Genomic DNA, 57,671 nt, shown 5'->3' with positions numbered 1-57,671 from the left:
TCTTGTGAGACACCGAAATATCCCAAAGCGTCATTGATCAACGAGGAGACTGGAACTGTTACAATGGCGTTTCTCGTGTCAGCAGATGGCAAAGTGGTTGACTCAAAGGTTGATACATCCAGTGGATCTAAGAGCTTAGACAAGGCTGCTATTGCGGCGTTTAGTTTGTGTAAGTTTAAGCCTGGTACAAAAGACGGCAAGGTTGAACAGATGTGGATCAAAGTTGATTTCGTCTGGAAGTTTTAAGTTTTTTCTAATTAAATAAAAGAGTTTGCTTATGAACGCTAAATTATCCGCAATCACGTCATGTTTGTTATTAACAGTTTCTGGTTTTACTTTTGCGGCCGATGTTTCGCCGGTGATGGATGCTAAGTCGTGTGATCAACCAAAGTATCCAAAAGCCGCATTGATGAATGAGGAAACTGGAACGGTAACAATGGGTTTCCTGATTGCCGCTGATGGTAAGGTAGTCGAGTCTAAAGTCGAAAAATCTAGCGGCTCTAAAAGTCTGGATAAAGCGGCTTTATCTGCGTTGAGTTTGTGTAAATTTAAACCGGGCTCGAAAGATGGCAAGCCTGATCAATTATGGGCAAAAGTTGATTTCGTATGGAAGTTGGAATAGTCATTGTGCGTTTTGTTTTACCTATGTAAGCCCGCCAGGTTTTCTGTGGCGGGTTTTGTTTTTGGATGAATGCATCGCTATAGCTTAATAGAGATTTCTTTTGAAAGAGTTTATATGCACATGACGTTTATGAATGATGCTTGGCATGAGGGCAATGCCCCGATTCTAGGCGCGATGGATCATGCGGTATGGCTTGGTTCTTCGATATTCGATGGAGCAAGATCAATTCGAGGGCGCTTGCCTGATTTGCGCTTGCATCTTGCGCGTGCGACTCGTTCGGCCGAGTTACTTGGCTTAAACTGCCCCTACACGATTGAGCAGATGGAGCAGCTATGTCGAGATGGAATTACAAAATTTCCAGCTGATGCTGAACTCTATATTCGGCCTTTAATATTTGGCACCGAGGGATTACTCATTCCGAGCCAATCGGGATTCGCTTTGACATTGTTTGATGCACCTCTTCCTGCCTTTGCAGGCTTCTCATCTTGCCTGTCGACTTTGCAAAGACCCAATCCTCTAATGGCTCCGACAGACGCAAAAGCATCTTGCCTTTATCCAAATACCACTCGCGCACTACGTGACGCGAAAGCGCGTGGCTACGACAACGCCGTTGTTTGCGATATTCAGGGGCATGTTGCGGAATTCGCCACTGCAAATTTATTTTTTGTGGACCAGGCAGGGCAAGTGGTTACCCCTGTGGCGAATGGCTGTTTCTTGTCGGGTATTACGCGTGCTCGTGTGATTGGTTTATTAGCGACGCAGAAAATTAAGGTTGAAGAACGTAGCGTCCACCCTGATGAACTGCTCGACGCGCAAGAGATTTTTAATACTGGTAACTTCGGTAAAGTTTTACCTTGTACTCGTTATGAAAACCAAGACTTTCCTATAGGGCCGATTGCTACCTTGGCGCGAAAACTATACTTGGGATTTATGGAGACTGAATAGTACGAGGTTCAGCTGTAACATTTATTTTATTGTGATTTTTAGATACTAAAGAAAAAACCGCTCAATCAGTATCGATTGAGCGGTTTTTATTTTAGGACTAGATAGCCCGCAGGGAATCAATCATTAGCGTAAATATCGACGTCTTTGGTTTCTTTAATAAACAACATACCAATGACGAAAGTCGCCGAGGCCACAATGATCGGGTACCACAAACCGTTATACATATTGCCGGTTTGTGCGACGATGGCCACGCCTGTTGCTGGCAATAAGCCACCAAACCAACCGTTACCGATATGGTATGGGAGCGACATGGATGTGTAACGAATACGGGTCGGGAACATTTCCACCAACATTGCTGCGATAGGTCCGTAGACCATCGTTACATAAACCACCAAGATTGACAGAATCAAGACGACCATTGGCTTGTTCAGGCTTGCAGGGTCAGCTTTAGCGGGATAGCCAGCGGCACGCAGAGAATCAACAACTGATTTTTTGAACGCGGTGTCTTTTGCTTTTGCATCGGCGGCAGCCATGCCGTTGGAAGAATACGATTCAATCACGGTTGCGCCAATTGAGATTTTCGCTGGCCCCGTACCTTCGACTGTTTCGTAGCTCGCAGAGTTCGCTGCTAAAACTTGCTTCGCAATATCACATGAGCTGGTGAACTTCTTAGTGCCTGTCGGATTGAATTGGAATGAGCATTCAGCAGGATCGGCAGTCACGACAATTTTGTTTGCTGCTTGTGCCGCGGCCAGAGCTGGGTTTGCCGCTTCTGTTAATGCTTTGAACAGAGGGAAGTAAGTCAACGCAGCAATTAAGCAACCCGCCATAATAATAGGCTTACGACCAATTTTGTCGGACAAAGCGCCAAAAATAACGAAGAATGGTGTACCGATGATGAGTGATGCTGCGATCATCAGATTCGCCGTTGCATTGTCAACTTTCAATGTGTTGGTCAAGAAGAACAAGGCGTAGAACTGCCCCGTGTACCAAACCACTGCTTGGCCTGCTGTTAAACCAACTAAAGCCAGAATAACGATCTTCAAATTGCTCCATTTACCGAAGGATTCGGTCAATGGTGCTTTGGAAACTTTACCTTCAGACTTCATCTTGGCAAAGGCAGGCGATTCATTCATGGACATACGAATCCAGACTGAAATGATCAGCAATAGTGCCGATACCCAGAACGGAATACGCCAGCCCCAATCGGCGAATTGATCTTCACCGACTGCTGTTCTTGCGCCCAAGATCACTAATAAAGATAAAAACAAACCCAAAGTAGCGGTAGTTTGAATCCATGAAGTGAAGAAGCCACGCTTATCGGCAGGGGAATGCTCCGCAACATAGGTTGCAGCACCACCGTACTCGCCGCCTAATGCTAAGCCTTGCAACATACGCAGAGCGATCAGCAACACAGGGGCGGCAATGCCTATCATTTCGTAGCCAGGTAAGCAGCCAACAATAAAAGTTGAGCCGCCCATAATGACGATGGTAACTAGAAAGGTGTATTTACGGCCGATCATGTCGCCTAAACGCCCGAACACTAAGGCGCCAAACGGACGAACAATAAAACCTGCTGCGAAAGCCAGCAAGGAGAAGATCATTTGTGAGTTGGGGTCAAGTGCTGTGAAAAATTTCTTACCGATCACGGCAGCGAGCGTGCCGTAAAGATAAAAGTCATACCATTCAAATACAGTTCCTAACGAAGATGCGAAAATAACCTTCCGCTCCTCTTTGGTCATACCTGCAGATGCAACATTTGGGTTTGCCATATTGTGTCTCCTCCTTAGGGTAGTTGTTTTGTTACTAAATTTACGTGCTATAAACCCTCATATATTTATTTTTCACCTCATAAACTATCAACTTTGCTTCTAAATGACAATCGAAATATGCCCAAAAGCCCCAAAAAAGTATATAAAGTTTGTGACTTTTGAATAAACGTAAAATTGTGTTGTGTTCAGGCATACTGCAGTTTGAATTCATGTACGGTGCTATTGGTAAATATTCCCATAGGATGTACATTAAATTTGTGAAGCATCGTTAAGCTTTGCGATAAATCAACTTGTTCCTTGTCTATGATTCAAGAAACTTCGTCTGTACGTGAACCATTGTGTTGCGATGTGCTGGTGATAGGTGGTGGAATCAATGGCGTGGGTATCGCCAGGGATGCTGCCGGGCGAGGGCTAAAAGTCATTCTATGTGAGAAAGATGATTTGGCCTCCCATACCTCTTCAGCCTCATCTAAGTTGATTCATGGTGGCTTGCGCTACCTGGAATATTATGAGTTCTCGTTGGTACGTAAGGCGCTTCAGGAACGCGAGGACTTAATGCGTCTGGCACCACACCTGATTCGGCCATTGCGTTTTGTGATGCCCTATGTCGCTGGTTTACGACCGCGTTGGATTTTACGTTGTGGTCTATTCCTCTATGATCACTTGGCCAGACGTGATTTGTTACCAGGTACAGAATCCTGTTATTTACGCGAACATGAAGTCGGCACTGGGCTCAAATCAGATTTGAAATTTGGGTTTATGTATTCAGATGCTTGGGTAGATGATGCTCGTTTGGTGGTGTTAAATGCGATGGACGCACAACAACGTGGTGCTCAGATCTTTACACGAACACGTTGCAACCACCTGGAGGCAAAAAATGGTCGTTGGTTGGCACAACTAAGCCGCCGGAAATTCGCCTCAGACAGTTCAGATAATTCGAATGATGAACAGCTGCTAGTGAACGCGGCCTGTGTCGTCAACGCGAGCGGTGCTTGGGTTGCTGATCTGCAAGCAAAATTTACGTCCCAATCTGTAACGCAGAAAATGCGATTGGTAAAGGGTAGTCACATCGTTGTTAATAGTCTTTTCTCGCACGAGAATGCATACATCTTTCAGCATCCGGATGGACGCATCGTATTCGCCATACCTTACGAAAAAAAGTTTACATTAATAGGTACTACCGATATCGAATACCAAGGGAGACCGGACGAATTTAAGTCTGAGATAAGTGATGAAGAAATTGCTTATCTGTGCAACTTAAGTAATCAATATTTTGCACACCAAATTTCAGTGCAGGATGTGTTGTGGTCCTACGCGGGAGTTCGTCCTTTGGTTGATGACGGGCAATCCGATAGTAAATCAATTACTCGAGATTATCGGTTGGAGTTGGAGTTGGATTTGGATGTGGCACCCATCTTGCATGTCTTTGGTGGCAAAATAACGACGTATCGCCGCTTGGCAGAAGACGCTTTGAGCTTGCTTTCAAAGCCACTTTCCTCAATTAAAGCCGTTCAGCCCGCCTGGACCAAAACTGCATTGTTGCCAGGCGGTGATTTATTTTCCACATTGCCAGATAACCAGAATGTCTTGCGACGTGGCGATTTTATCCAAGCTTGTTGTTTGCAATATCCTTGGGCGCCCAATACTTGGGTCGCGCGTTTGGCTGCAAGTTATGGGACACGCATTCATCGCATTCTCGAGGGCTGCGTTGACCAAACTAGCTTAGGAGATCAAGTTCTACCTGGCCTATATACTTGCGAAATTCGCTATTTAATACACGAGGAGTTTGCTCAGACCGCACGCGACATTTTGTGGCGCCGAACAAAATTAGGCTTGCATTTGGCAGCTGACGCGGAATCTATTTTGGATAACTGGTTAGCAGGTCGGAGCTAAGTTGAATAAACGGATTGTTATTGTGTCGATAAACCTTTGATTTTCTTCTCGTCGCTTGTATTTGCCATCTATCCATAAAAATTTGCACTATGTCGCTATGCGATAGGCATTTTGATCCCATCTCTCTAAAGTGACACCATGCATGAGCGCTAACGCGCAAATTTCGATAATGCCATTGGAGGGGAAAAGATCATGAACAAAACAGAATATATAAATACCTTGCGACAAGAATTGCAAGGACTGCCGGCATCGGTGATCGATGCAACACTTGCCAGTTATGAGAAAAAATTCCAAGACGGAATCAGTCTAGGTTTGAGTGAAACAGAAATCTCTCAAAAATTAGCGAATCCACGTCTAGTGGCGGCTCAGCAACGAGCAAATGCACGATTTCAAAATCTTAAAAGGAATCTAGGTCCCGGCAATATTTTTGGTTTTTTTATTGCGTTGATTGGTCTGGTTATTTTTAACTTCTTCATGTTGGTGCCAGCGATTCTGTATGGCGTCTTTTTGTTTTGTGCTTACTTGTTTTCTATGGCGTTGTACTTGAGCGCGACGGTTATGATTGCCGCCAGCCTTTCTGGGGTGCCAGCAATGGAATTTAAGTTGCCTGGTTATCATTATAGTCATTCAGCCGCACAAGTCACTCGTAGCCTAAGGCATTCCCATGTGGGCAGTGTTTCTGTTGATATTAGCGAAGCAGGGATTCAGGTAAACAAAGATAAGACAGATAAGTTAGTCCACTTACCTGAAGCCAATGAGGACGTCGTTTTTCATACTGACAATCGACTAGGCAAAATACATATTAAAAACCGCATGGAAACACGACATTTCTTTTTTGGTATAGGTATGCTGATCGGTGCTACAGGCTTGCTTTTGTTGTGCCTCTGGTTGACAAGGTTGAGTGTCATTGGCTTTGGAAAGTATTTACTTTGGACGGTTTCACTATTACGCGGTCCTGTGCGTTCTGAAACCACTATTCTTGCCTGATCTTGGAGAACTACATGAAATCTTTCTTAAAATTCGGAGTAGCTTTGGTATTGTTCGGCTTGCTGTTGTCGGCACTTGGTGTTGGTATTATTCGGTCCCATGCGGTTAAGTCACAAGCCGCGCCCGTAGCTGCTTCAGAAACCGATTCCAGTAACGCTAGTGCCCCTGCCACTAAGCCGACTAAGCCCTAGTTTTGTCAATACAAGCAACTACGCGATGATGCCTGATATTTTTTTTAAAAACAGGCATCATTGGTTTGCTCATGAACCCGAATTTGTGTGAAATCTTACCTGGGAAATAGATGTTGGTCTGCCGACCAATGTCGTTTTACTATTTTGGTGGCGAAAATCGATCGTAAAATAAGAGACAAATCTAGCCTATGGTCAAAATAATTATGTGACTGCAGTGAAAAGCATACAGTTCACCGCCAAGTAGCTCGTCTTTATTTGCGCTATGCGTCTTTCTACGATAATCTTTGAACGTTTGCTATTCTTCATATATCGAAGTGTAAGTCTTGGATATATTCGTTTAGCTGTTTTCGTTCACACTGACTATTCCGGATTTATGACTACTGTTCAAAGTAAAAGCTTACTAGCGTTATTGTTCGCGACTTGTTTCATGGCGGCTGGGGCATACGCTCAGCAGAATACTATGCAGTTCGTGAGTGCAGCAAATGCCAAAGTCGCGAAAGCGTCGGCTCTGAAATCAAAATGGGAAGGTCCAAGCTCAGGTCCTCAACTTCAAAAAGATAAAAAGATCGTTTTTATTGCGCATGACATGAGTGACGCTGGAATTTATGGCGTGTTTAATGGAATAAAAGAGGCTGTCGCCGGTACTGGTTGGCAAGTTCTTTCTATCGATTGTCGCGGCCAGTGCAATATCGGTGCTGGCATTGTGCAGCAAGCATTGGACATGAAACCAAACGGCATTGTATTGGCGGGAGTTGATGCCGCAAGCCAGGCTAAAGGTTTAGCTGCCGCCGGTGAAGCCAAGGTGCCAGTCGTCGGTTGGCATGCAAGTGCAAAAGCCGCAGGTGTTCCTGGCCTTTTTGCTAATATCACGACGGATCCTAAAGAAGCTGCGCAGATCGCGGCTTTGTTTGGCGCAGCTGAATCTAGCAATAAAGCGGGTATTGTCGTTTTTACTGATACTTCAACGCCATATATGGCGACCAAGTCGGGTGCTATTGTGGAAGTGTTGCGCCAGTGCGACGCATGCCGGATTCTGAGCGTAGAGGATTTGCCGGTGGCTGAATCACGTAAGAAATTCCCTACTTTAATTGACTCTTTAGTCAAACGGAATGGCAGTAAGTGGACGCATGTCATTGCTGTTAATGATGTGTATTTTGACATGCTGGACAAGCCCGAGATTGAGAAATTAATTGCAGGTAATAAGCTGCGCGGCATTTCTGCCGGTGATGGTTCTCCAAATGCGTTCAAACGCATACGCAAAGGCGATCTGCAAATAAGTACTGTGCCTGAACCTCTGTATTTGCATGGCTGGCAAATTGTCGATGAAATGAATCGCGCTTTCTCTAAAGTCAGCCCCAGCGGCTATAATGCACCTCTGCATTTAGTGACGCTGCAAAACATTACTTACGATGGAGGGCAAAAAGATATGTTTGATCCTTCGAGTGATTTTCGTGCCAAGTACTTGTCATATTGGGGCAAGTAATATGCGCAATGGATAAACAGAAAGGGCGAGCATATCGCCCTTTTTTTATTTTATATTGATTGATTATGAATAAGTCAGAAGCCATACATATTGCCAATGAGTCGTTGCGCTCTAACTCATTAAATGAGAGCAATACACAGTTTTCTCAATTGGTAAGGTATGTCAGCGACGAGGGGTGGTGGCTGAATATTCCGTTAGCTAATTTTAAGAAAGAGTGTCATTTCTTAATCTGCAATGAGAAAGCAAGAGTGATTCGACATTTGATGATTAAACCGAATAATATCCTGAGTCCCGCGACGAAGTTTCGAGTCAAAGATGGCGTCGCCGATGTCTTTATTTCTGCTGCAAATTCCAAGAAAATGGTGGACATCCTACAAGGTGGCAGTAAGTACAGCTTTAACAAACACTTGGTTGATGAGCATCGTTACTGACACTTGTACTATTTTGTTAGATAGCCTCTCAGCCCTTGTAAGCCGCCGGTATGAATTGCCACCACCCTTTCACCTTTGACAAATTTCCCAGATCGACATAGTTCCGCCAAAGCAAAAAGCATCTTTCCTGTGTAAACGGGTTCAACGGGTATCTTTGTTTGTTGGAAAAACTGCTCGCAAAACTGAAGCAATGCTGGCGACGCCTTGGCGAATCCGCCCTGCGCGAAGTCAAGCAGGATTTCAAAATTTTGATAAGCTGGTTGGCCTGCGTCTAATAGCAATTGCTGCACTTGTTGACGTAAGTACCCAGCATTGCTAACCGCAGCGATGCCAATAACTCGACCTTGGCCACGTAAGCCTGCCAATATGCCCGCCAAGCTGGCACCCGTTCCACACGCAAGCACGATGGTATCAGGTGTCCTACCCAAATCCTGTTTTAATTCATCGACTAATTCAGCCATGCCAGTTAGGGCCAGCGCGTTACTGCCACCTTCAGGTAACCATAAATATTCCTTGGGATCTTGGGTGACCCAATTTTTCCAAATATCCGGCTGGTCGCGTAATTTGCGATAGTCTTCGCGTGAGACGAATTGAAGTTGCATTCCAGCAGATTGACAATCTGATAGTGTGGCATTTAAAGCTGAGTGTTCAGCATGCAAGCCGCGTACTAGGCCGACCGAGCTCAAGCCGAGTAATTGCGCGGCATGCGCCAAAGCATGTAGATGATTTGACCACGCACCACCCATCGATATTAAGATAGGGCGATTCTTACTTGCCTGAATCAGGTTATATTTCAATTTTCGAAATTTATTACCTGAGACGCTAGGGTGTAGCAGATCATCACGTTTCATCCATAATTGGATATTCGGGAAAATATCATTTAGCAATGGCTCCAGCGGTGAAGAAAACGACAAAAGTGGCATGGGAACTTGCTCAAGCTTTACAAGGTGGTAAAGTGCCTATTGTAAGCTGGGTCGTGTCAGTCAATGTAGATTCATGTATGTAGGTTCGTAGAATGGGTTTTGTTCTTCACACACTATTGATTTAACTTCAAGATGCCAAGAAATACCAAACAGACCATACCCTTCGTGCAACAGCAGTTGATGGAAGCGATTGCACAAATCAAAGAGGGAAATACGAAAGAGGATGTTCTACCTAAGTTAGAAACGGTCATGTCGCATTTGCAAACTTTGGCAACGCATGATCATTTGACTGGCGCCTTGAACCGTAACACTCTAATAGAACGCCTGGATGGTGAATTGCAGCGCTCTAAACGGACTGGACATACCTTTACGGTGGCATTGATCGGTATTGATCGATTGCCGGAAGTAATGGAGTTGTACGGGCAGGACGTGACCAAACGTATTTTGCAGATCGTGACTCAGGAGGCGATTCACGTATTACGTAACCTAGATTCTTTTGGGCGCATTGGCGCTACCGAATTTGCGATCGTTATGCCAACAACTTGGTTGGATCAAAGTATGGTGGCAATTCGTCGTATCAAAGAAAATTTGCAGGCGTATGATTGGACTGATGTTGCCGAGGGCCTGCAAGTCACATTCTGCACTGGGCTAACGCCTAACGCGCCAGGTGATATGGCTGATAAAGTTCTGTTACGAGCGCAAAAAGCATTGCACAAGGCTCGCGATACTGGTCCCGACTCGCTGGTGCAAATCGATGCAGATATTCCAGACTACGATCCTACGCAAGAGTAATCATAAGCGTTTCCTCTCTTGGAACTTTTTTGTCCACGTTTGAGTCTGAGCTTGTCGTAAATCGAATTTACAAATCAGAGCGACAACGTGCACTCGTGAGCCATGCATTTTAGTTTTTTTTGCAGCTTGGACCTTTAATCCGCTTGATCCAATAACAAATCCTTTGAAAGGTGGCTGTTCTATGAACGCTCGTTTCCCTAGTCAATTAATTGTTTCTTCGGTGCTGGTAGCCCTTTGCAGCATGCAAACAGGTTATGCCGAGCCGACCAGTGCTGGTATCGCCGCTGCCGTCGCCAGCGCAGTTGATGAGAAAGACCAAGCGATACTGCGCGCTGAGTATATCCGTAAGAACTACACGAAATTTGAATACCGAATTCCAGTGCGCGATGGCGCCTTGTTGTTCACATCGATTTATGTTCCAAATGATGCCAGTGCAACAAAGCGCTATCCGATTTTGCTGGTACGTACACCGTACACCGTGGCGCCTTACGGCACGGATAAATATAAAACGCGCTTAGGCCCAACTGAACAGTATGAAAAAGAGGGATTCATTTTCGCATTTCAGGACGTCCGGGGTAAAAACATGTCAGAAGGTGAGTTCGTTAATATGCGGCCTCACATTGATAAAAAAATGAGTAAGAACGATATTGATGAAAGCAGCGATACCTACGACAGTATTGAGTGGATGATTAAGAACCTGCCTGACAATAATGGTAAAGTCGGTCAATGGGGTATTTCCTATCCGGGGTTTTATACTTCGGCAGGCGCGATTGATTCGCATCCAGCATTAAAAGCGGTATCTCCACAGGCACCCATTGCCGATTGGTTCCGCGGTGATGATATGCATAGAAATGGCGCTTTCAATGTGCAACTTGCGTTTAGCTTTTTCAGCGGGTTTGGCAAGCCAAGACCCGTACCTACCGACGTCAATAACGAACCTGCTTTCAATTGGGGTACACCAGACGCCTACCAGTTTTTCTTAGAACTTGGCCCTTTATCGAACGCAAATACCAAGTATTTGAAAAATGGTATCCCATTTTGGAATGAGCTGGCTCAACATCCCAATTACGATAGTTACTGGCAAGCGAAGAACTTATTACCACATTTGAAAAATATTAAAGCGGCCGTGATGACGGTAGGTGGTTGGTATGACACTGAAGATTTATATGGACCATTGCAGACCTACAAAGCGATAGAAAAAAATAATCCAGGCATTAGCAACACCTTGGTCATTGGACCTTGGGTGCACGGTGGCTGGACTAGTACTACTGGCGAGAAAGTCGGCGATGCTAGTTTTGGCTTTAAGACTGCTTACACTTATCAACCTATAGAATTTGCTTTCTTTAAACATCATTTAAAAGGCGGTGATAAACCCGCTTTGCCCGAAGCATGGGTATTTGAGACAGGGGCGAATCGTTGGCGTAGTTTTGACTCATGGCCACCAGTCAATACGCAAACAAAATCCTTGTATTTCAATGCCGATGGCAAGCTTAGTTTTGAGATGCCGAAGGCGGGTGAGGGGGCGTATGATGAATATGTTAGCGATCCAGCAAAACCTGTACCCTACACGACTGAGATTACCAACCGTTGGAGTAATCAATACGTCGCTGCAGATCAACGTTTTGCCAGCAGTCGCCCAGATGTACTGACTTATCAAACAGAAATTTTGGACCGTGATGTGACTTTTGCTGGGCCATTGGAAGCGTCTTTGTTTGTCAGTACCACTGGCAGTGATGCAGATTTTGTGGTGAAACTGATTGATGTTAATCCAAATAAAATGGATACAGCACCGGGCGAGCCGAATCGTGGTGCCCAGCAGACACTGGTGCGCGGTGAACCTTTCCGAGCACGTTTCCGCGATAGTTTTGAACATCCTAAAGCCTTCGTACCGAATGAGCCAACCAAGGTTAAGTTTGCCATCAATGATGTGATGCATACTTTTCAGCGTGGTCATCGCATCATGATACAAGTGCAGTCATCTTGGTTCCCTTTCATTGATCGCAATCCTCAAAAATTTGTCGATAATATTTTCGAAGCCAAGGAAAGTGATTTCATTAAAGCCAGTCACCGCTTATATCGCGGTGGTAGCAAGCTAAGTTCTCTACAGGTGCGAGTCTTGCCGGCAATCGATGAAAAACATTGAGCTAACGGTTTAAGGCTTAATGTAGGAAAAAACCTGCAATTTGTGGGTTTTTTTTCGCCCATATCCCGCGAACGAGCAGAAACTCGTTATGATATGAAAATATAAGTCTGCATAACTATAAGGTTAAGCAGATTTTCTTTTTTTGCTTACCTTTGTTTTTAAGTGTTGATTCAGTGTTAAATAAGACGCATCAATTATGTGAGTCGCTACGTATCGGTGTTGACGATTTACGGTTAGGCATGTTCATTACTGAATTAGATAAACCTTGGGTGCAGACGCCGTTCCTATTGCAAGGTTTTTTGCTCACTGAAGCATTAGATCTGCAGACATTGCACGGACTTGTGAAAGAATTGGTGATTGACCCTAGTCGTAGTAGCTCGCATTCCTTGCTGCATTTATCCTTTGATATTTTGTACGAGACAAAAGAAGTCGACGTCACAGGGAAGGCCATGCCGCCTAAATCGTCTGCAGAATTACGGGTACTACTTGATCAGCAACAAAATCAATTGGAGCGCGTAGTCAGTTGGTTGCATAGTAAATTTACCAAGTCCGATTACGCTCACGCTCAACGCATTCGTCATCATCACGCAAAAAAAACGCTGCATCCGCAAAAGGCCAAAATACCCGTTCAAGCAAGCGCGGACTTTGCCAGATTTGAGCAAAACATGCCTGATGATCCACATGATCAATCTCTAAATACCTTAAGTAAGACGAATACCGAGGCAATACGTCAGTTCGCGGTCAAAATGCAAGGTATGGAACCTCGCGATGTGACTTTGGCACATTTGAATTGGTGGGAACGATGGTTGCGCTGGGGCCAGCATGGACGCCATTTACATCGATCTTTATGGAATCGGCCAAAGCATCATAAGCAGCGCCGTCGTCCAGAATACGTACCCGATGAATTACATCTGGTTCATTATCATGACCAGCTTGCGATGGTGGATGAGTTATCGCGTGCTCGATTGGTAGTAGATCAAACCGATGCCTTGATTAAGAAGCTGCAAAATGATCTCAAAAACATGCAGTCTTTGGAATTGAAAGAAGTGCTGCCAACAGTGCAGTTGCTGTCGGATAGTGTAATTTCCAATCCTTCAGCATTGATGTGGCTGCTGCGAATGCGCTCGGAAAACATGGGTGTCGTATCGCACGCTTTGAAGGTGGCCGTTTATATGCTGACTTTAGGACGCCATATCGGCTTCTCTAAACAACAACTTATTGAATTAGGATTCATAGGTTTATTGCTCGATATCGGTAAATTGGAGATTCCGCCAGGCTTGTTACAGAAACCTGCGAAGTTATCGAAGGAAGAATTATCCATCATGCGCCGTCATGTTCACGCGAGCATTCAGTTATTGGAAGCCCAGGAGCCGCTCAGCGAAAATGTCAGATTGGGCATCAATGAACACCATGAGCGAATGGATGGTAGTGGATATCCACGTGGCTTGATGGGAGCAGAAATCAGTATTTTTGGTCGTATGGCCGCAATTGCAGATAGCTTTGCAGCGATGACTTCGACTCGTCCTTATGGTGCAACTAGGTCCTCATTCGATGCTATGAAAGAATTGTTCCGGATGTCTGAAGGGCAGTTACATGCACCCTTGGTCGAAGAGTTTGTTCAGGCGATAGGTATTTTCCCAGTAGGAAGCCTGATTCAGTTAAATACTGGGGAAGTCGCTATCGTTCTTGAGCACAATAAATTAAAACGACTTGACCCTAAAGTGTTACTTCTGACCAAGGCTGACCAGTCTCTTTTAGAGAAACCCATGATGTTAGATTTAATGCAGCAAAATGTGATCGATAATGGTGAGCGCGTCAGCATTATGCGCGGTCTGCCAGATGGCGCTTATGGTCTGGTTTGTCACGATTTTTATAAGGCATAGAGGACATCATGACTGCTAGGCCCATGAATACCTTGGTTCCTCACCTGACTGAGTTTATGCATCTGGTCGACGCCGAAATTCGCGCCGTTGACGAGCATCATGTGATGGCATTGTTGGTCGTTTCTTTACAGCGATCGGATCGTGTACAGGCATTATTGCATGCATCGTATGCCCAAATTGTTCAGCAGCATTTTTACGAATTGATACGTCCCAGTTTGCGAGAAAAAGATAGATTTGTTTTTGCAACTGACAATGAATGTTGGTTTCTATTGCCTCACTTGTCTTCTGAGGCTTTGGCTGTATTGGCGGTGCACCGCTTATTGGCGGCGATGAGCTCGCCGCTTAGCATAGAGTCTCAAACGATTTTTTTTCACCCAACTATCGGTATCGCTTGTGCCCCTTTGCACGCGCAGGATTCTTTTGAGTTGGTACGTATCGCTGATCAGGCAAAGAAGAATGCACAGCTAAATAATTTACGCTTTGAAATGGCGCAAATACAACGTGTTGAGCGTAGCCGCCCTGATGATTTGCCGCAGGCAATTAAAGCCGTTCTTGATGAGAATGGCCTCGAAATGCGCTATCAGCCTAAGGTGGATTTACGCTCTAAGAGCATTAAGTCAGTTGAAGCCTTAGTGCGTTGGCCTAGTGACCATGCACAAGTGGTTGCGACAAATCTTCTCATTGATGTGGCAGAACAATATGGCTTAATTGAACAATTAACGCTGCAGGTTTTTAATAAAGTTCTGCAAGAAGCAGCGAGTTGGGAGAAAAAAGGTTTACATGTTGTGGTCTGGATTAATTTGTCTGCGCGTCTATTAGCGTTGCAGCAGTTACCGAAAATGTTAGAACGATGTCTGAATGTCTGGAATATGCCAGCCAGTGCCATTGGTTTAGAAATTACAGAAAGCGCTTTCATCCACGATATCGAACATACGACTGCATTGCTATTTGAATTGAAACGATTGGGTTTTCGTCTCTCAATTGATGACTTTGGTACTGGGTATTCTTCTTTGGCTTATTTACGCCGTTTTCCGATAGATGAACTAAAAATTGACAAGTTATTTGTGCAAGGTATGAGCAGTTCGCGACAAGATAAGCAGATCGTGCAAAGTATTATTGGCTTAGCGCATAACTTTGGTTTATCTGTGGTGGCAGAAGGGGTTGAGCAGGAAGAGACCTTGAATACCTTGCGACTGATGGGCTGTGATGAAATTCAAGGCTATTATTTTGCCCATCCTATGCCCGGAGAAAAGCTTTTGACTTGGTGTGAAGAGTTTCACAGAACCAGCATGGAGCGTTTGTAAGCCGTTTCTACTCGGTTTGCCGTATCGGCTTTTTAATAGCATTTTGTTTTTAGTGATGAAAGTGTACAAAGTGAGTTCACAGTCTAGTTCGGATACACACAGCATTTTGACTTCAAGCACCGAAAATCGTCGGCGCTTGCGTATCGGCTTGATTGCGAATCGTGCGCATCAAGATGCGGCAGACTCCGCCTTGGTTCAGTTATTTGTCAGAGCCCGCGAAGCAATCCATATTTTAGATATCGAATGGGTAGTGGTCGGCAGAACCTTGGATGCTATTCATAGCCATGGACTACAGAATATTTGCTCACCACATAGTCGATTCCCTTATGGGCGTGATGGTGGCTTGATGAAACTAGTTGCGCACGTAGTAAACCGTGATCCAGATAATTCAGTGGATGCGGTGATTTATTTGATTGATCCTGTTGATTATTCGTCGATTTTTCCCGAAGCCTTAGCTCTAAAACGTCAGTGTGTAATTCACGGAAAACCCTATTTATCAACGCTGGCAGGCGCGTGTGAATGGTTGGAATTAGAAGCAACCGCGGTTGGCGCAACGCTCTCTGTGAACGGCGCAGCGGGTTTAGATTTAGCAAATGAGCGTATCGCTTTAATCGCGCATGATGCGTTAAAACAGAACATGTTACAGATAGCGGAAAAACATTTCGCTTTGCTGGATCAATTTGAGCATCGCTACGCGACAGGTACTACCGGTTCTTTATTGAATCAACTGGCGCAAAAGATCAAAGGTGAGGAGGCGGCGCGAAATTGGGTGCAACCGTTTTTGTCAGGTCCTATGGGAGGCGACGCACAGATTGCAGAATTGGTTTTAGAGAGAAAAATTCGACGTATTTTATTTCTCGAAGATCCGCATGTGGCCCGCCAGCATGAGGCCGATATACAGTTACTTGAACGTGCGGCCCGTACTGTTACCGATTTTGCTTTGGTCGTGAGCGATGGACAGGGATCTGATCGCTGGTTGCGCCTGTTGAGCCAACGAATCGCGACCACATTTTGAATCACGAATAAAAGTCTTCAATTTATTTTGTTTATTTACCTGCACACGCATAGAAATAAGAAAGCAAGTCCGGCTAAGTAAACTTGAAAATAGTGTGATTTTTGTATTGATTCGGTACAATCGTCGTTTTAATCATTGATCTGGGTAGCCTTGAATTAATTGATTTGTGCGCAGCACAGCAGTCCCGATCACAACGAAAGAAAATAAATTTATGACACGCAGATACTCCGATATGAATCAGCATGATGCTCTATACAAAGTAGCTCGTGCTTATCCAGGTGGTTTAGATGCCTTAGCGGCAAAAATGCAGATGTCTGTGAATGTCCTGCGCAATAAATTAGCGCCCGGTATAGAAACGCATTATCCGTCGTTTGAAGAGACTTCAGAAATTATCAATCTATGCCAAGCGGCCGGCGTGAAAGATGCCTTGTTGCCGGTGCATGCTTTCTTGGCGCGCCATGGTATGGCCGGATTTTTGGTGCCTGAACCACAAGAATTTACGGATGACGATTTGTCACAAACCGTTTGCCGTGTGATGAGTCAGGTCGGGAATGCGGCAGAAGCGGTTTCAGAAGCAATGTTGGATCGCGTGATTACTAATACCGAAGCGGATCTGATAGAACGGGAATTTCAAGCGGCTTTAGCAGCCATTGGTGAATGGCGCGCACGGATTCGCCAGCATCATAAGCCGACCTGAGTGACACAGGTCGCGTGATGTCAGTTTCCACTCCTGATACTGCTCCAACTCCAGTTCTAACACCGGCGCGATCACAGCCTCAGTCTTTGAACGAACTGTTCTGGTCGTTTACTTTGCTTGCGATGCAAGGCTTCGGTGGCGTGGTGGCGATCGTTCAACGTGAGCTAGTCGATAAAAAACAATGGATGACTCCCTCTGAATTTGTAGAAGAGTGGGCCGTTGCGCAAGTTATGCCTGGCCCTAATGTCGTGAATCTTGCCATGATTATAGGCAATCGTTTCTTCGGCTTGCGCGGTGCATTATGTGCCTTGGCTGGCATGCTGACCTTTCCCCTTATCTTGTTGCTGCTACTGGCGATGTTGTATTCGCAAATGGCGACTCATCCCGGTGTTGCCGGTGCTTTGCGCGGTATGAGCGCAGTAGCCGCAGGCATGATTATGGCCAGCGGTTTGCGCTTGATTCCTGCATTGAAAAAGCACCCTTTGGGCTGGCTGCTCTGTGCTTTAATCGCGGCATTGTGTTTTATTTGCATCGCCGTGTTTCATTTTCCCTTAGTCTTTATTTTGCTGTTCTTAGGTGGCAGTAGTAGCGCACTAGTCTATCGTCAATTGAAGCAAGTTAAATCCGTTGCAGAGTCAATTGGAGATGTCGATGCATGACATGAGTCAAATTGCATTGGCATTGAGTTGGCTTGATTGGTGCAATTTGTTTTTGCATTTCACCTTGCTGTCATTGTTATCAGTAGGCGGTGCTGTGTCTACACTACCCGAAATGCATCGCTATCTGGTGATGGAACAACATTGGATTTCGGATGCACAATTTAATGCATCGGTGGCCTTAGCGCAGGCCGCGCCAGGGCCAAATGTCTTATTCGTTGCTTTGATGGGATGGCATGTTGGCGTCAATACCGGTAGCTTTTGGGGCGGTTTGTTGGGCGTTGTAATTTCCATGATAGGCATCGTTTTGCCAAGTGCGACTTTGACTTTGTGCTTTGCAAACTGGAGTCATAAAAACCGCGAGATGATTGCTGTACGAAGTTTCAAGTTGGGTATGGCCCCCGTCGTTATTGGCTTATTGGTCGCGACCGGTTGGATTATGGCGAGCGCGCATAACAGTTGGCGCATGGATTGGCCGGTATGGTGTTTGACCGCATTGTCCGCAGTCGTCGTGTGGCGTACCCGATTGCATTTATTGTGGTTGCTGGTGATCGGTGGGGTTTTGGGCTGGTTTGGTGTGATTTGAATGCACACTGTGAATACAGTTTTTTAAGGCTTAGGCCTTTATAGGTAAGCTTAAACGAACTTCTAAACCACCTTCTGGTAAGTTACTTAAGCTAAGTTTGCCATTATGTTGGCGCGCGATATTTAGTGCAATCGTCAGTCCCAAACCGGTTCCGCCCGTTTCGCGGGAGCGCGAAGTCTCCATGCGATAGAAAGGTTCGAACACACGGGTTTGTTGATCGACTGGAATGCCATTGCCTTGATCTCGCACGCAAATGTGTAGCCATCGTTGTTTTGCTTCGGTACTTTGAATTAAATGTAGTTTGGCACTATGTCCATATTTGATCGCATTGTCGACCAAGTTATTCAGGCAACGGCGTAACGCTTGTGGTCTGGCCATGACGGTAGCTTTGGATTTATCGAGCAAACTGACATCATGTCCTGCATCACTGGCATCCGCACAAATACTGTCGAGTAAAGAGTCGATATCGAGTGCTTGCAATGCTTCATTGCTGTCCATGCTGCGTGCTAAATCCAAGCCCTCTTTAACCATCATTTGCATGCTAGACAAATCGCCTACCAGCTTGCCATGCAGTTCTTGGTCGCTGACCTTTTCTAAGCGTAGACGTAAGCGCGTCAGGGGCGTTTGTAGATCGTGGGTAATCGCTGCCAACATTTGAGTGCGTTGTTGGATATGGTCACGAATCCGTAGTTGCATGGAATTAAAGGCGCGCGTTGCTTGTTGAATTTCTTTAGGCCCGCGTTCCTCAAGCGCAGGGCGATTGATATCGTGACCTAAGTCGGTCGCGGCTTGCGCTAACTGCTGCAAAGGACGTATGGTCATGCGTGATACGAACAGTGCCAGACCTGCGATACAAGCTAAGAATAGACCGAGATAAAAGTAAGTTTCTGGTTGTATCGGGGCAGTGGGTGGGCGTGCAGGGAAGATCGTCTGATGCAGTCCGCTCCCATCGTTTAGTACAAAAATCAGTGCTTCGCAGGCTTCCGTTGGACCACGATCATCGGGACGCATCAGACAGTTTTCTGGCGCAGGTGGAAGTGGAATAATTTTGAATGATTTCCCTAAGCGTTCACTAAGTGCAATGCCATAAGGCGTACTGGCTTTATAGTCCGGCACATTGGCTGGAACTGGGACGACCTTTAATCCAAAACGATGAATTGCTTTTAGCAAGCCTTCGCGATTTGCTGCTGGCAGTGCATCGATCGCTTGTATCAATTGCTCGGCATGTTTAGCGCGGTCGGCGCGATAATTATTGCGCTCATTACTGATGGTGTTTTGACGCTCGCCAAAAGCCAGCCACCAAGTCAGTGCAGCAGAACAAATAATCCCAAATAAAAGTACCGAAAAAATTCGACCTGAGATGGAATCCAAGCGAGAGATGAGTCGAAAATTAAAGCTTGCCATAATGAGATTACATAATCCGGTGAATGCTAGTGAGTTTCAGCGGTAACGTTAACGGATAGCACATAGCCACCATTGCGCACCGTCTTAATAATTTGTGGGGAGCGGGCATCTTCACCGAGTTTTTGGCGTAATCGACTAATTTGAATATCAATAGAACGGTCAAACGGATCTGCGTCACGTCCTTGCGTCATGTTCAATAACTGATCTCGATTGAGTACAGTATTGGGTTGTTCTAAAAAGATGTTTAATAAACGGTATTCTGAGCCAGACAAGGCGATTACTCGTTCATCCGGGCTGATCAAATGACGCGCAACCAAATCCAAGGTCCATTCGCCAAAACGTAATTTTTTTGGACTTTCATCATGCTCGCGTCCACCATTGTTTTGCGTGCGGCGTAATACACTGCGAATTCTGGCTAACAATTCACGCGGCTCAAAAGGCTTAGGTAAGTAATCATCGGCGCCCATCTCCAAACCGAGAATCCTGTCTAAGGGCTCGCCACGGGCAGTCAGCATAATCACAGGCAAATTTGATTTTGCGCGTAAATTACGACACAAGGTTAGGCCATCTTCGCCCGGCAAATTCAAATCGAGTACTAATAGATCTATGGGATTTTTTTCTAATGCACTCCACATGGCATGACCATCTTGCGCCATCAGAGTGGAATAGCCGTGCGTTTCCAAATAGTCCGCCAGTAAGCTGCGGATTTCCCGGTCATCGTCAACAATTAAAACAGTATTTTGCATATCCATGATTCTATTATCTGATAAGACTTTGTTGCTGGGCGCTTGGATTTGTATCGACTTGTTATCATAAATCAAGATTGAAACAATACGACACATGCGATGTCGCAATTGGTTCTACAGTGGCAGTGTGGGTTACAGATCGATACACAGCCAGCTTAGATTGTCACTTTCTACTTACATTTGAAGCGCATTATCTGACACATGTGCAGTGCACATGATTAGGTCTAAGGCAGTTCACCTAGTCTTTTTATGCATTTGAAACTTTAAGGATAACATCATGAAATCGATAAGAAATAGTTTATACCTAGGTTTAACCGCAATTTCACTGAGTTTTGCTTCGTCGGTATTTGCGCAGCAAAGCCCAGCGCCACGTCCGCCCATGGATCAGGCCAAGATGATGGAAAAAATGAAGACTGGCATGGAAAAGCATCACAGCATGATGCACGACAAATTAAAGATCACCGCCGAGCAAGAAGGCGCCTGGAAAACATTTATCGAAGCGACCAAGCCAGCCATGATGGAGCGTGGGGAGAAAATGCGGGCTGACAGAAAAGCAATGGAAGGATTGTCTACTCCTGCAAGAATGGAAAAAATGCTAGAGCATTCTAAAGAGCGCCTTGCGCACATGCAAAAAAATCTGGATGCGCTTAAAACCTTTTATGCTGTATTGACACCAGAGCAGCAAAAAATCTTTGATGACAGTCATCAACGTATGCGCCATCGCATGCAGCGAGGCATGAAGCACCGAATGCAAGAGCGTATGCAAGGTAGTGCTCATGAACGAATGGAAAAATGAATTATTTGATATATGTCAGCATGGCTTAACAAAGTATTTGTAAGTAGTTTGCAGTGTTCCGATAAAATGGCGGCTTAGTATAAGGTCGTACGCCTATGTTTCGATGATAAGCGTTCATTCTGAGCCTCCATTTTTGATGCGATTAAGTCATTGAGTTTTCAATAAGTACCCGAAAGCCCAATTCTGTTTTAATCGCTATGCACTATGATAAATTCCACTTCGTTTGATAATCCTCCTAGTAATGTCGTTAACATAAGCTCGCCTGCGACTACAGCGTTCCCCGTAATCCCTTTGCCAGACTCTGCAATCGCGAAGGCAGCGCGCCATTTGGGCGATGTATTGAGATTGTGTTTTCAACATCCTTCCGCGCATGCTGCGGTGGTGGTATTCGACCTCCGTACCGATTTGTCGACAGCTTTGATGCGAGCTTATCGTCGTTGTTTGCCTGACGCTGTTTTTCTGGATTTTGATGCCAATACACCGGAACAGGTGATGGCAAGTTTTAAAGATTTGGTCGCAGGTGATTTGGTCGTCTTGGTGCAATCAACGAATTTTCGTATGGACGCTTATCGTATTCGTGTTGAATTATTTAAGCGTGATTTAAAAGTGATAGAACATCCTCACTTAGGGCGCATGCCCGGTGAGCAAGCTTTAGCCTATATTGATGCTCTGGCTTACGATATGGATTATTACCGGGGCGTAGGTCGAGGCCTAAAGCAGTTGATTGATAACGCGCCATGCGGCATGGTCGATAGTGGTGACGGCGCACAATTGGTGTACGCGTCACCGTTTGAAGACGCCAAGTTGAATATTGGTGACTATAGCGATATGAAAAACTGGGGCGGCCAATTTCCCATCGGTGAGGTCTTTACTGAAGCAAAAGACTTACGGGCCGTGAATGGGCGTGTGCGTATTTTTGTGTTTGGCGACACCACTTTTTCTGTTAATAAACCGCCGCATCCTATTACACTCGTGATCGAACAAGGTCAGGTCGTTGATGTGATTGACTCCACTCCCGCTTTCGATGAAGTAATAGCACAAATTAAAGCAGACGAATCCGTGGTGTGGGTGCGTGAACTTGGTTTTGGTATGAACCGCACCTTTAACCGTGATCGTCTGGTCAGCGATATTGGTACCTATGAACGCATGTGCGGCATCCATCTTTCTTTGGGAGCGAAACATGGTATTTACGGTAAACCAAATTTTAAGCGTGGCGATGGCAAATATCATGTTGATGTGTTTGCCGTGACTGAATCAGTTACTTTAGGCGAACAAGTCGTGTTTCGAGACGGCGCCTGGGTGGTTTAGGAAGTCGGACTTGATCGCGGGTTCAATAATGGGGTGGACGTTCGTCCACGACACTTTGCCTTTGATTCGCGGTGATCGCCAATTCGCGCAAGCGTCCTGCCAGAGCGACGCAGAGTTTTTCTAGTTCGTCGATTTTCTTTTGTTGCTGATAAACTTGGGTATTTAAGGTATCCACTAAGTCGTCTTGTCGGCTTAAGCGAATTTCTAAATCAATAATACGTTCTTCTACATTCATATGGTTTCTCCGGTTGAGTAAATCAGGTGATCGATAACAAGTACCTTGCCCATTCTAACTGATGCCAGATAGTTTCTAAGACTGCTAGGCCGCTACAGCTATAATGTTGATTGCTAATTTGAGCCAACGCCTCGCCATGAAAAATCTTCCTATCCGCCAATTCATACAATTTGCTGCCGTCGGTTTGTCGGGTACTGCCGTTCAGTATGCCAGTATACAAATCGCGGTGATGTTGGAGTTGACGCTATTTAATAAATCGGCGGCAGTAATCGGTTCTGCAGTCGGATATTTGTTGGGCTCTGTCGTTAATTACATATTGAATTATTTCTTGACCTTTCGTAGTGGCAAATCGCATATGGAAGCCGCTAGTAAGTATTTCACTGTATTGGGTGTGGGTTGGTGCATCAATCTGGGATTGATGACAATCCTGGTCGAACATTGGCAATGGTGGCATTGGTATGCTCAAGTGTTGACCACGGGTCTAGTGTTATGCTGGAATTTTGGAGGAAGTAAATTGTGGGCATTTAAGTAATGCTGTCCCGGCCTGATTGCTGAATTGTCGAGGTTGATGAATGTTCGAACGCTTATAGTCAGGATTTTCAGACCTTCAGCGATCAGGTAGAATTTAGACACTCGCCACTGCAAGTTGTAATTCGCATTCATGGCGCACTTATCGTGGTTGTGCTGTGCCCTTGAAATAAGTCGCAATAAAGAACCTAGCAATCAATTGACCGAGATCTTATTTAATTACAGGAGTCGTGGTGTTCAAAAGTTTGTTTAATAAGGTCTTTGGCACTCCAGCTAATATTCCCACACCTTCACTTACCACAAGCAACAGTAACGAAAATACACCATCAGCCGATTTGGCCCAAAATCAGGATCCCTTATTTGGCGTGAAAAAAGGAGGGAAGGAAATTGCGGCAAAATTATTTACGGCGATGTCTGCGGAAAAAGCGATACATTTGGAATCTTTGCTAAGCGCATTGGGCGCGCTGGCGGGGTATGCCTGCCAAATCAGTGTGCGTGAGGCCTACGTGGTACAGCAAGGACGTCCTGAACAAGAAGTATTTATAGTAGTGAAGAGTCAACAAAATGGTGTAACTTATTTTTTTGGTGATTTGTTAAACAAACCTTTGGCTGAAAGTCGTTATTCCGTATGGTCTTTAGCATCAGGAGCCGTGCAAAAATTGGGATTGCAGCAGCTCATTGATCTGCATGATATTTTTAGACACGTTACCGATACTTTGGGCGGCTCAGAGTTTGGCCTGCCGCGTATAGAGATCGAACATCGTGCCAAAGAGACGCCGATCAATTACGTGAGCTTCTTATGGCCCAAATTATTTCCATTGGCGCAGGCTTATTGCAAGAGTCCTAGTGATTTACCTGTCGTTTTCGGTGTCGCTATTCAAGAGATTTTGTTTGCCAGCAAGGGATTAATTGAGCCGCAGCTGGCATTGCGCATTGTGATGGAGAGTGCGGTTCCTATGTCCAAGATTTATATTCCCGAAGCTTTACATGGTTAATTACTTAGCACTATATTCCCGAGCGCTGTTAAACGCGGTTTATTGATGATACGTCACGCTCAAAGTGCTTGATTCTTATGCCGGTACAAAGATGTTTGATGTTAAGATAAATCGGTATTGTCGCATTGCATTATTTCATGCTGATCCAATCTAGCAAGATGAGGCTTATTTATGTCACTAAGGCATGTAAATACCTTCAAAATTGTTTTTGCTACCATGCTGTTATGCTTGTCGTGCAGCGGGATGGCGGATGTCCGAACGGATATGGCACGTTTGGAATCGATACAGATTTTGAGTGAGAAAGATAATCAAGCTGCATTGAAACAACTCAAAGAGTTTTATGCGCAGTTCAATGCACAGACGGATTATTTTGTCAAAATAGATACTTTACGTGAGTTGGTATCTGCCTACTATGACGCCGGAGATATCGCGGCGGGCGATTTAGTACAAGCCGAAATCTTGAAGCTTGCTACTGAAAATAAAGATAAAGAGGGCATCGCCCTAACACAAATTACTGCTGCTTATAAACTGCGTGACGCAGCGAAATTTGATCAGGCTATCGCAAAATTAGATGAGATCGCTAAAGTCGTTCGTGGTTCTAGCCGTCCCGATAATTTAATGCGTCTGGAGTCGGCCTATGGGAATATTTATCACGCCGCCAGCAAATTTGAGTTGGCCTTGCGTCATTACCTCACCGCTTTGGAGCTAACCGAGGGTTTGCCTCAAAAAACCTTGATCCCTAAAATCCGCAGATTGCAAACACTCGCGGCTTTGTATCTGACGATGCAAAATCCAGAGCAAACTTTGATCGTGACAAACGATGCACTGGTTTTAGCTGCACAAGTCGAGTCACCTCGAATTATTGCTAATTTACGTATGAATCAAGCGATGGCTTTAGGTGATTTAAAACGCTATCCAGAGTCACTAGTGGCGTATGAGCGATCCTTGAAAGCAGCGCAAGAAGCCAACTTGCCAAAACTGGAAGCACTGATTTTAAGCAATATCGCCGACTCTCATTTACGTACTCATAACTTTACTAAAGCAGAAACAGTTGCCCGTAGGGCCCTAGAAAAAGCCGAGTTGATTAATGACCCCTTGTCAATTAATAACGCTAAGGCAAATCTTGGATTTGCCTTAGGTGGTCAAGGCAAGATATCACAAGCAATGACGTACCTAAGCCCAGTATTAACTCATGCTCGTGAGTTGGGTGATAAGGCAGATATTGAAGCGACCGTCGGCGAAATCAGCCGTATGTATGAAAACGCCAAGATGTACAAAGAGGCTTTGGAATATACGCGTGAGCAACAAAATATCAGTAATGAGTTATTCCGTACGGATAGAGCGAAAACCGTGGCGACCTTGCAGGAGCAATTCGATGCAGATCAGCGTAAAAAACAAATTGAACTCTTAGCACGAGAAAACGAAGTTAAAGACGCTGCTATTAAAAATAGTCGATTGCAGCAAGTTATTACCTTGTTGGGCGCGATGGTAACGATCATGGTCGGCATATTTATTTTCATGTTGTATCGTAAAGTCAAGCAAACCAATGCCAAGCTTGAAGAAGTCAATCAACAACTTGAGTTTCACTCTGTTCGTGATCCTTTGACTGGGCTTTTCAACCGACGTTCATTCCTAGAATTGATGCGACAACGCGACCTCCAGGCGCCAGACGACAGACGAGAGGATAGCGAAGATAATCCAGATTGTTTGATGATTATGGATATTGATCACTTTAAGCATATTAATGACACTTGGGGGCATTCAGCAGGTGATGTGGTTCTGATTGAAGTGGCGAAACGTTTGCGTAGCGCTGTGCGCGATTCTGATATGACTTTACGTTGGGGTGGCGAAGAGTTTTTGATTTTTGCGCCTCGGACTAAGTCGACACAACTGACGCCTTTAGTGGAGCGAGTGTTGCGTACAATTGGTTCAACGCCTGTCATGGTTGGCGATAAACGGATTCCGGTTACAGTCAGTGCAGGATATATTTCTTTGCCATTTTCAGGCATCCCTGAAGCGGCTTGTAATTGGGAAAAAGCGATGCAACTCGCTGACATGGCATTGTATTTAGGTAAGGTAAATGGGCGTAACCGAGCTTATGGCTTAATTAGCCTATTGGTGCCGTATCAACAGGCGTTACCTGAACTAGAAAAAGATTTCTCTGCGGCTATTAAGCAGGGCTTGATAGAGGTGGCCGTTGTTATTGGCCCTGCTCAAGAACATTTAGAGAGCAATAGTGTTGCTGTTTAGCCCTCAATATGGATACCTGTCCGAACCGCACTAACAGCGGTAACGATGAAAATTTTGGTTAAAACAGGAAAAAGAGAATAAACCCCCTAGACAGATTTTAGAAATGTGCCTATAATCTTGTTTCTGTCGTTGCTGATGACACAGCAAAGCAGTTATTTGAACTAAGCAAGTAGTATATGGGTGCTTAGCTCAGTTGGTAGAGCGGCGCCCTTACAAGGCGTAGGTCGGGAGTTCGAGCCTCTCAGCACCCACCATCAAATAACTGCAAAGTACAGATGCCTTTCTAAAACGGAGTGGTAGTTCAGTTGGTTAGAATACCGGCCTGTCACGCCGGGGGTCGCGGGTTCGAGCCCCGTCCGCTCCGCCAAGTTGTAAGAAAAAACGCGCTAAGGCGCGTTTTTTTTCGTCCGTGAAAAAAACGGCGAGTAAATAGGGCGAGTAAGAATTAAGCTCAATCAAAAGATAAAAAATGCCAGCGTTTTGCTGGCATTTTCATTTATATCTGGCTAATTAGTTTTATGCGGCTAATGGATCGGCCAATTGACCTCCCAGTGAATATACGATGTCGTCTAGCATCTTCGCCAATTCGGATGTCATTAAGAGGAAGTCAGCATCGAAGCGTTCATTTTCGTCTGCCGTGCGTTGATCTTTATCTTCATTCAAGATATCTAGAGGCTTGATGCGCTTGATTGCCAGATTTTCGGATAAGACAAACGAAATCTTGTCGTCCCAAGTCATGGCCAATTTTGTACATTGCTTGCCGGCAGCGATATGGCGTTGCACATCATCAGGATCAATTGAGTGACGTACGTAGCGCACGGTGGCTTTGTCTTCGGTATGGGCGCGTAATTCGGTGTCTTGATCTATCGTAAAGCCTTTTGGTGCTTCATTGCCGGCTAGCCAATCGGTCATTGCTGTTTGAGGCGAAATCTTGGTGCGCAAACTTTCCATGGGAATCTTGTCGCATTTCAGGAGCAACTTGATGACTTCGTCAGCTTTGCTTGGGCTAGAACTATCGATGACCAGCCAGCCATTCACCGGATCAATCCAAATCCAGGTTTGACGCGTAATAGAGAATGCGCGTGGTAGCAGCTCATCAGTGACCCGTTCTTTCAAGTCTTTCATGGCTTTGCGGCCGGGGGCAAAACCTTGTTGTTCCTCTAGGTCTTTTGCGCGCGCTTTGGTTACCTGATTCACAACCGATGAAGGTAGGAGTTTCTTTTCGGTTTGCAAAAGCAGTAGCAATTGTTGATTGACGCTATGAATTAAGCTGTCGTTATTGCGAGGAGATGCCCAGCCTTCGCTTTGCATATCGCCAGAACCTGTATTGGAAAAAGATTGAGATCCCAATTGCGTATTCAATTGTTCAACATCGACTTTCCAAGGGGCAGGAAGACGGAAAACTTGTAAATTTTTAAACCACATGTGCAATCCAGAGGAGAGGAAAAGCGGCTTATTCTACACGTTCGTTAGTCTACTGTAGAAGCTTCTGTGCAGAAAGTGACCGTCAATTTACAGGTGAATGCTAGTTCGTCATTAAGTATGGGATGTCGATTCATTCCGTATCCCGTGTCTTTTTCTTCAATTGACGATGGTTTGCGGCAAATCAGGATGCGCACAAAGGTTATAATGACTGCTAATTTTCTCTCAAATATTTGTGTGTATCGTGATTTTCACGCGCAGCAAAAAAACTATCTAAACATCATGTTAGCCCAGCAAAAACTCGACATACTCGAAGCAATAAAAAGCGCTGTAGCGCCCATACTTGCAGGTACTGAACTTAATCCTACGATTGCGCTAGAGCGTCCACGTGATCCTTCACATGGGGATATCGCTTGTAATATTGCGATGCAAATTGCTAAGCCTTTGAAAAAAAATCCACGTGAGTTGGCGCAACAGATTGTCGATGCCTTATTGGCACAAAATAACTCTTTGATTGCCAGTGCAGAGTTGGCTGGTCCGGGCTTTATTAATTTGCGCGTCACCGCAGCAGCAAAACAAGCGGTGGTGAAAACGATTTTGCAGCAGCAGGATCAGTTTGGTAAGGGCGTTAAAGGCACGGGAAAAAAAGTCATTGTCGAGTTTGTGTCTGCGAATCCAACGGGTCCATTGCATGTCGGTCACGGTCGCCAAGGCGCGCTCGGTGATGCTTTGTCGGCATTATTAGAGGCACAAAGTTATCAAGTGACGCGTGAATTCTATTACAACGATGCTGGTGTTCAGATTGGCAATCTGGCTTTATCTGTACAAGCTCGTGCCAACGGTTTTAAACCGGGCGACGCTGAATGGCCTGAATCTGCTTATAACGGCGAATACATCGCAGAGATTGCGCAAGACTTCTTAGCGCAGAAGACGGTGTCAGCCAGCAATGGTGAGCCCGTCAAAGGCAGTGGCGATGCCAACGATATTGATTCGATCCGTCAATTCAGCGTGACTTATCTGCGTAATGAGCAAGATATCGATTTGCTGGCGTTTGGTGTGAAGTTTGATAATTACTACCTCGAATCGTCCTTGTATTCGGATGGAAAAGTTGAAGCAGCTGTGGCTGCTTTGATCGCTGCAGGTAAGACTTACGAACAAGACGGCGCCCTTTGGTTACGTACGACCGAATATGGCGATGACAAAGATCGCGTCATGAAGAAGTCGGATGGTACCTACACCTATTTCGTGCCGGATGTGGCTTATCACGTGGTCAAATGGCAACGTGGTTATAGCCAGGCTATCAACGTTCAAGGTAGCGATCATCATGGGACGATTGCAAGGGTAAGGGCCGGTTTGCAGGCCGTGAATCAAGGGATACCAAAAGGTTACCCTGATTACGTATTGCACAAGATGGTCACCGTCATGAAAGATGGCGAAGAGGTGAAAATCTCTAAGCGTGCGGGGTCTTATGTAACGGTACGAGACTTGATCGAATGGTCAGGCGGTGGCGACGTGCAAAAAGGCCGCGATGCAGTGCGGTTTTTCCTGATTTCACGTAAAGCAGACACCGAATTTGTCTTTGATGTCGATGTGGCGCTCGCAAAATCAGATGAAAATCCTGTGTACTATGTGCATTATGCGCACGCGCGTATCTGCCGTATGTTGTCGCAGTACAGTGAGTCTGACGCTGACTTAGCTGCATTGAAAGAGGTCGATTTGTCGCCACTAACTGCGGCACGTGAAGCATCGTTATTGCAAAAACTCGCCGAATATCCTGAGATGCTAGAAAAAGCCTTGGACGAATTAGGCCCGCATCAAGTGGCGTTTTATTTACGTGATTTAGCTGGTGAGTTACATAGCTATTACAATGCGGAGCGAGTATTGGTGGATGATGTGCCAACCAAATTGGCGCGCTTGGCGTTAATTTTGGCAACTCGTCAGGTGTTGCGTAATGGCTTGAGTCTAATCGGTGTGTCTGCGCCGAATCAAATGTAAATTAGCGACGCAGCCATTTCAGAAATCTTTATAAACAAAGAAAAAATAGCCTCAGATAGGAGAGACATGAGTTCGCAAAAAGTATTTGGACAGGGTCAGGCAGGAAGCACCTTGACCGGCATCATTATTGGCTTGGTGATAGGCTTAGCAATCGCTGTGGTGGTGGCTTTAGTCATCACAAAAACACCTACGCCGTTTACCAATAAAAATGCTAAGAGTGATAAAGCGGATTTGCCTGTAGCGCAAATGCAGGACCCGAATAAGCCTTTATACGGAAGTAAAGATGCGGTGAATCAGGCGGCAAAAGAAGTTGCAGGCAGTAAAGCCGCCGAAACCATAAAACCAGCAACTGCAGTAGGTGCACCAGCATCGGTTGCTACAGCGCCAGCTGCACCGGCTGCGCCAGTCGCCGCAGCCTCCAAGCCAGAAGTGGCCGATGATAAGTATATTTATTACTTGCAGGTTGGAGCATTTAAAGAGGTCGCAGAAGCAGAAAGTGCCCGTGCGAAGTTAGCTTTGGTTGGGGTGGAGGCGAGCGTAAGTGAAAAGAACAATGACGGTAATGTATTGCACCGAGTACGTGTTGGTCCGTTCGATCACGCAGATGCAATGAACAAAATGCGCGCGAAGTTGTCTGAGAGTGGTGTCGACACGGCGATCGTGCGTAGCGCCAAGTAAATATTGATTTGTAGTATATTTTAAGAGGAAATTATGCGTCTATTTCGTCAGTTGTTATTGATTAGCTTAGGTTTTATTGCCGTTGCAGCGAGCGCGCAAAACGTACCTCGCCTCGGTCAGGAGTACACGGTATTGGATCGTCCACAACCAGTTGAGGCCGGCAAGAAAGTGGAGGTCACAGAGTTTTTTGGTTTCTTTTGCCCCGCTTGTAATGCGTTCGAGCCGTATTTGGAAGGCTGGATTAAGAAACAGGGTGATCGCATAGTAGTAAAACGCGTGCACGTTAATTTTCACGAACTGGTTACCCAGCAAAAACTGTATTACACCTTGGAAGCGATGGGTAAGGTGGATGAATATCAATTAAAGACTTTCAATGCTTTTCACGTTGACCGTAATCGTTTATCAACCGATGCAGAAGTGATGAAATACGTAGAGAAAGTGGGTTTGGATAAGAAAAAATTTGCCGACATCTACAGTTCATTTGCGATTCAATCGAAGTTAAGTCGTGCGGCTCAATTGATGAATGACTATAAAATTAATGGCGTACCTACTGTGGTGATCGATGGACGTTTTGTTGTTTCTCCCGCAGACTTGTATGCAAAATCACGCAATCCATCGACCGATCCGGCTAATCATGCTGGCTTAAAAGTGATGGATTGGGTGGTCGATAAAGTCTATCAAGAAAAAAATCCAGTCAAAGCTGCGCCTGCAGCTGCACCAGCAGCACCGGCGGCCGCTACCAAGAAGAAGTAAGTTCTTGCTGTTGCGACTAATTGCAATGATTCATGAAAAATCCGTCGTTCTGGCGGATTTTTTTTGTATCGAGTATGGCTGTTGATACCAACATCGCAGATAGCCACTAGAAGATCGAATGGGAGTAATATGCAAGCCGTTTTTATAACTGGTGCCTCGTCAGGTTTAGGTGAGGCTTTGGCCAGAGAGTACGCACAGCAAGGTGCAATGTTGGGTTTGGTGGGACGTAATTTGGAACGACTAAAAGCACTACGAGATAGTTTGCCGCAGCCTGGGCGCCACGCTTTGTATGTAGCCGATGTGAACGAACATCAAACATTGCAGGCAGCCGCAGATGATTTCATACGCCGCGCTGGCAAAGTGCATGTGGTGATTGCTAGTGCAGGTATTTCGGTTGGTACACTGAGTGAATTGAGTGAAGACTTGCCCGTTTTCCGGCGTGTGATGGAAACCAATGTGTTGGCAACCGTTGCTACTTTCATGCCATTTATTGAGCATATGAAGCAGCATGCATGGCAAGAACCTTGTCGTTTGGTGGGAATTGCTAGCGTGGCCGGCATACGTGGCTTGCCAGGGGCTAGCGCTTACAGTGCTTCTAAAGCCGCAGTGATCAGTTATTGCGAATCTCTAAGAGTGGAGTTACGACAGAGCGGTATCAAAGTCGTGACGATTGCGCCGGGTTACATCGATACGCCTATGACGAAAATTAATAGTTACGCTATGCCGTTCTTACAGCCTGCACATAAGTTTGCAAGTAAGGCAGCGTCCAGTATCGCGACAGGTATTAGCTACCGCGTGATTCCATGGCAGATGGGCATCGTAGCAAAAATTTTGCGTGCTTTACCTAACTTTGTCTACGATCTTGCTTTTTCGAATGCCCCACGCAAAGCCCGTGAAACTAAGTAGCGATCATGAGTGCAAAATTTTCTGATGCTAGTGCAATGGATAAGTTGGTAGATGCTTATGGCAATTCACATCGACCTGTTAGTGCGGGTGAAACGGTGCGCATCGTTTGCTTAGTGCCTTCGATTACTGAGTTGTTATGCGATCTGGGATTGCAACAGAGCTTGGTCGGTCGCACTGGATTTTGCATACATCCTAAAAGCATCGTGCATTCGATTCCTAAAATCGGTGGTACTAAGGATGTGAATATAGAAAAAATCCGCAAATTGGCGCCGACGCACTTAATTGTGAATATCGATGAAAATGAGAAGCCGACCGTTGAGCTGTTAGCTGAGTTCATTCCACATGTCGTTGTCACACATCCTATCGAACCACGCGATAACCTGGCTTTATTTCGTCTGTTGGGCGCTATCTTTAACGTCAACCAAAAAGCTGAAGAACTCTGTCAACAATTTGAGCATCAGTGGGCTCTATTAAACCCTGACGTTGAAGTCAGGCAAGTGTTGTACTGCATCTGGAAAGATCCATGGATGACGGTCAGTCGTGACACCTATATTGCTCATTTGCTGCAAAGGCGTGGTTACTTACAATGGCAATCCAGTAAATCTTCGCAACGATACCCTGTATTTGAGTGGGATGATGTCAGCTTGCAGCATGTTGACTGTGTTTTGTTGTCGACCGAGCCGTATAGTTTCAATGTGCAAGATGCTAAACAACTTCAGCTGCAAATTCAAAAGCCTGTGATCTTGGTCGATGGCGAAATGCTGTCATGGTATGGAAGCAGATCAATTCAGGGGATGCGTTATTTGAGGGAATTAGCGATTTAAGTGCGATTTGAAAATAAAAGAGACCGCAAATATTTGCGGTCTCTTTTTTTGCTCAGAGTATTCACTCTTAACTATACCGTCACGATCGACGGCATAGGTTTAGAAGCGATAGTTCAAAGACAGGTTGTACATGCGACCTAACTGACTGAAATGAGAGCCATCATAGGTGACCATAGAGTAACGTTGGTCAAATGTGATGTTGTCAGATTGGATTTGAGTAGGTGTACGACCCGTGTAATCCACTGTTTTACTATCCAAAATTGCCTGACCTTTCGCTTTGTCACCAGCAGCTTGCAATTTCCATGATGGTGTAACGTTAAGCATATTGTTCACTGCGAACGCCAAGGTCATGTTTTTGCTGATTTGGTAGTTGACAGAAAAATCGGTCACAGCTTTTGTTTTGAAGACCACTTCCAGATTTTGATCCAAATCGGCATTTCTAAATCTAGTTGGACCAAACACCGTATTATTCAAAGAGAAATTGAAGTCGTTGATATCATAGTCGAAACCGACGAGGGTTTTGAACTTAGGACGAGACGTGAACATCAAAGCTTCTTGAGTGATATCCAATACAGACTGACCAGCCTTCGCAATTGCTGCCGGATTATTGACCGCACCATCGCGTTCATTTTTCAAAGAGTAGTTGCCCGACAAGTTAAACGCCAATTTGCCATCGCCTAGTTTCATATTGCGCTGGTTAAAGACATAGTCAATACCGGAAGTTTTACTATCCAAAGCATTTGCGAAGAAGCTCAAAGAAACAATATTTGCTGCCTTCAGAATCTTATCCAACTCTGCCTTAGGATCACCGCTAGGTTTAATTTCTTTACCCAAAATAATGCGATCTTTGAGGGAAATATTGTAGTAATCCAAAGTCATGCTGGTGTCTTTGCTTGGCTTGTAGCCAATACCCAAAGTGACACTGGTGGATTTTTCTGCTTTTAGTTTTGGTACACCAAGTGCTATCGCTTCTGCAGAAACATTGCTCGCTAAACCGGACACCTGAATTTGGCCACCTGAGAAAGAATACTGTGTTTTCTGCGTGTAGATCTGGTGCAAAGATGGCGCACGGAAGCCTGTTGATAAGGAGCCGCGCAATGTCACTTCATCATTCAATTTGTACTTGGCGCTTAATTTACCAATTGTCGCATTTCCGAAATCACTATAGCGTTCGAAACGTGCTGTCGCATCAACAACGAAAGCATCGCTGATGTCAAAAACCGTACCGCCGTAGGCGCCGTAGTTAGAACGTGTTGATGTGAAAGAATTGGTTGGTGTGTTACCCGCATAAGAGTCAGAGCCAGAATACAGCCATGATGCCGGTTCACCTGCGAGCAATGTGTATTGTTCTGCTCGGATCTCAGTACCGAAATAGGAACTGACACCTTTAGCGATATCTTTAGAGAAGTCAGCATTGAAAACGGTATGGTTAAATTTAGAACCACCTGCATCAAAGCGTGTTTGGCCATGCGGCGGCAATGGCGTAGTTTTCTTTGCCACTGCATCTAAGTATGCATTTTCCATACCACGGTTGACAGAATTTGTGACCGTGTACGTTTGTTCGTTACCACCGAAAGTCAAGCTGACATCAGATGACCAACCATCGACTTCAAATTTGGCGCCCACTGTTGCATTGTAATCCTTCAGGGCTCCCAAGAAACCAGGAACATAACCTTGATACGGCGCGCCACTTGGGGTCAAAAGGCCGTAGTCAGTTGGACGCCAGTATGGCGTACGATAGTTCGCGTAGCTGTCGATTTTTTTGTCGATGTATGCAGCGTTGGCATACATGGAAACGCCGCCCGAAAAATCATAACGTGAATTGATCAAGAATTTTGCTGCGCGTGTTTCTGGTGAGCCGTTGATGTTACCTGCATCTGGTTTTTTTGAAAGGAAGGCATTTACGGCCGCCAAATCAGCTGCGAAAGTACTTGGGCCATCGCCAAAAGTTGCCGCTTCACCGCGCGCACTGACGATGCCTGAACGTGAAGATAAACCATTTTTGGAAACATCAAACGTCAAATTCACGAAACCGCTGTCGCCTAGAGCCAAACCGTGATTGATACTCAGCGCCTGCATTTTGCCGTCGCCTTCGTGTGTCACGCCAGTGCGACCTGTAATCGATGTGCCGCTTGGGTTGTCTTTCAAAATAATGTTAACCACACCAGCGATCGCATCGGAACCGTATTGTGCTGACGCACCGTCACGCAACACTTCAATGCGTTTAATCGCATCTTGAGGAATCGCTGAAATGTCTGCACCGCTTTCGCCACGACCTGGAGAGGTTTGTGTGTAGACCAAAGCGCTGGAATTCTTACGTTTACCGTTAATCAAGATCAATGCGCGACTAGGACCCATATTACGAATTTCGTAAGGATCAAGCAAAGAAGTTGCATCATTGACTGGGGTTTGTACTGTATTGAAAGAGGGAACACGGAAAGCTAAGGCTTTGTCGAGAGAGGCTTGTGCTGTTTTGGTTAATTCGGAAGCAGCCAATACGTCTACTGGTACTGGTGTGTCGATCATAGTCCGTTGAGAACCACGTGTACCTGTTGAGGTTACCACGACCACTTGTATTTCTTGCGGCGGCGCTACTTTTTCTGTTGTTTTCGCCGGCGTTGCTTCCTGCGCATGTACCATCGAACCTGTGGCTAATAACAAGATCGCTACCTGGACAGCGCTTTTTACGAAAACGTCTTTTTTCCCGATTTTGTTGGATTCAGTTGATTTCTTGTTCAATTTTTTTCTCCCATCTATTTAGAAATCGTTGTAGACGGGGTTCGTCATACAACGCGCATTTACAACTGGTATGCAGGTTTCGTCATCGAAACAGGCTGATCCATACTACATGAGCACCTCGTTATCGAGCAAATTTGAACGCTCATAGTGTTGTTTTTACTGTGCACTTATTGCAATTTAATGTTGCAAATACTCATATGTGTTTCCACGTGGAAAATTAAAAACTACGTTTCCATTCTTTTTACGAATACCACTGTATTCGTGCCAAAAATGCTATATTCCTATGGTTTTTCGAAACCCGTTGCTGATTGCTTCTCACTTCATTCCAGTGTCATTTATTGGGAGAAAAATAGGCAAAGTTTCACTATGAAATTGCAAATTACTTGGACGGATCTATGGCACAACTTTCAAAAAAAACTTTAGGTATCGTATTGCTGGTCGCCGCATTAGGTGCGGCTGCCGCGGGAACCTGGTGGATAAAAAAGCAGAAGCAACATCTCCCGGTGGGTGGTGATGCGCTTATTGCTAATCCAGATGCGCCTTTTGCGATGGGAAGTTGCACTGCTCGCTTACATGATGACAAGCCTGCATTGGCGGTCATGTTTTCGCAGAGTGTAGATGCCGACCAGGCGCTCGATAAACTCATCGAGGTATCTGACCTCGGCGACACTAAAGCCGATAAAACTAAGCCTAAAAAAACAGAGAAAGCCGATGCTGCTGCAACCGCAGCATCCAAGCCCAGTGAGCTGGTAAAAGGTGGTTGGATCGTGTCAGATAACCCGCATGTCTTGCTATTTCCATTCGTCAAAGCCGGGCACAAATACAAAGTTAATCTGAGTGCCGCCATCGCATCCAGTGCTGGTAAAAAATTAGATCAAGCACAGACTTGTGAAGTGATCAGCGACGAGATGGCTGCCTCTTATTTCTTCGCCAGCAAAGGTACAGTCTTGCCAGCAGGTTTAAATGGTGGCCTGCCAGTTGTGAGCGTGAATGTTCCTGAAGTTGACGTGGAATTTTTGCGTATCTCACCAGAAAAATTACCCAAATTTATCGATATGGTAGTCGGCAAAAATCGTGGTCAACAAAGTGAAGAAGACGACACTGCAAGCGAGGGCGAAGGTGAAGGCGAGTATTACTACGATTACTACAGCAATCGGAACAAACTCAAAGGTCTTACCTCAGGCTGGCAACTCAATGCCTTGCAAGGTATCGCTCAAAGCGTGTATCAAAATCGCTTTGTCACCAATGAAGTGCCAAATAGTCGCAAAGTCAGTTTCTTACCCGTTGAAAAAATTACCGAGCTTAAAGAGCCAGGCATTTATGTCGCCGTGATGCGTCGTCCTGGGTACTATGATTACGATTATCAAGTCACTTATTTTTATGTCAGCGACATCGGCTTGCACGTGCGTCGTCAGCTCAAACAAACCGATGTGTTCACTACTTCTCTAAAGGATGGAAAAGCGCAGAGTGGTATTGAGTTAGAAGTCTTAGGCGACGACGGTAAAGTCTTGTTGCGCGGCAGAACCGATGGTGACGGCCATGGTGTCTTACCGGGTTTGCCAAATGGCGCCAAATTATTGTTAGCCAAACGCGGTAAAGAAACTTCTATCATTGCTTTGCAAGAGCCGGGTTTGGATTTAGCTGAATTTGATATCGGTGGTCATTTGCCACGCGACGCAAAACTCTTCGCATGGTCGGGGCGTGACCTGTATCGTCCGGGTGAAAAATTCACTGCATCTTTAATGGCACGTACCGCTGAAGGTGTCGCCTTACCACCCGCACCGATTAAAGTCGATTTAAAGAAACCAAGTGGTGACGTGGTCAGCTCTAGCATCTGGCAACCCAATTCTAAGACGCCTGGTTATTTGCAGAACAAAATCGATCTGCCGCCAGACGCCGCAACCGGCAAATGGAGTTTGGAGTTCCGTGCCGACCCTAGCGCGAAACGTCCAGATTCTATTTACATTTTCCAAGTGGAAGAATTTTTGCCAGAACGCATGAAGCTGAGTTTGAAATCTGACAGCACACCGCTGGCCGATACCACCAATTTTAGTGTGGCGGTTCAAGGTGATTATTTATACGGCGCACCAGCGGCAGGCAATCGTTTGCTCGGTAGCGTGGCGCAGGAGCGATTGAAAAATCCTGTCGCCAAAGAATGGCCAGGTTTTATCTTTGGCGATTTTGCCGATGATACGAATAAAAGCCGTTCTGAATTAGAAGAAGCTGCCTTAGATGATAGCGGTAAAGCCGAAGTCGATGTCCCGTTTGTCGCAAACGCAAAATCACCCTTGAAAGTGCGTGCCGCCTTTAGCTTACTAGAGTCTGGTGGTCGTCCTGTTGTGCGCTCGATAGAACGCGTTTGGTGGCCAGCGCAAAACATAATAGGCATACGCCCATTGTTTGAAAAAGATGTGGCACGGGAAGGCAGCATGGCGGAGTTTGAAATTATCCGTGTGAATACTGCCGGCAAGTTTTCTGCACTCAAACAAGCGCCGTTTAAATTGGTACGCGAAGATCGTGAATATTACTGGCGTTATGACGCGGGTCGTGGCTGGCATTCAGGTTATTCTGAAGGTGAAGAGACCATACATGCAGGTGCTTTAGAATTAAAAAATCGTGCCAAACTCACGGTACCTGTGAAGTGGGGACGTTATCGTTTAGAAGTCACCGATCCTGAAACGAATCTAGTCGCCCGTTATTTCTTTTACGCAGGTTGGAATGCACAGGACAGTGAAAGCGTAGGCAATCGTCCTGATCGCGTGCGCATGCAACTGGAAGGCGCACCAGCCAAACCGGGCAACGACGTCAAACTCAATATCATTCCACCACACGATGGTGAAGCCTTGGTCTTAGTCGAAGCCGATAAAGTTTTATGGAGCAAGCGAGTCTCCGTTAGCACGGGTGGTACGACGGTAAGCATTCCTATCGACAAATCGTGGAACCGCTCTGACATGTACATTTCAACGGTCGTATTCCGTCCCGGTAGTCAAGGCGATAAAGTCACGCCTGCACGTGCTGTAGGTCTGACTTGGTTACCGCTGGCACGCGAAGCACGTAAATTAAAAGTAAGTGTGACGACACCTGCCCAAGTCGAACCAGAAAAACGCATGATCGCGAAAGTGAAAGTCGATAATGCGGCGGGTAAAAAAGCCATGGTGACGGTCTCTGCAGTCGATGTGGGTATCTTGAATATCACCAGCTTTAAAACCCCAGATCCGTTTGATTTCTTCTTCGGTAAACATCGTTTCAGCGCCGAGTTGACCGATATTTACGGCAAACTAATCGAGCGTATGGACGGTACCCCCGGCAAAATTAAATGGGGCGGTGACGCAGGTAAACGCGACACCAAGAGCATGCCTAAGAAAGTGAAACTGGTTGATATCTTTTCAGGACCAGTCCAGCTCAACGATAAAGGCGAAGCCGATGTGCCTCTGAATATTCCTGACTTCAACGGCACTTTACGCGTGATGGTCGTTGCATCGACTGATGATGCGTATGGCAGCACTGATAAAGAAGTCGTGGTCAGCGCCCCTATCGTAGCCGAGATCGCTACACCGCGCTTTATCGGCCCTGGCGATACGTCGACCTTCGCACTCGATGTAACGAATATGATGCAGAGCGAGCAGAGCATTAACATCAAACTCTCCGCAGATAAATTATTGAAAATCGCCGAGGGTGAGCGCAATGTCAAACTAGTTCCTAAGCAAAGAACTATCTTGCGGTTTAACGTGGAGCCGACAGAACCATTTGGTCTGTCACGTATCAGCCTTGACGTTAAAACAGCAGGTGCAAAGCCGGTCGTGATTCATCGAGAATTCGCACTGCAAATTCAACCGCCAGTACCACGTGAACAAGATGCGCGTCGTTTGCGTATAGAGCCGGGTGCGACGCAAAAACTCGATGCGAATATGGTTGAACGCTTCTACCGCGGCTCGGCCACCCTGAGCGTGGCGATGTCGAATCGCCCACCATTGAATGTACGCAGCATCGTCAAAGGCCTGCTTGATTATCCCTATGGTTGTTTAGAACAAACCACCAGCGCGGCTTACCCTCATGTCTACATCGATGAAGAGGGCGCTAAAGCAGTCGGTCTGGCACCGCACACGCGTGAACAGCGTGCTAAATTTATCGAAGGTGCGATCAGCCGTATCGCTGGCATGCAAGGTGCAGAAGGCGGCTTCCGTCTGTGGAATGGTAACGACGGCGCTTATGAATTATGGTTGACACCTTATGTCACCAGCTTCTTAGCCGATGCTCGCGAAGCCGGTTTTAATGTGCCTGAAGAAATGACCAAGCGCGCACAAAAATGGATGACTGAAAAGCTCAACGGTGCTGCAAATCAATTCTCGCCACTACCTGCAGCCGTCAAACCAAATGCCAGCGGTCAGTACGACTGGCGCGATTATGATTTGATCCGCAATAGTCACCAACGCTTTGCCGAGTTGGCACACATCGGCTATATGTTGGCACGTGATCAAAAAGCCTCGTTAGCCTCTTTGCGCCTGCTGCACGATAGCTATCGTGATCGCGCCAAATCACCACTCGCTTTGGTGCACTTAGGTTTGGCATTGCAAATGATGGGCGATCAAAAACGTGCTGATGTTGCTTTCAATGATGCGATGACCAAACCGTATGGCATACGCACCGACTGGGATTGGGATTACCTAGGTGATTACGGGACCGCGGTGCGTGATCAAGCCATGTCTTACGCTTTGATGTTGCGTCATAAGGTCGCTCATCCACAACGTGAAACCATGTTGATCAACCTCGCTGATCGTCTCGGCAAACCACGTGGCTATTTCTCCACGCAAGAGCGCATCGCTTTATTCTTAGCTGCACGTGCAGCAGGTGGAACCGTCACTGATCCATGGGAAGTGGTCCTCAAAACGGCCGATGGCAGCAGCACTATCAGCTCAAAAAACAGTGAGAGTCGCAGCTTCGATCCCGCCTTGGCAATCAAAGGTATCACGCTGGAAAACAAAGGTACTAATCCCTTGTGGATAGAGCTTGAAGCCAGTGGTTATCCATTGAAATTACCAATTCCAAGCACAGAAAAAATTAGCTTAGAACGTAAATGGTTCACCGTTGCTGGCAAACCTTGGAACGGCGGTAATCTCAAAGTCGGCGATATGCTGATAGTGCGCGTCACCGCCAAGTCTAAACAAGTCATCGAAGATGCGATGGTGATCGATCATATCCCAGCGGGTTTAGAGGTAGAAAATCTCAACATCTCGCAGGGTCCGCAAGCAGGTGAATTTAGCATCGATGGTGTGAACCTCGCAGCTGCAATGGCGGATGAACGCATCAAGCACAAAGAATACCGAGACGATAGGTTCGTTGCCGCAGTTCGACTCAATGGCAATGCTATCAATCTGTTCTACATGCTACGTGTCGTTACACCAGGACGTTTCCATGTGCCAGGAACTTATGCCGAGGACATGTATCGACCAGATATCCGCGCTTATGGACCTTCGCCTGAGGCGGTGAATGTGGTTGATCCACGTGGTGCGAAGTAATCTCGATACCAGCGAACTAAATGCATAGACGTGGCGCAATTAGCTGTGCTCCTTGCCTCAGTGAAAGCAGGAGCACAGTGTCGTTCGTCGATGAAAAAATCACTCGAATTTTGTAGTGCGGGCGACACTGATGACTGGTTTAAAGTTTAGCGTGCAAGAGCACTAAATACATGACCTATCAAGATCATTAACTCCACCCTTGCTTCAAATTTGAAAACATATTTTATTGTCTCAAGCAAAAGGATGATTGATGCAAAGTTGCCATACTCTGTATGGTGCTCCGAAGACATTGAGTCAGGCAGTTAAGCCCAATGCAGATCGTTTTTCAGGTGAGTTTATGTTTCAGCAAGGTAAGCAAAATACGACTGCTTCATAAGGCAAAAATTCTTCATGCTGAGCGCAATCAATGCCTGAAAGCGGCTATAAACACTCCCGTTGCTTTATAATAAACATTTTCATCTGTACACAAAATGTTATGACTTACTCACTCGGCCATAAAAATCACGCCCTGAATATTGCTGCCTTGTGTCTAATGATGACTTGTGTAAGCGAAAATCTTGTCGCACAAGGCGTTTATAAGTGGGTCGATAAGGATGGAAAAGTGCATTATGGCGATAAGCGGAACGCGCCTAGTACGTCCAAAGAAAGCGATATCAAACCATCGAAATTGCCAACTACCAGCTCGGTTGCGCCACAGATCGATCTTAATCCTAACCGAAAACTTCAGGTGGTCGAGCTACCTCGCATAATTCATCCGCCGAATTTTGACCATTTACCTATCTCACCGCCTAGCCGCATTGCGTCAACAGCTCCTCCATCGGCACCAGACTTTTCCCGCATGGCAAAGCCAGAAAAATGGCCAGAATACAAAACACGCATGCCAGTTAAGGGTTCAGAACATACGTCTATTTTGTCACTTGGTGAGCCCGCGCTACAAAAGTGTATTGTCCTAGCGGTGAATTTGTACAGCATGGATTTTGGGCCGGAAAGAAATGCTGCTCATGATCGCTTTCTAGCAAGCTGTCCGAAAGTGAAAATTGAATGCAATGCGTTTCGTAAAAAGCCCGAAATGAATACTTGTGAAGCGAAGACGGCTGAGGACAAAGGCCCGATATCAGTCTTCAAAATGACCAATTGAGGGCAATAAAAGAGAACTATTTCCCTCAATTCTTGAATCTCAATTCACATCTTAGTCAAAACAATCACGACCATCACCGCGCCCGAATTTTCCAATACGAGTAAGATCTTTCAACCTGTACTTCACCTGTTTGTCCATGACTAAGAAGCGATAAGTCTTTTTGCCATACTTGTACCTGGAGAGCCAGATTGGTAACAAGATGGGTTTGAGGCTGATATTGGAATAAGCTTGTTAGACCGCGATGTCGTGTCAGCTATTGATAGCGAATCTTAAGAGTCGAATTTTTCCAGTATACAAATTAAACAAAGGCGTTTCTTTTTTGATCTCAACTTAGTTATTTAGCCGCATATGCCACTTTGATCACTAGTTAGTATTTGTAAATGGCGTCAAATCTGGCTGTTGACAGCATTTGCGTATCGGTCGTATTTGTCGATTGTAGCGCTGGGTCAATGCCCTTCATTGAATGCGGCCTTATGTCGCTTTATTTTCGAGGTGCTCTGACATGTGAGCATATGGGCATAGGTGTCGCTGGCCTGTGCTTTTTCGGAGACAGATTTAACGTCAGTATGCAATCTGATTGCGTTACAACGCAGTCTTCTTGCAAAGCAGCAAGAAAAGACGGACTATATGGTGTCTGACAGTGTCTTTGTGTATCCAATTATTGGGAGAAACATCATGATTTTTGTCCATTCACGCATCAAGAGATTTTCAATTCGTCTGCAACGGTTCGTGTATCTAGCAAGCGTTTCTTTCGTGCTAGTCAATTCCCACATTTCCACCGCTTTAGCACAAGAAACAACCGATTTTAAAATTACCGGGTTTGTTTCCCTGACTGGGGGCAAAGTGATTCAAGGCGACGTCAATGGTGTTCCGATTGCTGGTGCTAATTGTCCCTGTTATACCGCCGATTGGGGAAATGCCGGCGTGTACCGTGATAATTTTTCGCTTAAACCAGAGTCACGAGCTGGTATTCAGTTCAATTACAAACCCAGTGCCAATTTGAGTTTGGTGAGTCAAATCGTGGTGCGTGGGACCGATAGCACCCCGAATATTCAATGGGCTTATGCAGGCTATAAATTGGATAAGCATTGGGAAGTGCAAGTAGGTCGCAAACGCATTCCGCTGTACTACTATTCCGACTTTCAAGACATTGGTCTTTCCTATCCATGGGTTAGCACCCCGCCTGAGCTTTACGGTTGGGAAGTGACCAACTTCAATGGTGCCAGCTTGAGATATAACAATAGTTTCGGTGATACCAATCTATCTGCAAGTATTTTTGGCGGCTCTGAGAAAACAAAGGATCCTCTCTATTTGACTTTGTATTACCCGAATAAATCCGAGGTTTCATGGAAAAGTATCATCGGCACTGATGTGGAACTAAATAATGGCCCATTGACAGTGCGAGGCGTTTATATGCAGGCGAACGCCCGATCACAAGTTTTCGACTTGAAACAAGACCAAACCGCTAAGTTAAGTGCATTTGGCGTCGCGGTAAATCTTGATCTCGATAAATGGTTTATTTTGTCAGAGGTGACGCAGTTGCGCCGAGATTTTAGCGCTAGTGGGTATAGCTACAAAGCCCCTGCATTCACCCTAGGTGCAGGAGTGCATTTAGGAGAATGGACTCCCTTTCTTAATTACGCGGAATACAAAGAGAAGAGCTCCGATCAAGCCAAATATGTACCGCAGTCTTATAAACGCTTATCACTTAGCTTGAAATACGAACTTGATGCTAGTAGCGCTATCAAAACACAAATTGATCGTCACACTGATATCACCAAGAACTTTGGTGGAGATGCAACCGTTCTGCGCTTAAGTTATGACCGCGTATTTTGAAATAGGGAGAATGCATCATGAAAAAGACCTTACTATTCGCCATGACATTGGCGACTTTCTTGCTTAGTTCATTCTGTGGCCTCGCACATGCTCAAATTGCTATGGTGGTTGGCGCTAAGAGTGCGGTAACCAGTATTAACAAAGAACAAGCTGCTGCTTTATTTCTCGGTAAATCGAGTCAATTGCAAGGTGCAGGGACTCCAATGTTAGTGGATCAAAGTGAAACTTCTGAAGTAAGAAAAAATTTCTACAGCAAAGTTGCAGACAAGACTCCCGCGCAGGTGAAAGCAATTTGGGCACGGTTAGTCTTCTCCGGAAAAGCTTCACCACCGAAGGAGGTAACCTCAAGTGCGGAGGTTAAAAAAATAGTCGCTAGTAACCCAGACGCGGTGGGATATATCGAGAAAAGCGCAGTCGATACCAGTGTTAAAGTCTTATTAGAAATTGAGTAAATAGGCAGGAATTGAATTTGAGTTTCAACAGCTCTGATTGCACGAATGCACTGTTCTGCAATCATGAGCTTGGCGATAATGTAATGCGCGAAGTTTGCAGATCAATACGCGATAACAAATCCAGCGCTGTTGAGGGTTTCTCTGATCGACAACAAGTTAGCCGTGATGTTGAAACTTCATTGTCTCTAGGTCTTCGCGTTCTGCGAGACATTTTTCCAGATTTCCAATCTACTTCTTAGTCAAAGCAATCACGACCATTACCACAACAAACGCCAACAAAACCGCACCCGCGATTTTCCAATACGAGTAAGGGCGTTCTCCCTGTACTTCACCCGTTTGCCCATTCACCAAAAAGCGATAAGTCTTTTCGCCATATTTATAGGACGATAACCAGATCGGTAGCAAGATGTGTTTGAAACTGATGTTGGAGTAACGTGGCTGCATTGCTGTGATGCGTTGGTGGTCACCACCGATGTCGCGGCAGATCGCGCTGCGTATAGCCTCTTCCATAATGGTTCTGGCATCGACGAAGCCGGGTTCTAGCGCAACTTGGTAGGCCTCGACTGTGAAGCCGGAGACATAATCATCGCGATAGCCTTGTAGCTTATTCAAATTCCACGGTGCTAGATTGTCAGCGTATTGTTTTGGTAGCGTTTTGGAGGCGATCACTAAGACGTCGTCGAAACTGACTTGCACTTCGCCTGATGCCGAGTACCAATCCGTTTTGGTGACTTGGCGTGTTTTGGTTTCGCCATCTTGTACGTAGCTTTCGGTAACGGTGTAATCGACGCCACGCTGGCCTTGATAGGTCGTGTCAGAATTGGCGTCATAGGTCCAGTATGGCGTGTAGATTCCCTTCAACCCACGTTCAGCGCGATAGGCGCGTTTGAGAGCGTTAGGGGCGAACCATAGGCCGTTGACCCAGTCGCTAAATTTTTTGCGCGCATCGCTTTCTTTGATGTCGAATGGTGCGATGGCTTTGGGTTGAATTTGTCGCTTGGCGTAGGCGTTGGCGGCAATCATCGGCGCGGCACAAAACGGACAGCGATCAGAGACGATGTTTTGTCCAAATTGCGATTGCGCGCCGCATCCTGTGCATTTGACAGTTTGCTGCTCTATCGTCGCTTCGTTGCCAGCTTGTTTGCTTAAGTAAGCTTCGTAATCCAATTCTTCGTAAGCAATCGCCTGCTCGGTCGCGTCGGATTCGATTTGATTCTGATTGCCGCAGTATGGGCATTTGAGCGCCAATTGACCCGGTGCGAATTCAAGTTTGGCACCGCATTGGGTGCAGGGATAAGTTTTGGTTGTCACAAGCGAATCCAAGAATCGGTGGCTGAGTTGATGCTGATCTCAATCAATACGAATCGTTTGAAATGAGATCAGTGTGAACAGGATTTAAAAAGTTTATTGCGGTGGCAGCGGTGGCGGCATTGCAGCAAACAGGTCTTGTAAATCTGCCTGATCACTAGCTTTCGCCCAAGCTGCCATACCTTGACGCCAAACCAGGCTGTCGCGTGTTAATGTGCCATTAGCGACTTGCGTTTGCAAAGCAGCTCGTTCAAACGGACCTGCTTGCGCGCCGTTGACAGCGACAAAGTAAGGCGTTGCCCCAGGCAGAGGTGGCGGCATAGCGCCCATGCCCGGATTCGCTGCTGGTGTATTATTCGCTTGAAATAAATTACCCATGCTTTGATTTAATATGCCACCCACACCAACGCCCATCATCGCACCTGCCATACCGGGATTTTGTGCCGCATCGCGTAGTGCTTGTGCACCTTGGTATTGGGCGAATTGTTGCATATTGCCGATGGCGCGCATCGCACCTTGTTGATCGATGGCTTTTTCGACTTCTTCCGGCAAGCCGATATCTTGTACTTGTACTTCGCACAGCTCTAAGCCGTACTGCTCAAAATCACTGGCGATCTTTTCTTGTATGCGCTGGCCGACCACGCTGACTTTGCTTTCTAAGTCGATGACCGGCACGCCGATTTCCGGCATGACTTCTTTGATGCGCACGCCAATTTTTCCGCGCAGATTTTCTTCGATGTCCTGAATGGTGAAGTCAGCTTGTGTGCCAACCAATTCGAGCAAGACCGTCTTTGCATCGCGAACACGTAGACCGTAAATACCAAAGGCAGTGACACGCACCACGCCAAATTCGGGATCGCGCATAGTCGCAGGACCAGCGGTTCCCCATTTTAAATTGGTAAAGCGGGTGGTTTTGAAGAAATAAACTTCGGCTTTGAATGGGCTGTTAAAGCCATATTTCCAGCCTTTGATCGTGCTGAGGAGCGGCATGTTCTCGGTGCTGAGCTCATACATGCCAGGCATGAATACATCGGCGACTTGTCCTTTGCCCATCTGGCCTTCGTTCACCATGACAGCAACTTGGCCTTCACGCACTGTGAGTTTGGCGCCCATTTTTATTTCGTTCTGATAGCGCTCAAAGCGATGCACCATCACATTGGGATTGTCATCCAACCATTCGACGATATCGATGAATTCATTACTTAGTTTATTCCAGAGTCCCATGGTGCTCTCCTGTCTCTATGTAAAGCGAAACTACAGCGAAATTACAGCGAAATTTATACCGCCGAAATTCACATTGTCTTTTTAAACGATGTCATCGGTAGTAATTTGTTAGTAACATAGTATTACTTATCTGGCTCGGTATAACAAGTGCTGTTTGCTAATCTTTACGATGCACTTTTTTGCCGATCTGAATGTGAAAAAATCCTCAGGCACTTTATCTTAAGGACACAGAATTTCAATTGTGCGTCCGAATCTGGCGATCATTGTTAAAGCTTGTATTTGATAATGGCAAGGCTTAATTCGAAACTTACAAGGTGCAAAGCATGAAACAAAGATTGGAACGAAAAGTGCAACCCGATATGTCTTACAAAATAACTCCTGTGAAATCGACATTCCTGCAACGCGCCCGTGAGTTAGGTGTGGATGATCAAGGTCAAGCTGTCGTACGACTGATAGCGTGTGGTGGCGAGCCGTGTCGCGATAGCTTGCACAGGGCTAAGGCTGGCGATGAGTTGATTTTGGCGAGTTACTGTCCGTTTGAGATTGCTGGGCCGTATAAGGAATATGGTCCGATTTTTATTCGTGCCCATGAACATGAATATATGAAGACGCAAGCGCATTTTGAGCATTTGCCTGATCTCATCGAACAGGCGTATCTTGGATCACAATTCGTGTTACGTGCCTATTCAGCGCAAGAGCGCATTGTTGATGCCTGCCTTACAGTTCCGCAGCAGTGCGAAGCTGACTTGCAAGCTTTGTTGATTCGACCAGAAGTTCAATTCGTGCTAGTCCGGTTTCCCGCCTACGGTTGTTATGCATGCCGTATTGAACGAGTACCTACCTAGTGGTGCTGGCTAAGCTACGTCAAATTTCTTGTCGCGAAAAACATCACGGCGCCATGCTTGAATCGCTTTGATTACCCATTGGCTATCGTCTAGAGGCAGATCATGTCCGGCTTGCTGATGGATGCGCAATGGCGCTTGCCATTTTTCAGCCAAGGTTTGAGAGCAATGCATATCCACTAATTGATCCTGTTGCCCCGCCAAAAGTAAGATCGCCGATTTGGGCGCATGTTCTGGTGCCTGAAACTGTGAGGCCGCGCGTAATTGACGCAGAATATTGCTGCGCTTTATAGGACATTCTCGCGCGTAGTGTATCCATTGATCGATGGTGGCAGCGGCAGCGTTCTTATCAACCATTTGACTGGTCAACTTATGAATTAACGCTTCGCGTTTTTGGGTATTGCCGAATAATAAAGTGTGTAACAAGCGAGGATAGTTTTGTGGGCGTAATCGCTCATAAAATGGATTGTGCGGGGCCATACTGGTGTTGATTAAGATGAGCGATTTCAGCTCATCAGGAAATGAATCTGCCCAGGCAACCGCGACCATTGCACCGAGTGAAATGGCTAATACGTGATAGGGCGGTTTGCATCCTTTTGCCAGTAGTTGTTGGCGACAATCGTTTGCCATCTCGGGAATTGTGGTCAGGCTGTTTTGTTTGAAAAGCGGGCCATTGCCAGGAAAATCGAGGCATACAATGCCGTCATCGCCTATCACTTTTTGTAGCTGATGTGGAAAATCACCCCAATGTCGCGATTCTCTCATCAGGCCTCGTAATAATACCCAAGTCGTCATTTCCGATCTTTCATGAACGGTACCAACGTGCAACGGCACGTTCTTGTAAGCGCAGGCGTTGCGGTCCTGTGCTCAGCCAATTTTGATAGCCACAGCTTGCCCGCACCAAAAAATCTAACCATGATGCGTGACGCCGTAATACACGATGCAAACGATGTTCTGCCGTAGGGTTGAACATCCCATGCCTTGAGAATAATTGACGAGGATTTTTCTTCACCCATAACCATGAACCCATTTCTAAAGTCAGGGGCAAAAACGTGTTGGGCGTGCCAGTCGCTGTGCTTACCTTTGTTGACAGTTCTTGATGATGTAAGTACAGATAATCCCAGATATCGCCGTGCGTTTTGTATTGCAAACTCTGTGGCTCGAACAGGTACCGGTGATGGGGATGCGTTTCCTGAAACAATTCTTCGAGGCGCAAAATATCCGCTAAGTGTGGAATCGGATGTTGACTATGTGCATGTGGAAACCAGACTCTGTCGACCATACCAAAACCAGAGTGGCAATCAATTGCCATACTAAACTGCCGATTCAATAGTTGTTCACGCACTACTCTGCATAGTGCCTGATTCTCGATTTCCATATCTGTACCGACGCCACCACGATACCAAGGCAGACGTGGACTAATCCTATGACCACCTAGCAAGAATGGGACTTTTCCTTGCGCTTCAATCGGCGCATTGCGCATTAAATCGATGCCGTTGGGATTTGCACGCGTCGATTTCCACATGCCACCAGGATTGACTAAAGGCATGAACACTAAACGTACTTGTTGTAATAATTGCTGCAAACTTTTATCCCAAGCTAGTTGCGATAGCAAGCCGCGCAAATAGCTTAACAACACTTGAGTACCTATTCGTTCTAAGCCATGAATGCCGCCAAAAAATCCTATGGCAGGTAGCTGCGGATCCGGATTGCCAAGCGCCAATTGATACACCGGAAAACACTTGTGCCGAACTTGCACCTCGCAGGCGACGTTAACTTCGAGATGGTTTTTCCCCATTTGTATGAGGCGTTCAAGTTCTTGTAATTCTGGGAGCGCAGGCATAGGCGTTGCAGACTTTCAGAAACGGGCGAATTTGATTGGGTAATTGCTAGATAGATTCAAGCTAAGTTGATCATGCTAGTGCAGGCTAGTAGTGAACGCAAGTTAATTGCCATAGGTGTGGTTCAGTTCTCTCAATTTTCGTGGCAAATATCTGCTGTCTATTCTCGATTTTGTCTTTTTATCTGGTACTGCGGTTAATAAAGCAAAGTAGAGCATCGCAACGGCATACTCTTTCGTCACAAAAAAAAGAGTGCAGAAATACACCCGCACTCGTTTCAGAATCCTCTTTCCTTAACTCTAGTTTGAGTTAAGTGAACTATCCGAACATTTTATTTAGGTTCTTTGAGTGCTGCAATAATTGCTTTGCTAAAGTTACCTGGCTTCACCACTTCTAGCGCTAGTTGTTTGGCGGCCTCGATTTGCTTAGCACTCATGCGCTCTGCGGTGACTGCTTTAGCTTTCGCACCGTTACTTGCTGGATCAGTGGCGATCAATTCGAACAAGGCTAAGGCGACCACGGCATTTTGCGAGACGCCGCGTCCTTCTTTGTACATCACGCCTAAGTTGTATAAGGCGCTTTCATGTTTTTGTTCTGCCGCTTTGGCGAACCATGTTGCAGCCTTAGCTTCATCTTTAGCGACGCCTTGTCCGGTGTAGTACAGAGTACCGATATTGGTTTGTGCCTGAGCATGGCCTAGTTCAGCCGCCTTGTTGTACCAGCTAATCGCTTGTGCGAAATCTTGTGTGACGCCTTGACCTTTGTGGTACATCACGCCTATGCAGTACTGTGCTGAGGTGTCACCTTGTTCCGCCGCCTTGTCAAACCAGCTCATCGCTAATTCGTAATTTTGTGGCACGCCTTGTCCATTGCTATACATCAGACCAAGATTCGATTGCGCGAACGCATCGCCGCGTTTGGCTTGCCTTGAAAATTCTTTGTAGGCTGTGGCGTAGTCGCCTGCTTTGTATGCGGCGATCGCTTCTGGGTTTCCAGCGTTAGCGGTGTTTGCGATGGTGCAGGTGAAAATGCTTGAAAGTAGTAGGGTGATGAGTTTGATTTGCTGGAGTTTCATTTTTGAAGTGCATGAAGCGTAAATGTATGGATATCTCTAATCATAAGGCATTCTCATAATTTTCTGATTCGTATTCTGTGCAAAAGTGGTCTTGCCGAATTTTGTGTTGCGTATTTGCGCCAATTGCTACTTTTAAGTGCAGGCCATGGAACCTCGATTGAGAAAAATGCACATAAATTGTGCGCCTATTTTTGCGCCTACACTCGTGTCGAGTATTCCTTCTAATTCTGACAATAAATCGGTTAGGTCATTGATGCGTCATATTCTCTTAATAAGATCGAGTCCTTCTTCACTTCGAGTTTAGCCATGAAAATTCAAAATTCACGTCGTCAATTTATCCGTACATTTGCTGCGTCGACTGCAGCGGTTTCTGGCAGTCTCGCACTCAGTGCTTGTGGCGGTTCGGGGACATCACCTGTGTTCGCTACTTTTGAACATGGCGTGGCCAGCGGTGATCCGCTCAGTGATCGCGTCATCATCTGGACGCGTGCTACGCCTTCTGTTAACTACGACGGCAGAGATTTTGAGATCACATGGCAAGTCGCGACGGACGAGCAGTTTTCTAAAATTGCGAAGTCAGGTAGCCTGTCGACGAATGCAAGTCGTGATTTTACTGTGAAGGTCGATGTCACTGGTTTGAGCGCAAACACGCCATATTTCTATCGATTCAATTTTGATAGCCGTATTTCTCCCATTGGCCGTACTAAGACATTGCCAGTGGGTAAAGTCGATCAGGTGAAACTGGCTGTAGTCACCTGTTCCAATTATCCCGCTGGTTATTTTAATGTGTATGGTGAACTGGCAAAGTTAACCGACATCGATGCAGTCATCCACTTGGGCGACTATATTTATGAATACCCGCGTGACGGTTATGCATCACAAGATGCGGCGGCTTTAAATCGTCTGGTCGAACCTAAAACTGAGATCATTACGCTAAGTGATTATCGTAGCCGCTATGCGATTTATCGCAGCGACACTGATTTACAAGCCGTGCATGCTAGGTCGGCATTTATCACGGTGTGGGATGACCACGAATTCGCCAACGACACGTGGATTGGTGGCGCAGAAAACCACGATCCAGCAACTGAAGGACCGTTTAGCGCACGTCGTGCTGCCGCACTTCAGGCGTATAACGAATGGATGCCAATTCGTCTGCCAGATGCGAGCAAAAATGATCGTATTTATCGTTCATTTGATTTCGGTAGTTTGGTTTCATTGCATATGTTGGACACGCGTTTGATCGGCCGTGAGAAACAATTGTCTTATGCCAGTTATATCAATGCGACGGGCGCGTTTGATGCAGCAAAATTCGCCCAAGATATAGCCAATCCTACGCGCCAATTGATGGGGGCAGAACAGACTACTTGGTTGCAAACACAATTGACGAAGTCGACCGCGACTTGGCAGATTCTGGGTCAGCAAGTGTTGATGGCACGTATGAATATTCCTGCACCTTTGGTTTTAGGCCAGATAAGTTTTTCTGACTACACTAAACTATTAGTGAAAGCGCAAACTGCGCCAGTCTCGCTGACCGCAACTGAGAAAGCCATCTTGGCGCAACCTGCTATTCCCTACAATTTAGATGCTTGGGATGGCTATGCAGCAGCCCGCGAAACGGTATTTGCCACTGCCAAAGCTTTAGACAAAAATTTGATCGCGTTGGCGGGTGATACGCATAACACCTGGGCTAGTGATCTGAGCGATATGAATGGTATTGCGGTTGGCGTCGAGTTTGGTGTCACCTCTGTGACTTCGCCGGGATTTGAAGAAATCTTCGCCAAAGAAGATCCCGCTGCAGTTGCCGCAGGTTTAGAGCAAATTATCGGGCCTTTGGTTTATGCAGAAACCAAAAATCGCGGTTTCATGATCGTGACAGCAACGCCAACCGAAACGCGCTCTGAATGGCGTTATGTCAGTACAGTGAAGTCAAAAACTTACACTATGCTTGCTGGAAAAACCTTAAAAGTTTTACCAGGTGCGAGCAATCGAAAACTTTTACCAGTTTAAGAATGTAACCCTGAATCACTTAGCCGACGATCTAGCTGTCGGCTAAGTGCATTTGAACGCCAGATTTGAAGGCCGACAGAATCCATCAATCACGCAGATAAATCAACGTCCACAGTAAGTGCCAAGACTTAGCCAGTTCATCTGGTCATCGTAGTCCTATATGTAGCATGATCTATTGTGCAGTCATGGCATGGTTGCGTCTCAAACGTGGTCATTGTGTTTTCTTTGGCTTGCTATACCACAGTGCATTCACAATAATCCAACGATCACCAAATCGACCCATATGGAAATAGTCAACAAACCAAGGCGTTTCCATTCGGACGGAGGCGGCAGTATCTTTGACGTCCAGCACTTTGCAACTACGATCCCATTGTTCTGGTGATGTTTTCAATGCGCCATTTTTCGTGAGCGCAACTAATTCTTCTTTAGACATACGACGCAGACCGAGTCTCTCGTCGGGCGTATCACCGATCACCGAACGCTTCGCTAAGTCGGGGTGCAACGAGCGTGCAACCCGGGCTGGATTACCTTCTAACTGACCATCAATGTAATCGAAGCAAGTCGCTTCAATTGCTGCTATTGTGGCTTTATCGGTATCACTGGCAGGCGTTTCGTAAGTATTGCCCAGTAGTGCTACAGAAATAAAAAATGCGGCCAAGCTCATAATGTAATCCCTGGTTGAATGAGAAAAATTCAAAAAACAGTGCTGTAGTCGGACAAGGTAGTTGCTACTTAGTTCCTGAATTTTGAGAGCGCTCACAGCCGCTACTGCGATTGAATAAGTTGACATACACTGCGTAATGGCAGGTTTATTTGACTGAACGTGGCATTGTTTAGACGCACAGTTATGTCTTTCGTGAAAAAAGGCAAGCTTGCACGGTTTTTCGATACCATCGTGGCAATGTTGCATGATCATTGCCTAGGATCTTTTTTAGACTTGAGCAGAACGCCAATGCTAGCTGTAATTAATTTGCGGTTGCGGACGTCGCATCGCGGTCAGATGCAATAGCTTTCGATGGTGTTGCTAGTCGGGGATGTCTTGTTTTCAGTGCCATAAGGGCATATTTCTAGTACCAAAAAATGCTTGGAGATATTCTTGTTTGTGATCTCGCCGAGTAAGAATTCCCGTATCCCTTAAATCTAATTCAGCATGTCACTCTATTCTTAAAGCGAATAACGATATTTCGTTGCTGGCCCTCAGCTGCTCTGGAGATGATCCGGCGGTTCTGCGTACTTCGCATCGAAGTCCTGTCCCAACAGTCTCCTCTCATTGTGCCCTAACGTACAGAAGCCCTCTGTGGCGGTGTTTATGCTTACTGTATTGAACTATTTTGATCACGACGGTTTTGTAATCATATCTACCTGATTGGAAACATGATGAAAGCATTAGTCTATCTTGACCCCGGCAAAAAAGAACTACAAGAGCATGCGAAGCCAACTATCTTGGCTGAGACCGATGCGATAGTCCGTATTTCGAAAACGACCATCTGCGGTACTGATTTACATATTCTAAAAGGCGATGTGGCGACCTGTGCGCCCGGACGTATTTTGGGACATGAAGGTGTGGGTGTGATTGATGGGATTGGTACAGGTGTCAGCCAGCACAAAGTTGGTGACCGGGTTTTGATTTCTTGTATCAGTGCCTGCGGTAAGTGTAGTTTTTGCCGCAAGCTTATGTATTCCCATTGCACTACCGGCGGTTGGATCTTAGGAAATAGCATTGATGGTACGCAGGCAGAGTTTGTGCGGATTCCTTATGCGGATAATAGTTTGTATGCGATTCCTGAGGGGGCGGACGAAGAGGCGATTGTTATGCTCAGCGACATTTTGCCCACAGGATTCGAGTGTGGTGTGCTTAACGGCAAAATCCAGCCTGGTGGCACGGTGGCGATAGTCGGTGCTGGCCCTATTGGTTTAGCCGCTTTATTGACGGCACAATTTTATACGCCGTCTCAAATCATCATGATTGATTTGAATGAGCACAGGCTGAGAATTGCCATGGAGCTCGGAGCGACCGCGACCATCAAGAGCTCTGCGGCGGATACTGTGACCAGCTTAATGGCAATGACGAATGGATTGGGTGTGGATACCGTGATTGAAGCGGTCGGTACGCCGACTACCTTTGAGTTGTGTCAAAAGTTAGTCGCTGCCGGTGGAACTATCGCTAATATCGGTGTGCATGGTACCAAGGTTGATCTACATCTGGAAAAACTGTGGGATAAAAATATTACGATTACGACGCGCCTGGTTGATACGATCAGTACACCAATGTTGATGCAAACTTTGCAGGCGAAAAAAATTGATCCTAAAGTTTTGGTGACACATCATTTCGATTTGGATCATGTGATCGATGCCTACAAGACGTTTGAGCACGCAAGTGATAGCGCGGCGCTTAAAGTAATTATTTCAATTCCCTAAATCAAATGTTTTAACCACGATCAGTTTTATTTTTTATCGATCGCGGTTCAGACAAAACTGTTTCAGCGTACTGCCTCTAGTAAAGTATGCAGTTGCACAATTTGATCCTGATCCAATCCACGTGTCGCGTTCGCCGCACCGATTTCGAAACTTTGTAATGCATCTTGAAACAAGCTGATGCCAGCGTCAGATAGCTTCACCAGGCTAACACGTGCATCGCGTGGATTGACCTCTTTTTCCACCAGATTAATTTTCTCCATAGGCAGTAATAGACGCGTGACACCGGAAGCGCTTAAGCCTACTGACTCGGCCAAGTCTATGCGACGCATGCTGTAGTTGGGTGCATTGTTTAGGTGATGCATGACGGTGAATTCGGTAAAGCTAATGCCATGTACACTCAGCTGTTGGTCGACTTTCTTTAACATCTGGGTCTGTAACACACTGAGCGACATGATTAATTGCATAGCAGTGGAGTTGTTAGCCATTTGGTTTCCTTTTTTTGAATAAATGAAGTTTTAAAGAAATGCTGGAATGTTGAAACAACACCGCATTAAGATTGCATTGTATTTGATTAATGCTTGACGAGTCAAGCATTAATCAAATACTCCCAACTTTTATTATCTTTTTGTTCGTAAGCTTTGAAACGCTCCCTAGTGAGTTTGAACCACACTTATTACCCCTATTTCTACTTGCCGCACCTCAACGTTCTATAATGCGCGACACGACTTCAATAAGAAGTCGGTGATCAACGGAGCGACTATGCAGAACAATAATAATGACGGTGGTTTTGAACAAATCGTAGCGCGCGAGCAAGGTTTGCAGCGCAGCCTCAATAGCAAGCAAATGTCGATGTTGGCAATTGGTGGTGCGATTGGTACGGGTTTGTTCTTGGGCAGTGGCTTTGCGATCAGTTTTGCTGGACCTAGCGTGCTCTTGAGTTATGCCATTGGTGCCTTGATCGCTTTGTTGTTGATTGCCTGCCTCGCGGAAATGACGGTCGCACATCCCACTTCGGGTTCGTTTGGCGCGTTTGCCGAACATTATGTGAATCCCTGGGCGGGTTTTGTCGTACGGTATTCTTACTGGGCGGCGAACGTATTAGTGATAGGCACCGAGGTCACGGCGATTGCTTTGTATATGCAATACTGGTTACCCGATTCGCCAGCGTGGTTGTGGATTGCCTTGTTTTCAGCCAGTCTGGTGTTCGCGAATGCTTTGAGTGTGCATGTATTCGGCACCATCGAATATTGGTTTTCCACGATCAAAATTATCGCGATAGTGGTGTTCATTGTGCTTGGTTCATGGATGGTATTTTTCGCACCCGAGCAGTCCGCGCAAAGTACCATAGGATTCGCCAATTACACGCAGTACGGCGGTTTTTTGCCTAAGGGTTTTACCGGCATGTGGCTGGCCGTGATCGTCGCCTTGTTTAGTTATTTAAGTATAGAAATGATTGCGGTCGCGGCGGGCGAAGCCAAAGATCCTGAGCAGGCGATTACCCGCGCTTTTCGCTCCGCCTTAGTACGCTTGGTCGTGTTCTATATACTGACCTTGATATTGGTGTTGGCCATCGTCCCCTGGACACAAGCGGGGCAAGGTAAGAGTCCGTTCGTGACCGCTATGGAGGCTGCACATATTCCAGGTGCAGCGGGCGTGATTAATTTTGTGATCCTGGTCGCCGCTTTATCGGCAATGAATAGTCAACTCTACACCGCAACACGCATGATGTTCAGTCTGTCACGTGCTGGTTTCGCACCCGCTGTATTCGGAAAATTGAATCGCCAAGGCGTGCCTATGCAAGCGTTGTTTTTGTCTTGTGCAGGGATTGCCGTTGCTGGCATTTTGAGTATCTTGTACCCAAAATCGTCCTTCGTGTTGATGATGGCGATCTGTATGTTCGGTGCGATGTTTGCGTGGTTCATGATCTTTGTCACGCATTGGAATTTTCGTCGTTACTGGGACAAACACAACAAGCCAAAACTGCCATTTCGGATGTGGGGTTTTCCGTGGTTGACTTTGCTGGGCGCAGGCTTGATGCTGGCCTTAATGATCACAACGGCGTTCACCGAAGAATTCAAAATGACACTTGCGACGGGCGTGCCATTTTTGATT

Annotated in this window: 49 protein-coding genes and 2 tRNA genes (2 of these 51 running past the window's edge); 37 read left to right on the top strand and 14 right to left on the bottom strand. The window is 45.9% G+C overall.

Annotation, left to right across the window (positions count from 1 at the left end):
• The 3 genes from ACO0KZ_RS18235 to ACO0KZ_RS18225 form a co-directional block, all read left to right on the top strand.
• A protein-coding gene (locus ACO0KZ_RS18235; protein ID WP_422997837.1) for an energy transducer TonB crosses the window boundary here: on the top strand, positions 1 to 246 show its 3' portion. The gene continues 96 nt to the left of window position 1, outside the view; only the last 246 of its 342 coding nucleotides appear in the window; its start codon lies off the left edge, out of view; its stop codon occupies positions 244 to 246.
• A gap of 31 nt (positions 247 to 277) precedes the next feature.
• The gene (locus tag ACO0KZ_RS18230; RefSeq protein ID WP_422997835.1) at positions 278 to 622 is read left to right on the top strand and encodes an energy transducer TonB; all 345 of its coding nucleotides are present in this window, start codon (positions 278 to 280) and stop codon (positions 620 to 622) included.
• A gap of 114 nt (positions 623 to 736) precedes the next feature.
• Positions 737 to 1,567 (top strand): branched-chain amino acid aminotransferase, encoded by an 831-nt coding sequence (locus tag ACO0KZ_RS18225; RefSeq protein ID WP_422997833.1) that lies wholly within the window; start codon positions 737 to 739, stop codon positions 1,565 to 1,567.
• 116 nt (positions 1,568 to 1,683) lie between these two features.
• Here the strand turns inward: ACO0KZ_RS18225 and ACO0KZ_RS18220 are convergent, their stop codons facing one another.
• A complete protein-coding gene (locus ACO0KZ_RS18220; protein WP_422997831.1) occupies positions 1,684 to 3,339 on the bottom strand; it encodes an MFS transporter in 1,656 nt (551 codons plus the stop codon).
• A gap of 303 nt (positions 3,340 to 3,642) precedes the next feature.
• On the opposite strand from ACO0KZ_RS18220, the gene glpD reads away from it, so the two are divergent.
• The 5 genes from glpD to ACO0KZ_RS18195 all read left to right on the top strand — a co-directional run bounded on the left by glpD (position 3,643) and on the right by ACO0KZ_RS18195 (position 8,324).
• Complete coding sequence (gene glpD / locus ACO0KZ_RS18215) at positions 3,643 to 5,232, top strand: glycerol-3-phosphate dehydrogenase (protein WP_422997873.1); 1,590 nt, start codon at positions 3,643 to 3,645, stop codon at positions 5,230 to 5,232.
• Positions 5,233 to 5,424: 192 nt separating this feature from the next.
• Positions 5,425 to 6,219: a DUF1700 domain-containing protein gene (locus ACO0KZ_RS18210; protein ID WP_422997829.1), complete on the top strand. Its 795-nt coding sequence runs from the start codon at positions 5,425 to 5,427 to the stop codon at positions 6,217 to 6,219.
• A gap of 14 nt (positions 6,220 to 6,233) precedes the next feature.
• Positions 6,234 to 6,410: a hypothetical protein gene (locus tag ACO0KZ_RS18205; RefSeq protein WP_422997827.1), complete on the top strand. Its 177-nt coding sequence runs from the start codon at positions 6,234 to 6,236 to the stop codon at positions 6,408 to 6,410.
• 460 nt (positions 6,411 to 6,870) lie between these two features.
• On the top strand, positions 6,871 to 7,893 hold the full coding sequence (locus ACO0KZ_RS18200; RefSeq protein WP_422997825.1) for a substrate-binding domain-containing protein: 1,023 nt from the start codon (positions 6,871 to 6,873) through the stop codon (positions 7,891 to 7,893).
• 65 nt (positions 7,894 to 7,958) lie between these two features.
• Positions 7,959 to 8,324 carry a hypothetical protein gene (locus ACO0KZ_RS18195; protein WP_422997824.1) on the top strand — a complete coding sequence of 122 codons (366 nt, stop codon included), beginning with the start codon at positions 7,959 to 7,961 and terminating at the stop codon, positions 8,322 to 8,324.
• Positions 8,325 to 8,332: 8 nt separating this feature from the next.
• Here ACO0KZ_RS18195 and ACO0KZ_RS18190 read toward each other — a convergent pair whose 3' ends face one another.
• On the bottom strand, positions 8,333 to 9,247 hold the full coding sequence (locus ACO0KZ_RS18190) for a 1-aminocyclopropane-1-carboxylate deaminase/D-cysteine desulfhydrase (protein WP_422997823.1): 915 nt from the start codon (positions 9,245 to 9,247) through the stop codon (positions 8,333 to 8,335).
• A 132-nt stretch (positions 9,248 to 9,379) separates the two neighbouring features.
• Here ACO0KZ_RS18190 and ACO0KZ_RS18185 point away from each other — a divergent pair, with 132 nt between their 5' ends.
• From ACO0KZ_RS18185 to ACO0KZ_RS18150, 8 genes are all read left to right on the top strand, one after another.
• Complete coding sequence (locus ACO0KZ_RS18185) at positions 9,380 to 10,039, top strand: GGDEF domain-containing protein (protein ID WP_422997821.1); 660 nt, start codon at positions 9,380 to 9,382, stop codon at positions 10,037 to 10,039.
• Positions 10,040 to 10,220: 181 nt separating this feature from the next.
• Positions 10,221 to 12,182: a CocE/NonD family hydrolase gene (locus tag ACO0KZ_RS18180; RefSeq protein WP_422997819.1), complete on the top strand. Its 1,962-nt coding sequence runs from the start codon at positions 10,221 to 10,223 to the stop codon at positions 12,180 to 12,182.
• Positions 12,183 to 12,355: 173 nt separating this feature from the next.
• The gene (locus ACO0KZ_RS18175) at positions 12,356 to 14,065 is read left to right on the top strand and encodes an HD-GYP domain-containing protein (RefSeq protein ID WP_422997817.1); all 1,710 of its coding nucleotides are present in this window, start codon (positions 12,356 to 12,358) and stop codon (positions 14,063 to 14,065) included.
• Between the two features lie 8 nt (positions 14,066 to 14,073).
• Positions 14,074 to 15,369: a bifunctional diguanylate cyclase/phosphodiesterase gene (locus ACO0KZ_RS18170; RefSeq protein WP_422997815.1), complete on the top strand. Its 1,296-nt coding sequence runs from the start codon at positions 14,074 to 14,076 to the stop codon at positions 15,367 to 15,369.
• A gap of 106 nt (positions 15,370 to 15,475) precedes the next feature.
• Complete coding sequence (locus ACO0KZ_RS18165) at positions 15,476 to 16,384, top strand: methylglyoxal synthase (RefSeq protein ID WP_422997871.1); 909 nt, start codon at positions 15,476 to 15,478, stop codon at positions 16,382 to 16,384.
• A 211-nt stretch (positions 16,385 to 16,595) separates the two neighbouring features.
• A complete protein-coding gene (locus ACO0KZ_RS18160; protein WP_422997813.1) occupies positions 16,596 to 17,081 on the top strand; it encodes a phage regulatory CII family protein in 486 nt (161 codons plus the stop codon).
• Between the two features lie 17 nt (positions 17,082 to 17,098).
• On the top strand, positions 17,099 to 17,740 hold the full coding sequence (locus tag ACO0KZ_RS18155) for a chromate transporter (protein WP_422997811.1): 642 nt from the start codon (positions 17,099 to 17,101) through the stop codon (positions 17,738 to 17,740).
• Positions 17,733 to 18,323: a chromate transporter gene (locus tag ACO0KZ_RS18150; RefSeq protein ID WP_422997809.1), complete on the top strand. Its 591-nt coding sequence runs from the start codon at positions 17,733 to 17,735 to the stop codon at positions 18,321 to 18,323. The genes ACO0KZ_RS18155 and ACO0KZ_RS18150 overlap by 8 nt, the downstream gene beginning before the upstream one ends.
• A gap of 30 nt (positions 18,324 to 18,353) precedes the next feature.
• Here ACO0KZ_RS18150 and ACO0KZ_RS18145 read toward each other — a convergent pair whose 3' ends face one another.
• Both ACO0KZ_RS18145 and ACO0KZ_RS18140 read right to left on the bottom strand, forming a co-directional pair.
• Positions 18,354 to 19,727 (bottom strand): ATP-binding protein, encoded by a 1,374-nt coding sequence (locus ACO0KZ_RS18145; protein ID WP_422997807.1) that lies wholly within the window; start codon positions 19,725 to 19,727, stop codon positions 18,354 to 18,356.
• 26 nt (positions 19,728 to 19,753) lie between these two features.
• Positions 19,754 to 20,479 (bottom strand): response regulator, encoded by a 726-nt coding sequence (locus tag ACO0KZ_RS18140; RefSeq protein ID WP_422997805.1) that lies wholly within the window; start codon positions 20,477 to 20,479, stop codon positions 19,754 to 19,756.
• 271 nt (positions 20,480 to 20,750) lie between these two features.
• On the opposite strand from ACO0KZ_RS18140, the gene ACO0KZ_RS18135 reads away from it, so the two are divergent.
• Positions 20,751 to 21,269 (top strand): Spy/CpxP family protein refolding chaperone, encoded by a 519-nt coding sequence (locus ACO0KZ_RS18135; protein ID WP_422997803.1) that lies wholly within the window; start codon positions 20,751 to 20,753, stop codon positions 21,267 to 21,269.
• Between the two features lie 204 nt (positions 21,270 to 21,473).
• Positions 21,474 to 22,577 (top strand): hypothetical protein, encoded by a 1,104-nt coding sequence (locus ACO0KZ_RS18130; RefSeq protein WP_422997801.1) that lies wholly within the window; start codon positions 21,474 to 21,476, stop codon positions 22,575 to 22,577.
• 22 nt (positions 22,578 to 22,599) lie between these two features.
• On the opposite strand, the gene ACO0KZ_RS18125 is transcribed toward ACO0KZ_RS18130, so the two are convergent.
• Positions 22,600 to 22,812, bottom strand: coding sequence for a SlyX family protein (locus ACO0KZ_RS18125; RefSeq protein ID WP_422997799.1), 213 nt, complete (start codon positions 22,810 to 22,812; stop codon positions 22,600 to 22,602).
• 103 nt (positions 22,813 to 22,915) lie between these two features.
• On the opposite strand from ACO0KZ_RS18125, the gene ACO0KZ_RS18120 reads away from it, so the two are divergent.
• The 5 genes from ACO0KZ_RS18120 (at position 22,916) to ACO0KZ_RS18100 (ending at position 26,952) form a co-directional block, all read left to right on the top strand.
• Entirely contained in the window at positions 22,916 to 23,344 is a 429-nt protein-coding gene (locus ACO0KZ_RS18120) for a GtrA family protein (protein WP_422997797.1), read from the top strand.
• Positions 23,345 to 23,573: 229 nt separating this feature from the next.
• Positions 23,574 to 24,335 (top strand): hypothetical protein, encoded by a 762-nt coding sequence (locus tag ACO0KZ_RS18115; RefSeq protein WP_422997795.1) that lies wholly within the window; start codon positions 23,574 to 23,576, stop codon positions 24,333 to 24,335.
• A gap of 243 nt (positions 24,336 to 24,578) precedes the next feature.
• Positions 24,579 to 26,585, top strand: a complete 2,007-nt coding sequence (locus ACO0KZ_RS18110) for a diguanylate cyclase (RefSeq protein WP_422997793.1) — start codon at positions 24,579 to 24,581, stop codon at positions 26,583 to 26,585.
• A gap of 178 nt (positions 26,586 to 26,763) precedes the next feature.
• Positions 26,764 to 26,839, top strand: a tRNA-Val gene (locus ACO0KZ_RS18105).
• A 36-nt stretch (positions 26,840 to 26,875) separates the two neighbouring features.
• A tRNA-Asp gene (locus ACO0KZ_RS18100) sits at positions 26,876 to 26,952 on the top strand.
• Between the two features lie 149 nt (positions 26,953 to 27,101).
• Here the strand turns inward: ACO0KZ_RS18100 and ACO0KZ_RS18095 are convergent.
• Positions 27,102 to 28,010, bottom strand: a complete 909-nt coding sequence (locus ACO0KZ_RS18095; RefSeq protein WP_422997791.1) for a recombination-associated protein RdgC — start codon at positions 28,008 to 28,010, stop codon at positions 27,102 to 27,104.
• A gap of 279 nt (positions 28,011 to 28,289) precedes the next feature.
• Here ACO0KZ_RS18095 and argS point away from each other — a divergent pair, with 279 nt between their 5' ends.
• From argS to ACO0KZ_RS18070, 5 genes are all read left to right on the top strand, one after another.
• Positions 28,290 to 30,002: an arginine--tRNA ligase gene (argS, locus tag ACO0KZ_RS18090; RefSeq protein ID WP_422997869.1), complete on the top strand. Its 1,713-nt coding sequence runs from the start codon at positions 28,290 to 28,292 to the stop codon at positions 30,000 to 30,002.
• A gap of 66 nt (positions 30,003 to 30,068) precedes the next feature.
• Entirely contained in the window at positions 30,069 to 30,680 is a 612-nt protein-coding gene (locus tag ACO0KZ_RS18085) for an SPOR domain-containing protein (protein WP_422997789.1), read from the top strand.
• Positions 30,681 to 30,713: 33 nt separating this feature from the next.
• Entirely contained in the window at positions 30,714 to 31,433 is a 720-nt protein-coding gene (locus tag ACO0KZ_RS18080) for a thiol:disulfide interchange protein DsbA/DsbL (RefSeq protein ID WP_422997787.1), read from the top strand.
• A 129-nt stretch (positions 31,434 to 31,562) separates the two neighbouring features.
• Positions 31,563 to 32,339 (top strand): SDR family oxidoreductase, encoded by a 777-nt coding sequence (locus ACO0KZ_RS18075; RefSeq protein ID WP_422997785.1) that lies wholly within the window; start codon positions 31,563 to 31,565, stop codon positions 32,337 to 32,339.
• A 5-nt stretch (positions 32,340 to 32,344) separates the two neighbouring features.
• Entirely contained in the window at positions 32,345 to 33,163 is an 819-nt protein-coding gene (locus ACO0KZ_RS18070; RefSeq protein WP_422997783.1) for a helical backbone metal receptor, read from the top strand.
• A gap of 99 nt (positions 33,164 to 33,262) precedes the next feature.
• Here ACO0KZ_RS18070 and ACO0KZ_RS18065 read toward each other — a convergent pair whose 3' ends face one another.
• Positions 33,263 to 35,902, bottom strand: coding sequence for a TonB-dependent receptor plug domain-containing protein (locus tag ACO0KZ_RS18065; RefSeq protein WP_422997781.1), 2,640 nt, complete (start codon positions 35,900 to 35,902; stop codon positions 33,263 to 33,265).
• 395 nt (positions 35,903 to 36,297) lie between these two features.
• On the opposite strand from ACO0KZ_RS18065, the gene ACO0KZ_RS18060 reads away from it, so the two are divergent.
• The 5 genes from ACO0KZ_RS18060 to ACO0KZ_RS18040 all read left to right on the top strand — a co-directional run bounded on the left by ACO0KZ_RS18060 (position 36,298) and on the right by ACO0KZ_RS18040 (position 44,844).
• Positions 36,298 to 41,418 (top strand): alpha-2-macroglobulin family protein, encoded by a 5,121-nt coding sequence (locus tag ACO0KZ_RS18060; RefSeq protein WP_422997779.1) that lies wholly within the window; start codon positions 36,298 to 36,300, stop codon positions 41,416 to 41,418.
• A gap of 250 nt (positions 41,419 to 41,668) precedes the next feature.
• The gene (locus ACO0KZ_RS18055; protein WP_422997777.1) at positions 41,669 to 41,794 is read left to right on the top strand and encodes a hypothetical protein; all 126 of its coding nucleotides are present in this window, start codon (positions 41,669 to 41,671) and stop codon (positions 41,792 to 41,794) included.
• 99 nt (positions 41,795 to 41,893) lie between these two features.
• Entirely contained in the window at positions 41,894 to 42,556 is a 663-nt protein-coding gene (locus tag ACO0KZ_RS18050; RefSeq protein ID WP_422997775.1) for a DUF4124 domain-containing protein, read from the top strand.
• Positions 42,557 to 43,231: 675 nt separating this feature from the next.
• The gene (locus ACO0KZ_RS18045) at positions 43,232 to 44,392 is read left to right on the top strand and encodes a hypothetical protein (protein WP_422997773.1); all 1,161 of its coding nucleotides are present in this window, start codon (positions 43,232 to 43,234) and stop codon (positions 44,390 to 44,392) included.
• 17 nt (positions 44,393 to 44,409) lie between these two features.
• Positions 44,410 to 44,844 (top strand): hypothetical protein, encoded by a 435-nt coding sequence (locus tag ACO0KZ_RS18040; protein WP_422997771.1) that lies wholly within the window; start codon positions 44,410 to 44,412, stop codon positions 44,842 to 44,844.
• 228 nt (positions 44,845 to 45,072) lie between these two features.
• Here the strand turns inward: ACO0KZ_RS18040 and ACO0KZ_RS18035 are convergent, their stop codons facing one another.
• Both ACO0KZ_RS18035 and ACO0KZ_RS18030 read right to left on the bottom strand, forming a co-directional pair.
• On the bottom strand, positions 45,073 to 46,155 hold the full coding sequence (locus ACO0KZ_RS18035) for a hypothetical protein (protein WP_422997769.1): 1,083 nt from the start codon (positions 46,153 to 46,155) through the stop codon (positions 45,073 to 45,075).
• A gap of 93 nt (positions 46,156 to 46,248) precedes the next feature.
• Positions 46,249 to 47,376, bottom strand: a complete 1,128-nt coding sequence (locus ACO0KZ_RS18030; protein WP_422997767.1) for an SPFH domain-containing protein — start codon at positions 47,374 to 47,376, stop codon at positions 46,249 to 46,251.
• Between the two features lie 323 nt (positions 47,377 to 47,699).
• Here ACO0KZ_RS18030 and ACO0KZ_RS18025 point away from each other — a divergent pair, with 323 nt between their 5' ends.
• A complete protein-coding gene (locus tag ACO0KZ_RS18025) occupies positions 47,700 to 48,221 on the top strand; it encodes a DUF1203 domain-containing protein (RefSeq protein ID WP_422997765.1) in 522 nt (173 codons plus the stop codon).
• 9 nt (positions 48,222 to 48,230) lie between these two features.
• On the opposite strand, the gene ACO0KZ_RS18020 is transcribed toward ACO0KZ_RS18025, so the two are convergent.
• From ACO0KZ_RS18020 to ACO0KZ_RS18010, 3 genes are all read right to left on the bottom strand, one after another.
• Entirely contained in the window at positions 48,231 to 49,013 is a 783-nt protein-coding gene (locus tag ACO0KZ_RS18020; protein ID WP_422997763.1) for an alpha/beta fold hydrolase, read from the bottom strand.
• Between the two features lie 10 nt (positions 49,014 to 49,023).
• Complete coding sequence (locus tag ACO0KZ_RS18015) at positions 49,024 to 50,061, bottom strand: M14 family zinc carboxypeptidase (RefSeq protein ID WP_422997761.1); 1,038 nt, start codon at positions 50,059 to 50,061, stop codon at positions 49,024 to 49,026.
• Positions 50,062 to 50,390: 329 nt separating this feature from the next.
• On the bottom strand, positions 50,391 to 51,134 hold the full coding sequence (locus ACO0KZ_RS18010; RefSeq protein ID WP_422997759.1) for a tetratricopeptide repeat protein: 744 nt from the start codon (positions 51,132 to 51,134) through the stop codon (positions 50,391 to 50,393).
• Between the two features lie 306 nt (positions 51,135 to 51,440).
• On the opposite strand from ACO0KZ_RS18010, the gene ACO0KZ_RS18005 reads away from it, so the two are divergent.
• Positions 51,441 to 53,141 carry an alkaline phosphatase D family protein gene (locus ACO0KZ_RS18005; RefSeq protein ID WP_422997757.1) on the top strand — a complete coding sequence of 567 codons (1,701 nt, stop codon included), beginning with the start codon at positions 51,441 to 51,443 and terminating at the stop codon, positions 53,139 to 53,141.
• Positions 53,142 to 53,352: 211 nt separating this feature from the next.
• Here the strand turns inward: ACO0KZ_RS18005 and ACO0KZ_RS18000 are convergent, their stop codons facing one another.
• Positions 53,353 to 53,805: a nuclear transport factor 2 family protein gene (locus tag ACO0KZ_RS18000; RefSeq protein WP_422997755.1), complete on the bottom strand. Its 453-nt coding sequence runs from the start codon at positions 53,803 to 53,805 to the stop codon at positions 53,353 to 53,355.
• Between the two features lie 713 nt (positions 53,806 to 54,518).
• Here ACO0KZ_RS18000 and ACO0KZ_RS17995 point away from each other — a divergent pair.
• Positions 54,519 to 55,559, top strand: coding sequence for a zinc-dependent alcohol dehydrogenase family protein (locus ACO0KZ_RS17995; protein ID WP_422997867.1), 1,041 nt, complete (start codon positions 54,519 to 54,521; stop codon positions 55,557 to 55,559).
• A 62-nt stretch (positions 55,560 to 55,621) separates the two neighbouring features.
• On the opposite strand, the gene ACO0KZ_RS17990 is transcribed toward ACO0KZ_RS17995, so the two are convergent.
• Entirely contained in the window at positions 55,622 to 56,044 is a 423-nt protein-coding gene (locus ACO0KZ_RS17990) for a MarR family winged helix-turn-helix transcriptional regulator (protein ID WP_422997753.1), read from the bottom strand.
• A 274-nt stretch (positions 56,045 to 56,318) separates the two neighbouring features.
• On the opposite strand from ACO0KZ_RS17990, the gene ACO0KZ_RS17985 reads away from it, so the two are divergent.
• Positions 56,319 to 57,671: the 5' portion of an amino acid permease gene (locus tag ACO0KZ_RS17985; protein WP_422997751.1), read on the top strand. The gene runs 42 nt beyond the window's last position; the window shows 1,353 of its 1,395 coding nt (coding positions 1-1,353); its start codon is at positions 56,319 to 56,321; the stop codon falls past the right edge of the window.

It is taken from the genome of Undibacterium sp. Di24W, assembly GCF_049340325.1.
Lineage (GTDB): Bacteria > Pseudomonadota > Gammaproteobacteria > Burkholderiales > Burkholderiaceae_D > Undibacterium.
The sequence above is the reverse complement of the archived record's forward strand: the minus strand, read 5'-3'. Positions and strand labels throughout refer to the sequence as shown.

What these genes read in the sequence shown, in the direction of transcription:
- ACO0KZ_RS18020 (WP_422997763.1), bottom strand. Translation starts at nt 49,013, where the DNA reads ATGACGACTTGGGTATTATTACGAGGCCTGATGAGAGAATCGCGACAT.
- ACO0KZ_RS17990 (WP_422997753.1), bottom strand. Translation starts at nt 56,044, where the DNA reads ATGGCTAACAACTCCACTGCTATGCAATTAATCATGTCGCTCAGTGTG.
- ACO0KZ_RS18015 (WP_422997761.1), bottom strand. Translation starts at nt 50,061, where the DNA reads ATGCCTGCGCTCCCAGAATTACAAGAACTTGAACGCCTCATACAAATG.
- ACO0KZ_RS18070 (WP_422997783.1), top strand. Translation starts at nt 32,345, where the DNA reads ATGAGTGCAAAATTTTCTGATGCTAGTGCAATGGATAAGTTGGTAGAT.
- ACO0KZ_RS18210 (WP_422997829.1), top strand. Translation starts at nt 5,425, where the DNA reads ATGAACAAAACAGAATATATAAATACCTTGCGACAAGAATTGCAAGGA.
- ACO0KZ_RS18030 (WP_422997767.1), bottom strand. Translation starts at nt 47,376, where the DNA reads ATGGGACTCTGGAATAAACTAAGTAATGAATTCATCGATATCGTCGAA.
- ACO0KZ_RS18220 (WP_422997831.1), bottom strand. Translation starts at nt 3,339, where the DNA reads ATGGCAAACCCAAATGTTGCATCTGCAGGTATGACCAAAGAGGAGCGG.
- argS (WP_422997869.1), top strand. Translation starts at nt 28,290, where the DNA reads ATGTTAGCCCAGCAAAAACTCGACATACTCGAAGCAATAAAAAGCGCT.
- ACO0KZ_RS18050 (WP_422997775.1), top strand. Translation starts at nt 41,894, where the DNA reads ATGACTTACTCACTCGGCCATAAAAATCACGCCCTGAATATTGCTGCC.
- ACO0KZ_RS18025 (WP_422997765.1), top strand. Translation starts at nt 47,700, where the DNA reads ATGAAACAAAGATTGGAACGAAAAGTGCAACCCGATATGTCTTACAAA.
- ACO0KZ_RS18110 (WP_422997793.1), top strand. Translation starts at nt 24,579, where the DNA reads ATGGCGGATGTCCGAACGGATATGGCACGTTTGGAATCGATACAGATT.
- ACO0KZ_RS18045 (WP_422997773.1), top strand. Translation starts at nt 43,232, where the DNA reads ATGATTTTTGTCCATTCACGCATCAAGAGATTTTCAATTCGTCTGCAA.
- ACO0KZ_RS18085 (WP_422997789.1), top strand. Translation starts at nt 30,069, where the DNA reads ATGAGTTCGCAAAAAGTATTTGGACAGGGTCAGGCAGGAAGCACCTTG.
- ACO0KZ_RS18075 (WP_422997785.1), top strand. Translation starts at nt 31,563, where the DNA reads ATGCAAGCCGTTTTTATAACTGGTGCCTCGTCAGGTTTAGGTGAGGCT.
- ACO0KZ_RS18010 (WP_422997759.1), bottom strand. Translation starts at nt 51,134, where the DNA reads ATGAAACTCCAGCAAATCAAACTCATCACCCTACTACTTTCAAGCATT.
- ACO0KZ_RS18160 (WP_422997813.1), top strand. Translation starts at nt 16,596, where the DNA reads ATGACACGCAGATACTCCGATATGAATCAGCATGATGCTCTATACAAA.
- ACO0KZ_RS18135 (WP_422997803.1), top strand. Translation starts at nt 20,751, where the DNA reads ATGAAATCGATAAGAAATAGTTTATACCTAGGTTTAACCGCAATTTCA.
- ACO0KZ_RS18170 (WP_422997815.1), top strand. Translation starts at nt 14,074, where the DNA reads ATGACTGCTAGGCCCATGAATACCTTGGTTCCTCACCTGACTGAGTTT.
- ACO0KZ_RS18120 (WP_422997797.1), top strand. Translation starts at nt 22,916, where the DNA reads ATGTTGATTGCTAATTTGAGCCAACGCCTCGCCATGAAAAATCTTCCT.
- ACO0KZ_RS17995 (WP_422997867.1), top strand. Translation starts at nt 54,519, where the DNA reads ATGAAAGCATTAGTCTATCTTGACCCCGGCAAAAAAGAACTACAAGAG.
- ACO0KZ_RS18130 (WP_422997801.1), top strand. Translation starts at nt 21,474, where the DNA reads ATGATAAATTCCACTTCGTTTGATAATCCTCCTAGTAATGTCGTTAAC.
- ACO0KZ_RS18005 (WP_422997757.1), top strand. Translation starts at nt 51,441, where the DNA reads ATGAAAATTCAAAATTCACGTCGTCAATTTATCCGTACATTTGCTGCG.
- ACO0KZ_RS18055 (WP_422997777.1), top strand. Translation starts at nt 41,669, where the DNA reads ATGCAAAGTTGCCATACTCTGTATGGTGCTCCGAAGACATTGAGTCAG.
- ACO0KZ_RS18190 (WP_422997823.1), bottom strand. Translation starts at nt 9,247, where the DNA reads ATGCCACTTTTGTCGTTTTCTTCACCGCTGGAGCCATTGCTAAATGAT.
- ACO0KZ_RS18000 (WP_422997755.1), bottom strand. Translation starts at nt 53,805, where the DNA reads ATGAGCTTGGCCGCATTTTTTATTTCTGTAGCACTACTGGGCAATACT.
- ACO0KZ_RS18080 (WP_422997787.1), top strand. Translation starts at nt 30,714, where the DNA reads ATGCGTCTATTTCGTCAGTTGTTATTGATTAGCTTAGGTTTTATTGCC.
- ACO0KZ_RS18125 (WP_422997799.1), bottom strand. Translation starts at nt 22,812, where the DNA reads ATGAATGTAGAAGAACGTATTATTGATTTAGAAATTCGCTTAAGCCGA.
- ACO0KZ_RS18140 (WP_422997805.1), bottom strand. Translation starts at nt 20,479, where the DNA reads ATGGATATGCAAAATACTGTTTTAATTGTTGACGATGACCGGGAAATC.
- ACO0KZ_RS18060 (WP_422997779.1), top strand. Translation starts at nt 36,298, where the DNA reads ATGGCACAACTTTCAAAAAAAACTTTAGGTATCGTATTGCTGGTCGCC.
- ACO0KZ_RS18155 (WP_422997811.1), top strand. Translation starts at nt 17,099, where the DNA reads ATGTCAGTTTCCACTCCTGATACTGCTCCAACTCCAGTTCTAACACCG.
- ACO0KZ_RS18040 (WP_422997771.1), top strand. Translation starts at nt 44,410, where the DNA reads ATGAAAAAGACCTTACTATTCGCCATGACATTGGCGACTTTCTTGCTT.
- ACO0KZ_RS18095 (WP_422997791.1), bottom strand. Translation starts at nt 28,010, where the DNA reads ATGTGGTTTAAAAATTTACAAGTTTTCCGTCTTCCTGCCCCTTGGAAA.
- glpD (WP_422997873.1), top strand. Translation starts at nt 3,643, where the DNA reads ATGATTCAAGAAACTTCGTCTGTACGTGAACCATTGTGTTGCGATGTG.
- ACO0KZ_RS18185 (WP_422997821.1), top strand. Translation starts at nt 9,380, where the DNA reads ATGCCAAGAAATACCAAACAGACCATACCCTTCGTGCAACAGCAGTTG.
- ACO0KZ_RS18150 (WP_422997809.1), top strand. Translation starts at nt 17,733, where the DNA reads ATGCATGACATGAGTCAAATTGCATTGGCATTGAGTTGGCTTGATTGG.
- ACO0KZ_RS18205 (WP_422997827.1), top strand. Translation starts at nt 6,234, where the DNA reads ATGAAATCTTTCTTAAAATTCGGAGTAGCTTTGGTATTGTTCGGCTTG.
- ACO0KZ_RS18180 (WP_422997819.1), top strand. Translation starts at nt 10,221, where the DNA reads ATGAACGCTCGTTTCCCTAGTCAATTAATTGTTTCTTCGGTGCTGGTA.
- ACO0KZ_RS18225 (WP_422997833.1), top strand. Translation starts at nt 737, where the DNA reads ATGCACATGACGTTTATGAATGATGCTTGGCATGAGGGCAATGCCCCG.
- ACO0KZ_RS18200 (WP_422997825.1), top strand. Translation starts at nt 6,871, where the DNA reads ATGCAGTTCGTGAGTGCAGCAAATGCCAAAGTCGCGAAAGCGTCGGCT.
- ACO0KZ_RS18230 (WP_422997835.1), top strand. Translation starts at nt 278, where the DNA reads ATGAACGCTAAATTATCCGCAATCACGTCATGTTTGTTATTAACAGTT.
- ACO0KZ_RS18195 (WP_422997824.1), top strand. Translation starts at nt 7,959, where the DNA reads ATGAATAAGTCAGAAGCCATACATATTGCCAATGAGTCGTTGCGCTCT.
- ACO0KZ_RS18145 (WP_422997807.1), bottom strand. Translation starts at nt 19,727, where the DNA reads ATGGCAAGCTTTAATTTTCGACTCATCTCTCGCTTGGATTCCATCTCA.